Origin of the sequence: Nonomuraea sp. NPDC049400 (assembly GCF_044466425.1) — a bacterium.
Lineage (GTDB): Bacteria > Actinomycetota > Actinomycetes > Streptosporangiales > Streptosporangiaceae > Nonomuraea.
In genome coordinates this window covers 1-55430 of record NZ_JBITMP010000009.1, presented here as the reverse complement: position 1 = coordinate 55430, position 55430 = coordinate 1, and the positions used below count along the sequence as shown (strand labels likewise).

55 protein-coding genes are annotated in these 55430 nt (G+C 69.9%); 22 read left to right on the top strand and 33 right to left on the bottom strand.

What is annotated here, in order from left to right:
• Window positions 1-127 precede the first annotated feature (127 nt).
• Both ACIBVN_RS15600 and ACIBVN_RS15595 read right to left on the bottom strand, forming a co-directional pair.
• Window positions 128-340: a DUF397 domain-containing protein gene (locus ACIBVN_RS15600; RefSeq protein ID WP_397136739.1), complete on the bottom strand. Its 213-nt coding sequence runs from the start codon at window positions 338-340 to the stop codon at window positions 128-130.
• Window positions 330-1202, bottom strand: a complete 873-nt coding sequence (locus ACIBVN_RS15595; RefSeq protein WP_397136737.1) for a Scr1 family TA system antitoxin-like transcriptional regulator — start codon at window positions 1200-1202, stop codon at window positions 330-332. Before ACIBVN_RS15595 ends, ACIBVN_RS15600 begins: the two co-directional genes overlap by 11 nt.
• Before the next feature lie 151 nt (window positions 1203-1353).
• On the opposite strand from ACIBVN_RS15595, the gene ACIBVN_RS15590 reads away from it, so the two are divergent.
• Window positions 1354-1803 (top strand): ATP-binding protein, encoded by a 450-nt coding sequence (locus ACIBVN_RS15590; protein ID WP_397136735.1) that lies wholly within the window; start codon window positions 1354-1356, stop codon window positions 1801-1803.
• Between the two features lie 12 nt (window positions 1804-1815).
• On the opposite strand, the gene ACIBVN_RS15585 is transcribed toward ACIBVN_RS15590, so the two are convergent.
• From ACIBVN_RS15585 to ACIBVN_RS15530, 12 genes are all read right to left on the bottom strand, one after another.
• Complete coding sequence (locus ACIBVN_RS15585) at window positions 1816-2448, bottom strand: GNAT family N-acetyltransferase (RefSeq protein WP_397136733.1); 633 nt, start codon at window positions 2446-2448, stop codon at window positions 1816-1818.
• Window positions 2449-2504: 56 nt separating this feature from the next.
• The gene (locus tag ACIBVN_RS15580; protein WP_397136731.1) at window positions 2505-3683 is read right to left on the bottom strand and encodes a DUF418 domain-containing protein; all 1179 of its coding nucleotides are present in this window, start codon (window positions 3681-3683) and stop codon (window positions 2505-2507) included.
• A 110-nt stretch (window positions 3684-3793) separates the two neighbouring features.
• Window positions 3794-6394, bottom strand: coding sequence for a hypothetical protein (locus ACIBVN_RS15575; protein WP_397136729.1), 2601 nt, complete (start codon window positions 6392-6394; stop codon window positions 3794-3796).
• Window positions 6395-6402: 8 nt separating this feature from the next.
• Window positions 6403-7719, bottom strand: coding sequence for a lipopolysaccharide biosynthesis protein (locus tag ACIBVN_RS15570; RefSeq protein WP_397136728.1), 1317 nt, complete (start codon window positions 7717-7719; stop codon window positions 6403-6405).
• Window positions 7712-8515, bottom strand: a complete 804-nt coding sequence (locus tag ACIBVN_RS15565; protein WP_397136726.1) for a polysaccharide deacetylase family protein — start codon at window positions 8513-8515, stop codon at window positions 7712-7714. Before ACIBVN_RS15565 ends, ACIBVN_RS15570 begins: the two co-directional genes overlap by 8 nt.
• The gene (locus ACIBVN_RS15560; protein WP_397136724.1) at window positions 8512-9453 is read right to left on the bottom strand and encodes a glycosyltransferase family 2 protein; all 942 of its coding nucleotides are present in this window, start codon (window positions 9451-9453) and stop codon (window positions 8512-8514) included. The genes ACIBVN_RS15565 and ACIBVN_RS15560 overlap by 4 nt, the downstream gene beginning before the upstream one ends.
• A gap of 10 nt (window positions 9454-9463) precedes the next feature.
• Window positions 9464-10294, bottom strand: a complete 831-nt coding sequence (locus tag ACIBVN_RS15555; RefSeq protein WP_397136722.1) for a glycosyltransferase family 2 protein — start codon at window positions 10292-10294, stop codon at window positions 9464-9466.
• Window positions 10295-10436: 142 nt separating this feature from the next.
• The gene (locus ACIBVN_RS15550; RefSeq protein WP_397136720.1) at window positions 10437-11567 is read right to left on the bottom strand and encodes a GNAT family N-acetyltransferase; all 1131 of its coding nucleotides are present in this window, start codon (window positions 11565-11567) and stop codon (window positions 10437-10439) included.
• Window positions 11564-11929 carry a hypothetical protein gene (locus ACIBVN_RS15545; protein ID WP_397136718.1) on the bottom strand — a complete coding sequence of 122 codons (366 nt, stop codon included), beginning with the start codon at window positions 11927-11929 and terminating at the stop codon, window positions 11564-11566. Before ACIBVN_RS15545 ends, ACIBVN_RS15550 begins: the two co-directional genes overlap by 4 nt.
• Window positions 11930-12232: 303 nt before the next feature.
• On the bottom strand, window positions 12233-13762 hold the full coding sequence (locus tag ACIBVN_RS15540) for a sigma-70 family RNA polymerase sigma factor (RefSeq protein WP_397136716.1): 1530 nt from the start codon (window positions 13760-13762) through the stop codon (window positions 12233-12235).
• A gap of 111 nt (window positions 13763-13873) precedes the next feature.
• Entirely contained in the window at window positions 13874-15550 is a 1677-nt protein-coding gene (locus tag ACIBVN_RS15535) for a substrate-binding domain-containing protein (RefSeq protein ID WP_397136714.1), read from the bottom strand.
• A 256-nt stretch (window positions 15551-15806) separates the two neighbouring features.
• Window positions 15807-16445, bottom strand: a complete 639-nt coding sequence (locus tag ACIBVN_RS15530) for a hypothetical protein (protein WP_397136712.1) — start codon at window positions 16443-16445, stop codon at window positions 15807-15809.
• Between the two features lie 142 nt (window positions 16446-16587).
• Between ACIBVN_RS15530 and ACIBVN_RS15525 the strand changes: the two genes are divergently transcribed.
• Genes ACIBVN_RS15525 through ACIBVN_RS15510 form a run of 4 tightly spaced genes read left to right on the top strand, consistent with a single transcriptional unit; the run spans window position 16588 to window position 20415 of the window.
• Complete coding sequence (locus ACIBVN_RS15525; protein WP_397136710.1) at window positions 16588-17358, top strand: DUF4184 family protein; 771 nt, start codon at window positions 16588-16590, stop codon at window positions 17356-17358.
• Window positions 17351-18160, top strand: coding sequence for a TrmH family RNA methyltransferase (locus ACIBVN_RS15520; RefSeq protein WP_397136708.1), 810 nt, complete (start codon window positions 17351-17353; stop codon window positions 18158-18160). Before ACIBVN_RS15525 ends, ACIBVN_RS15520 begins: the two co-directional genes overlap by 8 nt.
• Window positions 18161-18206: 46 nt before the next feature.
• Entirely contained in the window at window positions 18207-19001 is a 795-nt protein-coding gene (locus ACIBVN_RS15515; protein ID WP_397136706.1) for a cyclase family protein, read from the top strand.
• A 13-nt stretch (window positions 19002-19014) separates the two neighbouring features.
• Complete coding sequence (locus ACIBVN_RS15510; RefSeq protein ID WP_397136704.1) at window positions 19015-20415, top strand: MmgE/PrpD family protein; 1401 nt, start codon at window positions 19015-19017, stop codon at window positions 20413-20415.
• Between the two features lie 60 nt (window positions 20416-20475).
• On the opposite strand, the gene ACIBVN_RS15505 is transcribed toward ACIBVN_RS15510, so the two are convergent.
• Window positions 20476-20766 (bottom strand): hypothetical protein, encoded by a 291-nt coding sequence (locus ACIBVN_RS15505; protein ID WP_397136702.1) that lies wholly within the window; start codon window positions 20764-20766, stop codon window positions 20476-20478.
• Between the two features lie 204 nt (window positions 20767-20970).
• Here ACIBVN_RS15505 and ACIBVN_RS15500 point away from each other — a divergent pair, with 204 nt between their 5' ends.
• Window positions 20971-21330, top strand: coding sequence for a DUF4267 domain-containing protein (locus ACIBVN_RS15500; protein ID WP_397136700.1), 360 nt, complete (start codon window positions 20971-20973; stop codon window positions 21328-21330).
• A 4-nt stretch (window positions 21331-21334) separates the two neighbouring features.
• Here the strand turns inward: ACIBVN_RS15500 and ACIBVN_RS15495 are convergent, their stop codons facing one another.
• Window positions 21335-22387 (bottom strand): LacI family DNA-binding transcriptional regulator, encoded by a 1053-nt coding sequence (locus ACIBVN_RS15495; protein ID WP_397136698.1) that lies wholly within the window; start codon window positions 22385-22387, stop codon window positions 21335-21337.
• Window positions 22388-22681: 294 nt separating this feature from the next.
• Here ACIBVN_RS15495 and ACIBVN_RS15490 point away from each other — a divergent pair, with 294 nt between their 5' ends.
• The 3 genes from ACIBVN_RS15490 to ACIBVN_RS15480 are packed head-to-tail and all read left to right on the top strand — an operon-like array spanning window position 22682 to window position 25411.
• On the top strand, window positions 22682-23449 hold the full coding sequence (locus ACIBVN_RS15490; RefSeq protein ID WP_397136696.1) for an alpha/beta fold hydrolase: 768 nt from the start codon (window positions 22682-22684) through the stop codon (window positions 23447-23449).
• A complete protein-coding gene (locus ACIBVN_RS15485) occupies window positions 23442-24809 on the top strand; it encodes a hypothetical protein (protein WP_397136694.1) in 1368 nt (455 codons plus the stop codon). Before ACIBVN_RS15490 ends, ACIBVN_RS15485 begins: the two co-directional genes overlap by 8 nt.
• Window positions 24806-25411 (top strand): MBL fold metallo-hydrolase, encoded by a 606-nt coding sequence (locus ACIBVN_RS15480; protein ID WP_397136692.1) that lies wholly within the window; start codon window positions 24806-24808, stop codon window positions 25409-25411. The genes ACIBVN_RS15485 and ACIBVN_RS15480 overlap by 4 nt, the downstream gene beginning before the upstream one ends.
• Here ACIBVN_RS15480 and ACIBVN_RS15475 read toward each other — a convergent pair.
• Entirely contained in the window at window positions 25408-26244 is an 837-nt protein-coding gene (locus ACIBVN_RS15475) for a D-alanyl-D-alanine carboxypeptidase family protein (protein WP_397136690.1), read from the bottom strand. The genes ACIBVN_RS15480 and ACIBVN_RS15475 overlap by 4 nt on opposite strands.
• 102 nt (window positions 26245-26346) lie before the next feature.
• On the opposite strand from ACIBVN_RS15475, the gene ACIBVN_RS15470 reads away from it, so the two are divergent.
• Window positions 26347-26553, top strand: a complete 207-nt coding sequence (locus ACIBVN_RS15470) for a YegP family protein (RefSeq protein ID WP_397136688.1) — start codon at window positions 26347-26349, stop codon at window positions 26551-26553.
• Here the strand turns inward: ACIBVN_RS15470 and ACIBVN_RS15465 are convergent.
• Window positions 26533-27051 carry a DedA family protein gene (locus tag ACIBVN_RS15465; protein ID WP_397136686.1) on the bottom strand — a complete coding sequence of 173 codons (519 nt, stop codon included), beginning with the start codon at window positions 27049-27051 and terminating at the stop codon, window positions 26533-26535. The genes ACIBVN_RS15470 and ACIBVN_RS15465 overlap by 21 nt on opposite strands.
• A 152-nt stretch (window positions 27052-27203) precedes the next feature.
• Here ACIBVN_RS15465 and ACIBVN_RS15460 point away from each other — a divergent pair, with 152 nt between their 5' ends.
• Complete coding sequence (locus ACIBVN_RS15460; RefSeq protein WP_397136684.1) at window positions 27204-27470, top strand: hypothetical protein; 267 nt, start codon at window positions 27204-27206, stop codon at window positions 27468-27470.
• On the opposite strand, the gene ACIBVN_RS15455 is transcribed toward ACIBVN_RS15460, so the two are convergent.
• From ACIBVN_RS15455 to ACIBVN_RS15445, 3 genes are all read right to left on the bottom strand, one after another.
• A complete protein-coding gene (locus ACIBVN_RS15455; RefSeq protein WP_397136682.1) occupies window positions 27447-30845 on the bottom strand; it encodes a BTAD domain-containing putative transcriptional regulator in 3399 nt (1132 codons plus the stop codon). The genes ACIBVN_RS15460 and ACIBVN_RS15455 overlap by 24 nt on opposite strands.
• Window positions 30846-30911: 66 nt before the next feature.
• A complete protein-coding gene (locus ACIBVN_RS15450) occupies window positions 30912-31970 on the bottom strand; it encodes a YbhN family protein (protein WP_397136680.1) in 1059 nt (352 codons plus the stop codon).
• A 49-nt stretch (window positions 31971-32019) separates the two neighbouring features.
• Window positions 32020-32838, bottom strand: a complete 819-nt coding sequence (locus tag ACIBVN_RS15445) for a PIG-L deacetylase family protein (RefSeq protein WP_397136678.1) — start codon at window positions 32836-32838, stop codon at window positions 32020-32022.
• Window positions 32839-32876: 38 nt separating this feature from the next.
• On the opposite strand from ACIBVN_RS15445, the gene ACIBVN_RS15440 reads away from it, so the two are divergent.
• Entirely contained in the window at window positions 32877-33974 is a 1098-nt protein-coding gene (locus tag ACIBVN_RS15440; RefSeq protein WP_397136676.1) for a glycosyltransferase, read from the top strand.
• Here ACIBVN_RS15440 and ACIBVN_RS15435 read toward each other — a convergent pair.
• The 3 genes from ACIBVN_RS15435 to ACIBVN_RS15425 all read right to left on the bottom strand — a co-directional run bounded on the left by ACIBVN_RS15435 (window position 33950) and on the right by ACIBVN_RS15425 (window position 36923).
• Window positions 33950-35479 (bottom strand): DUF2079 domain-containing protein, encoded by a 1530-nt coding sequence (locus ACIBVN_RS15435; protein ID WP_397136674.1) that lies wholly within the window; start codon window positions 35477-35479, stop codon window positions 33950-33952. The genes ACIBVN_RS15440 and ACIBVN_RS15435 overlap by 25 nt on opposite strands.
• A gap of 93 nt (window positions 35480-35572) precedes the next feature.
• On the bottom strand, window positions 35573-35947 hold the full coding sequence (locus ACIBVN_RS15430; protein WP_397136672.1) for a hypothetical protein: 375 nt from the start codon (window positions 35945-35947) through the stop codon (window positions 35573-35575).
• Between the two features lie 421 nt (window positions 35948-36368).
• Window positions 36369-36923: a DUF1707 domain-containing protein gene (locus ACIBVN_RS15425; RefSeq protein ID WP_397136670.1), complete on the bottom strand. Its 555-nt coding sequence runs from the start codon at window positions 36921-36923 to the stop codon at window positions 36369-36371.
• Window positions 36924-37108: 185 nt separating this feature from the next.
• Here ACIBVN_RS15425 and ACIBVN_RS15420 point away from each other — a divergent pair, with 185 nt between their 5' ends.
• The gene (locus ACIBVN_RS15420; RefSeq protein WP_397136668.1) at window positions 37109-38032 is read left to right on the top strand and encodes an anti-sigma factor RsbA family regulatory protein; all 924 of its coding nucleotides are present in this window, start codon (window positions 37109-37111) and stop codon (window positions 38030-38032) included.
• A 14-nt stretch (window positions 38033-38046) separates the two neighbouring features.
• On the opposite strand, the gene ACIBVN_RS15415 is transcribed toward ACIBVN_RS15420, so the two are convergent.
• Window positions 38047-39021, bottom strand: coding sequence for an aldo/keto reductase (locus ACIBVN_RS15415; protein ID WP_397136666.1), 975 nt, complete (start codon window positions 39019-39021; stop codon window positions 38047-38049).
• Window positions 39022-39271: 250 nt separating this feature from the next.
• Here ACIBVN_RS15415 and ACIBVN_RS15410 point away from each other — a divergent pair, with 250 nt between their 5' ends.
• Complete coding sequence (locus tag ACIBVN_RS15410; RefSeq protein WP_397136664.1) at window positions 39272-39901, top strand: DUF998 domain-containing protein; 630 nt, start codon at window positions 39272-39274, stop codon at window positions 39899-39901.
• Here the strand turns inward: ACIBVN_RS15410 and ACIBVN_RS15405 are convergent.
• A complete protein-coding gene (locus ACIBVN_RS15405; protein WP_397136662.1) occupies window positions 39862-40227 on the bottom strand; it encodes a hypothetical protein in 366 nt (121 codons plus the stop codon). The genes ACIBVN_RS15410 and ACIBVN_RS15405 overlap by 40 nt on opposite strands.
• Window positions 40228-40311: 84 nt before the next feature.
• Here ACIBVN_RS15405 and ACIBVN_RS15400 point away from each other — a divergent pair, with 84 nt between their 5' ends.
• From ACIBVN_RS15400 to ACIBVN_RS15375, 6 genes are all read left to right on the top strand, one after another.
• A complete protein-coding gene (locus ACIBVN_RS15400; RefSeq protein WP_397136660.1) occupies window positions 40312-40770 on the top strand; it encodes a universal stress protein in 459 nt (152 codons plus the stop codon).
• A gap of 92 nt (window positions 40771-40862) precedes the next feature.
• Window positions 40863-42164, top strand: a complete 1302-nt coding sequence (locus ACIBVN_RS15395; RefSeq protein ID WP_397136658.1) for an APC family permease — start codon at window positions 40863-40865, stop codon at window positions 42162-42164.
• A gap of 169 nt (window positions 42165-42333) precedes the next feature.
• Window positions 42334-43746, top strand: a complete 1413-nt coding sequence (locus ACIBVN_RS15390; protein ID WP_397136656.1) for a methionine--tRNA ligase — start codon at window positions 42334-42336, stop codon at window positions 43744-43746.
• 59 nt (window positions 43747-43805) lie between these two features.
• Window positions 43806-44783, top strand: a complete 978-nt coding sequence (locus ACIBVN_RS15385) for a phosphotriesterase (protein WP_397136654.1) — start codon at window positions 43806-43808, stop codon at window positions 44781-44783.
• 41 nt (window positions 44784-44824) lie between these two features.
• Window positions 44825-45211 (top strand): STAS domain-containing protein, encoded by a 387-nt coding sequence (locus ACIBVN_RS15380; protein WP_349449477.1) that lies wholly within the window; start codon window positions 44825-44827, stop codon window positions 45209-45211.
• A gap of 151 nt (window positions 45212-45362) precedes the next feature.
• Window positions 45363-45809 (top strand): hypothetical protein, encoded by a 447-nt coding sequence (locus ACIBVN_RS15375; protein WP_397136652.1) that lies wholly within the window; start codon window positions 45363-45365, stop codon window positions 45807-45809.
• A 206-nt stretch (window positions 45810-46015) separates the two neighbouring features.
• Here the strand turns inward: ACIBVN_RS15375 and ilvD are convergent, their stop codons facing one another.
• Complete coding sequence (ilvD, locus tag ACIBVN_RS15370) at window positions 46016-47665, bottom strand: dihydroxy-acid dehydratase (protein WP_397136650.1); 1650 nt, start codon at window positions 47663-47665, stop codon at window positions 46016-46018.
• 49 nt (window positions 47666-47714) lie between these two features.
• Window positions 47715-48935: a saccharopine dehydrogenase family protein gene (locus ACIBVN_RS15365; RefSeq protein ID WP_397136648.1), complete on the bottom strand. Its 1221-nt coding sequence runs from the start codon at window positions 48933-48935 to the stop codon at window positions 47715-47717.
• A 100-nt stretch (window positions 48936-49035) separates the two neighbouring features.
• Here ACIBVN_RS15365 and ACIBVN_RS15360 point away from each other — a divergent pair, with 100 nt between their 5' ends.
• On the top strand, window positions 49036-49767 hold the full coding sequence (locus ACIBVN_RS15360; RefSeq protein ID WP_397136646.1) for a TetR/AcrR family transcriptional regulator: 732 nt from the start codon (window positions 49036-49038) through the stop codon (window positions 49765-49767).
• Window positions 49768-49827: 60 nt separating this feature from the next.
• Here ACIBVN_RS15360 and ACIBVN_RS15355 read toward each other — a convergent pair whose 3' ends face one another.
• The 5 genes from ACIBVN_RS15355 to ACIBVN_RS15335 form a co-directional block, all read right to left on the bottom strand.
• Entirely contained in the window at window positions 49828-50982 is a 1155-nt protein-coding gene (locus ACIBVN_RS15355; protein ID WP_397136644.1) for an alpha/beta hydrolase family protein, read from the bottom strand.
• Window positions 50983-50994: 12 nt separating this feature from the next.
• Window positions 50995-52413 carry a S41 family peptidase gene (locus ACIBVN_RS15350; protein ID WP_397136642.1) on the bottom strand — a complete coding sequence of 473 codons (1419 nt, stop codon included), beginning with the start codon at window positions 52411-52413 and terminating at the stop codon, window positions 50995-50997.
• The gene (locus tag ACIBVN_RS15345) at window positions 52410-53462 is read right to left on the bottom strand and encodes an ABC transporter permease (RefSeq protein WP_397136640.1); all 1053 of its coding nucleotides are present in this window, start codon (window positions 53460-53462) and stop codon (window positions 52410-52412) included. The genes ACIBVN_RS15350 and ACIBVN_RS15345 overlap by 4 nt, the downstream gene beginning before the upstream one ends.
• Window positions 53459-54349 (bottom strand): ABC transporter ATP-binding protein, encoded by an 891-nt coding sequence (locus tag ACIBVN_RS15340; RefSeq protein WP_397136638.1) that lies wholly within the window; start codon window positions 54347-54349, stop codon window positions 53459-53461. Before ACIBVN_RS15340 ends, ACIBVN_RS15345 begins: the two co-directional genes overlap by 4 nt.
• A 64-nt stretch (window positions 54350-54413) precedes the next feature.
• Window positions 54414-54809 carry a GntR family transcriptional regulator gene (locus ACIBVN_RS15335; RefSeq protein WP_397137226.1) on the bottom strand — a complete coding sequence of 132 codons (396 nt, stop codon included), beginning with the start codon at window positions 54807-54809 and terminating at the stop codon, window positions 54414-54416.
• A gap of 224 nt (window positions 54810-55033) precedes the next feature.
• Between ACIBVN_RS15335 and ACIBVN_RS15330 the strand changes: the two genes are divergently transcribed.
• The gene (locus tag ACIBVN_RS15330; RefSeq protein WP_397136636.1) at window positions 55034-55345 is read left to right on the top strand and encodes a serine hydrolase; all 312 of its coding nucleotides are present in this window, start codon (window positions 55034-55036) and stop codon (window positions 55343-55345) included.
• Window positions 55346-55430: the final 85 nt, after the last annotated feature.

The following is a 55430-nucleotide window of genomic DNA, read 5'->3' as shown; positions in this document are numbered from 1 at the left end:
CCACGCCCGCCATGGCCGCTCAGCCGGTGGTCAGGCGGCGTTCCCGCTCATCATCCGGTGCAGGGATCTCGGAGTGCAGATGAAAGAGGGGCTCGGAAAGGATGAGCCCCTCTTTCAAGAGTTTCTGTCAGAAGTTGAATTCGCCCTTGGACATGCCGTCTCTGAAGGCGGTCCATTCTGCCGCGGTGAACACGAGGGCGGGACCGCTGCGGTCCTTGCTGTCTCTCACGGCGACGCGTCCACCGCTGAGGGGTGCGACTTCGACGCAGCTGCCGCCGTTGCTCCCTGATGCCCTGGCCTTGCGCCACGCGGCAGTGAGCAGTTCGTTGTCAGTCTCCATACCTCTCCATCATCTTGCGAATGACTTTCTCGCTGATGTTCACCGGATGCGCCATGCTGCTCAACGCATCCCATCGCACGCCAAGGTCTCGGACCTTGTCGACACGACTGATCACCTCGCCGGTCAGCGCGCTCTCCAGGTAAGCGGCGTCGGGCGAGCCGTCCACCTGTGCGATCTCGAACGCACCCAGCAGGCCGGTGGTCATCCCCGCTGAGAGGGGGACGATCCGTACGGTGATGCACGGGTGCTCCATGACGGTCAGGAGGTGTGCGAGCTGCTCCCGCATCACCTCTGCCCCGCCGATAGGTCGAAACAGCACGCTCTCGTCTATGAGGGTCGAATACATGGGTGGCTTCGGCTGGTCGAACACGGCCTGGCGTTTGAGCCGGACCTTGACCGCCTTCTGCACCTGGTCCCGCGTGGTGCCGGGCTCGCCGAGCAGGACCTGTTCGGCGTATCTCTCCGTCTGGAGGAGCCCGGGGATCACCAAAGGCTCGGACGTCCGGATGGCGTGGGCCGCGGCCTCGATGCCCGGCCATGGCCGGAACCAGGCCGGCCCCAGGTCCGTGTGGATTTCGGGAAGGAGTTCTTTCAGTTCGCCGTTGAGCCCGAGAACACGCTCTATTTCCTCCGTGAAAGCCTCGCTGGGCGTGCGCTTGCCCCGCTCGACGGCTCCGATCTGGCTCTCGCTGTAGGTGACTCCAGGGGCTGCGGCAAGGCGTTCCTGCGACAGGCCGTGGCTTGTCCGAAACTTCCGCATTCGTGCGCCGTACTCCGCTCGTGCCCGTAGGCGAGGCTCTTGTCCGTTTGCCGTCATACCATGCCCTTTTGCCTTATGCTCTAACGCCCCTACAAAGCTCACACACACCGTCGGTGGTACTTGGAGGAAAGTGGAGTCCTGTTCCGCAACACAAAGTAATCGCATGACGCCATGCTGTGCAGAGGCTCCGGAGATTTAGGCGCTGTAATTCCTCACTGCGCCGTCCGATCTATTGCGCTTCGAGGTGATTCCCATGCGGTCAGGCGGGACAGCCCCAACGCAACTCCGGCGTGCCACGCTCCGCCAGGATCCGTACGCGCCGCACCGCGCCAGGATCGCCGTCAGAACCTGGCTGGGAATGACGCACCCCGCGCTGTACGACACCGAGCTCGTCGTCTCGGAGCTGGTGACCAACGCCGTCAGACACGCGCTCAAAGGCCCCGATCGCGACTGGGTGCGGCTGCGTCTGGACGAGGACCCGTCTTGCGTCCGCCTGGACGTGACGGATCCCGGCAATCCCGGGTCGGAGCCGACATGCCTGCCGTTCCCGGCCGACTGGAACGACTGGATCCCGCGGATGACGCAGCCCGGCGGCATGGGCATCGCCACGATCATCGCGATCTGCGGCGGGGCTTGGGGGACCTACCTCACCGAGCGGGAAGAGCGCGTGGTCTGGTGCCACGTACCCATCCACGCTCTGTGACCGTCTCCCGTGTCAGCCCAGCCCGAAGTGCGGCAGGCACGGCTCCAGTCCGTGGATCCGCACCGGGACGGGGTCGGTGAAGTCGGCCCGGTCGAGGCGCAGGCGTTGCTGGACCGCCCGCCGGCCGCGTGCCTCGTCCACCGACAGCCCATCGGGCCGGTAGCCGAGCTTGCGTGAGACGCCCAGTGAAGCGGGGTTGTCCAGGAACGCCTCGGAGACGGCCGTCTCGGCGGCGAGCCCCGTGAAGGCCAGATGCAGGACGGCGGCGCGCATCTCGGTGCCGAGCCCCTTGCCCTGGTGGGCGCGGCCCAGCCACGAGCCCGTGTGCACCTCGCGGGTGACCCGGAAGCTGTGCGCGGACAGGTCCTGGGTGCCGACGACCCGTCCCTCGTGGACGACGACGAAGTTGCAGCACCACTGCTCGCGCTGCCACCGCGACATGATCCCGAGCTGGTAGCGGACGACGTTCCCCGGCAGCTCGGCGGCGGGGACGTCGGTCCACGGGACGCCGAACGGCATCACGTCAGGATCGTGAACGCCTTCCAGCGCCCGCTCGGCCAGCTCGTCGAGATCGTCCAGGGAGGGCAGCCGCAGCTCGAGCCGGGGCGTGGTCAGGCGCAGGTTGAGTACGGGCCAGTGGCGCATACCGGTCCATTGTTCCGAGCCCCGCCGACGAGATCATCCCAATTAATTCCGGTCGATCACTCTGGGAGGGCGGGGGAGGGGGAGCGGCGGGCCTCGGACGCGCGGCTGGGGGTTGGTCTGCGCCAGTACGTCAGGAAACGCAGCAACCACTCCACCGGACCGTAGCGGTGGCTCTTGAGCCACCAACGGCTGTAAACGACCTGGACAGCGAAGATGCCGACCGCCATCAGCACCTCGAGCAGCGGGCTGACCCGGTCCACGAGCGCGAGCCCGTACCCGGTGAAGATCAGCGAGCAGATCAGCGACTGCGCCAGATAGTTGGACAGCGCCATGCGGCCGGGCGCCGCCAGCACCCGCGCGGCGCGCGGCACGTACGGCAGCAGCCGCAGGAACGTCGCCGCGTACGCCGCCGCCAGCAGCGGTGCCGTCACCAGATCCACGGCCTCGCCCCAGAACTTGTGCAACGTGCCCTGCCAGGCCGACACCGTGTAGACGAACGCGCCTGCGAGCCCGATCGTGAACCCGGCCCATTGCAGCGTGCGCAGTGTCCTTGTGTGGGCGGAGATGTCACGCAGGGCGCCCAGCTTGCCGACCGCCAGGCCGATCAGGCACGCGGCCAGCACGGCGGGGCCCTGGAAGAAGACGCGGAACAGGATGATCAGCGACAGCTTCCTGAGGTGCTCAGCGACGATCTGCCAGAAGGAGGCGGCCAGAGCGGTGTCCGACCGGGCGGCCTCCGCCGCCGTGTCGGCCACCGTGCCCGCCGTGTCCAGGCCGGACATGGCCAGCAGCGCCAGCAGCACGAAGCCGAGCGACAGCAGCGCGGTCAGCGCCACCGCCAGCACCACCGCCGTCCTGGGCCTGATCTTGCGGCAGATCAGCAGAACCAGCCCGACGGCGGCGTACGTCGTCAGGATGTCCCCGGGGAACAGCAGCACGGCGTGCGCCAGCCCGATCAGGAACAACCCGGCCAGCCGGCGCAGGAACATCGGCCCGAACGGCCGGCCCTGCCGCTCCGCCGAGTCGACCTGGAGCGTGAAGCTGTAGCCGAACAGGAAGGAGAACAGCAGGTAGAACTTGTTCTCCGCGAGCAGCGTCACGACCCACCGCACGCTCCAGTCCAGCGAGGACTGGAACGCGGGCTCCGCCATCCCGGCCATGCGGTAGCCGGAGGCCAGGAAGGCGATGTTGACGACGAGGATGCCCAGGAGCGAGAAGCCTCGCAGGGCGTCCACAGAAGCGATCCTCGCGGCCGCGGGTCGTGCATTGGGCATGGCGGGAAATGTCTCCTGTGTCCTTACATCGGGTTACATCATCCCGCACAAGCTAAGTGCTTCCTGTGAATTCAGTTATTTTGTGCGATATAGATAAATCTCTCGACGATCACCGCTATGGCCACCAAAAAAGCGGGAACCGCCAGGAACAGCAGGCGCTTGCGGGTTTTGCGCGCGCGCTTCCGGCCGTTCAAGCAGATGATCTCATACGCGAAGAGCGCCACCCAGGTCACGCCCAGCGCGCCGATGCCCACCGGCGTCCACGGCGAGGTGGGGTCGCCGCGCCCCTTGTACGGCTGAGGATCGGGGATCTCGGTGCCCCTGACGAACTTCTTCCAGGTGTAGAGCGCGGCGTCCTCGTTGGAGAACACCCGCTTCAGGTCCGGCGAGGCGTCCAGCGCCGCGCGGAACTTCGTGCCCCAGTCGTCCGGGAAACCCTCGTTGAGCTGCAGATAGCTGACCTGGCCGCGGCTCACGATCAGGTAGGAGTTGCGTGGCTGCTCCTTGAGCGCCTGGACCGCGTCCGCGATCCGCGCCGGGTCCTTGTGCACGAGGGCCTGCCCGCCGAAGTTGACCAGCTCGACGTCCCGCTCGCCCCACGGCAGGATCGGGGTGACCTCGGGGCCCTTCTTGGGCACCAGGTAGAGCACCTTGGCGCTCGGCTTGTCGTGCTCGTAGATGTAGTGCAGGGCGGCCACTTCGCCCGTGGTGACCCGCTCGAACTTCTCGTTGCCGTACCTGGTCAGCAGGAACGCGAACGCGAACAGCACCGCGAAGCACGCCGCGAGCGCGACCGAGATCTTCCTGGTGAGCTCCGGGTTGACGCGCAGCTTCCGGTTGCGCAGCGGCACGGTCTCCTCGCGCACGTCCGCGCTGTCGGCGGGCAGGTTGGGGAAGAACGCGTACGCGGCCAGCAGACAGGCCCCGGGCAGCGCGAACATGTAGATCCGCAGCCCGATCTCGCCGCCGTAGCTCTGCAGCCCCAGCGCCAGCACCGGCACGCAGAGCAGGATCAGCGCCGACCGGTCGAACACCCCGCGCCGCAACCGCCTGATCAGCCCCGAGGCCGCCAGGCTGAGGATCACCACGAGGATGCCGAGCCGCGCCTTGAGCACCAGCGCGTGCGCGGGGTCGCTGCCCTCGATCCGGTCGCCGGTGTTGCTGCGGAGGTTCTGCAGGATCCGCCCGAGCCCGCCGAAGATGGCGTCGATCTGGCCGGACCAGAAGCCCACCGTCATGTAGCTGATCCAGGCCAGCACCGCCAGCCCGAGGAAGAACGGCAGCGCCCAGGACAACGAGGTCCGCTTGAAGATCAGGAACGCGGTCACGACCCCGAGCATCATGAACGGCGTGATCTGGTGCGAGGCCACCGACGCGACGAACAGCGCCAGCAGCATCAGCAGCATCAGCAGCTTGTCGGCCCGGAACGTGCCGGTGTTGGCGAGCTCGCCCGGGGTCATCGCGTCCAGCTTGCCGAGCAGCCTGCGCAGCCCCTTGCGCGGGACCGGCTTCGTGCGCGGCTCGACCCGGCCGAACCACCTGAGCAGGATCGCCACGAACGCCAGATACAACGCGAACGTGAAGCCCTGCGGCGAGAAGTAGTCCTGCCCGATCCACTGCACCAGCACGAACAGCAGCGCCGCGAACCACCGGGCCCGCGTGGTGGCCACGACCTGGCGCAGGATCAGCACGAACGGGAGCAGGTAGAGCAGGTTCGAGACGAGCGGCGTCCACTGCAGGATCGTCGTCAGGTCGCTGATCCCGGCAGCCTGCGTCACGAAGGCGAACAGCGCGAAGAAGCCGGGCCAGCCCATGCGGGCGTCGATGCTGATGGCCGACTCGCCGGTCCTGCTGATGAACTCCACGAAACCGGCATGGATGTACGCCGTGGGGAAGCGCGGCTCCGTCGCCACCAGGGCTCCGGCGCCGTGCAGGGCGAACGTGATGGCGGCGATCTGGAGGAGCAGCAGGAACTTGCGGTCGGAGCTCTGGACGACCGTGATGAAGAACGACGCGATCATGATGAGGATCGCGATGAACGCGCTCGTCGGGAGCGCCGAAATCAGGCCCAGGCCGTCGATGTCGTTCGGATCCACGCCCCGCAGCGGGCCCGGGGGGACCTTGAGGGCGAGGATGTACATGGCCAGGCCCTCGAGGACCAGCAGCACGGGCACCCACTTGGGCGCGCTGGCGACCAGCGCGCCCACCCGACCGCCCAGGGTGCGCGGCTTGGCCGGGGCCGGCTGGGGCGCCACCTGCTGGGGTGCGGCTTGCTCGGGTGCGGCTTCTTCCTGGGACGCGGCAGGCTCGGCCTCGGTCGACGGCGTTACGGCCATTGCCACTCCGATGGCCGCGGGACGGGTCATGGGCACGGTGCCGTCGGCTGACGCGTCGGCTGTGGGCTCCCCGTCGGCTGACGCTTCGGCCGTGGGCTCCCCGTCGGCCGGCGCTTCGGCTGGGAGCTCCTCGTCGGCCGGCGCGTCGGCCGTGTCAGGCGCGTCCGTGGTCGGCGCGGAGACATCCTGTACGGGCGTGACCACCGTGCCCGTGGCGTCCGGGTCCGTGTCCTCCTCCGTCGTGGGTGGGTGCCCGATGTGCAAGGTGGCGGGCAGCCGTACGAGCCTCGTCGTGTCCGCGTCCGGCTCGATGCCGTCGCCGTCCCGTTGCGTCACGTTGACCATCATGCGGCCCCGGCCGACCCGTGGGTAACGGCCCGCGACCCTGTTTCTCCGTACCTGAGGATTTTGCGGAGATTACCGAAAATCAAAAGTCCCATGAGCAGTTCGCTGAAGAGCAGCCCGTATCCCACCGCGTTCACGCCGGCGTACGGGAACAGCGCCAGAGTGGACACCAGCACGAGCACGGCCAGCCCGATCTGCACGGCCGCCAGCATCCGCGCCCGCGACTGCGCCCGCAGCGCGCTTAGGTAGACCTCGATCAGCACCCGCGGCAGCACGGCCAGCGACATCAGCCGCAGCAGCGTCGTGCCCTCAGCCGCGAAGGCGGACCCGAAGATGGTCAGGATCAGCGGCGCCGCGAGAAACGCCACCGCGATGATCGGCGTGACGATCAGGAACGCCCGCCGCAGCGCACGACGGCAGTTCTCGGCCAGCCGGGCACGGTCGAAGGAGCCCTCGACGGTGAGTGACACCGCCATGTTCATGGCCAGCAGCTCGATCATGCTCGCGAGGGTGTGCGCCATCGAGAAGCGCCCGAACGTGGCCTCGCCCACCTGCGTGGCGACCACCACGGGCACCAGGTAGACGATTCCCAGGATCGACAGCGTCCCGGGGAAGTCCCCGGCCAGGAACCTGCCGACCTGGCGCAGCCGGGGCGGCTCCTGCGCGGCGTCGGACTCCCTGACGTGTCTGGGCACCACCACGCCGAAGATCAGCCAGTTCACGGGGATCAGCGCGAGCGCGGTCGGGATGACCCAGGAGACGAAGATCCCGCCCGACGGCAGCGCGCCGGCCAGGGCGACCAGCAGCCCCATCTTGACGACGCCGAAGACCAGGTTGTTCATGGGCACGAACGTGGCCCTGCGCAGCCCGGTCAGCACCACGTCCTGCAGCGTGAAGACGGCCCACACCAGCACGGACGCCAGGAAGAACAGCCCGGGCCAGAAGCCGCTGAGCACCGAGTACGTCTTTCCCCACATCGGCAGGGTCAGCAGGAAGCCGAGCGCCGCGACCCCGCCCGTGGCGGCGGCCAGGCCGTACCCGCGCAGGACCAGCTCGGGCGTGCGGCGGCCGGCCACCGGCAGGAAGCGGGCCAGCGCGCCCACGAACCCCAGCGCGATCAGGGACGCGAACAGCCGCATCGCGGTGATCAACGCCTGCCCGCTGCCGAACTCCTCCGGCGAGTAGTGGTGTGCCGCCAGCAGCCAGTAGCCCATGCCGAGCACGCCGGTGATGACGGTGTTCGCCATGAGCGCGTAGCCCTGGCGGAACAGCGGATTATGCAGATCGCGGAGGATCTTGCCCCAGACTTCAGACATTTCCGCGCACCCGCCGCAGCCCGTACCTCGTCCGGCGCACGACCGCGTACCCCTTGGTGAGGATGCGTTCGCGCAGGTAGATGAGGGGAACGGCGGTGCCTTCGACGGCCCGCTTGAACATGGCGATGGTCGTGCCCTTGCCGACCGTCAACCGGGGGATGGCGAGCATGTCGTGGCGGTCGGCGGCGATCGTGTTGCTCACGGCGCAGGCGGCGAAATATCCGGCCTTGCGGACTTCCTGGCGGACGCGGGCACTGGAGTAGCCGTAGGGGTAGGCCATGGTGGCGACCGGCGCGCCGATCTTCTCCTCCAGCAGGCCCTTGTTCCTGCGCAGCTCCTGCCGGAGGTCCTCGGTGCGGAGCTGGTCCAGCTGGGGATGGCTGTGGCTGTGGCCGCCGATCTCGATGCCGGTCTGCGCGGCCTCGCGCGCCTGGCCCCAGCTCAGCATCTTGTCGAGGGGGCGGCCCGCCGCGTCGTCGCCCGCGTCGGACACCCAGCCGCTGGTCAGGAAGACCGTGGCGGGGAAGTGGTAGCGCTCGAGCAGGGGCAGCGCGTGGCTGTGGAAGTCGGCGTAGCCGTCGTCGAACGTCACCACGATCGGCTTGCCGGGCATCGAGCGGCCGTTGTTGTGGTGGAGAGAGGCCACCAGGTCGCCCAGCGTGAGCGGGGTGAAGCCGCTCTCCGACAGGTACGCGAGCTGCTCGGCCAGGTCGGACGGCCGCACCGAGTGGGGTCTGGTCTCGTCGTTGGGGGCGTCGGTGACCGAGTGGTACATCAGGATCGGGATCCGGGTCATGAGCGTGCCACCTTCAACCGTGCGGAACCCACCACGTAACCCCAGGTCGTCCAGGCCAGCCCGACCACGATCGCGGCCGCCCTGCCGAGCCCGCCCAGGTCACCCCGCAGCGCCTCGCGCACGCCGCGCAGCGCGCCGAGCGGCAGCGTCCTGAGCGCGTGGGCGCGCTCGCTGGCCAGCCCGTCCTGAGTGCCGACCTCCTGCGTCACCAGGGCCTTCGACAGCCCCTCCGCGTAGCATCTGGATCTGAAGTAGGCGAACCGCTCGCGCTGTCTGGACACCTTGTGCCCGATCACCGCGCGCGGCTCGAAGAGCATGACCGAGCCAGGCTTGCGCTGGCTCAGCCGGATGCAGAACTCCGTCTCCTCGCACCCCAGCGGGCGCGACTTGCGGCCCTGCACGCTGCGCCCGATGCCGCTGTGGAACCCGCCCACCTCGGACACGACGTCGCGCAGGAAGGCGGCGTTGCCGCCCATCACGTTACGGATCGGCGCACGTACGGCGGGCATGCCGCGGTACGTGCAGCCGACCGTCCAGTCGAACTCGTCCGGGAACCACCGCGGGCGCCTCCCGGACGCCCACAGCGGATCCGTACGACCTCCGACGCCCACCACGCCGGGTACCTGGAAGCCCTCCTCCAAAGCCTCCAGCCACCCTTCGTCGGCGACCGCGTCGTCGTCAAGGAACGCGACAATCTCACCGTTGGCCGTGGCCACGCCGGTGTTCTTGCCTCCCGACAGCCCCTGCTCATGGGTGTTGTCCACCACGATGGCCCGTGGATAGGCGCGCTTGAGCTTGAGGTGCAGGTCGGGGTTGTGGTCGACCACCAGGATCAGCTCGTGTGCCGGGCGTGTCTGGCTCTCGACCGACTCGACTGCCTGCCTGATGTCCTCCCACCGCTCCTCGGTGTAGACGCAGATGACAACAGACGTGTTCACAGGGATTCCTTTATGCGACGCCTCGGTCAGCGGCGGGAGTGGCGGTCGGCTCAGGCTGAGCGGGAGCGGGCTGGCGACGCCACTCCTTCAGGATGGTCTTGAGCACGCGGAAGCCATCTCGTACGGCGCGAAGGTTGCTCTCGCCGTGAATGCGGGTGCGTTCGTGGCTCGGCACCTCGTGCACCTTCAGCCCGGCCTTGGCGGCGCGCACGTTCATCAGCGTCTCCACCTCGAAGCCGTCGCAGTCGAGGTCGAGCACGTCGAGGTGGCGGGCCCAGAAGGCGTTGTAGCCGTAGCACAGGTCGGTGTACTTGGTGCCGTACAGGACGTTGACCAGCGAGGTTAAGACCTTGTTGCCGAGCCGCCGGTTGAGCGTCAGGTCGTCGCTGCCGCCGCCGGGGGAGTAGCGGGACCCCTTGACGAAGTCGGCGCCCGTCACCAGTGCGCCGACGAAGGAGATGATCTCGCGGCCGTCGGTCGAGCCGTCGGCGTCGATCATCACGATGATGTCGCTCGTGCACGCGGCGAACCCGGCTGCCAGGGCGTCACCCTTGCCCTTGCCGGTCTGCGTGACGACTTTCAGGTTCGGTCGCAGCCGCCTGGCCACGGCCACCGTCTCGTCGACGGAGTTGCCGTCGACGAGCACGATCTCGTCCACCCAGTGCGGGATCGTGGCGAAGACGTGCGGCAGGTTCTCTGCCTCGTTCATCGCCGGCACGACCACGCTCACCGTCGGGGAAATGGCCAGGTGAGGGGTGACCGGCGTGAAGCTCGTGGGTGGCGGCATCGACCGCAAGGGTGGTTGCGGTTTGCCGTTGTGCTTGGCTATCTCGGGACTCATGGTGAGGGAAATCCTTCCGGGACCCCTCCCCGCCACGAGCCGGACGGGGCCACACCCGGGTGCTGAGGGAATGGCGAAGCCGGTGAACGATGCATCGAAGGGTCCTGTGCTGTGAGGGTGTTCTGCCGGGACTCGGAAGCGCTCAGCGTGCTCCCGTTGGTTCTTTCACTACTGCGTTGGGTGACTCTTGCTGCTGCATCGAGGTGCGCATGCGACCGAAGCCCTTGAGCACACGGTCGGCCGCCTTATAAAGAGACGGCCTGTCCATGACGATTGTTCGGGCCTTGTTGAAAGGAGTGCGGCCCATCCAGTGGACCGCCGCTGCCGCGGACGGTCTTGAGATGCGGCCTTCGGCGACGTACAAGACTCCGCTCTTGAGCCAGTCTTTGTACTCTTTGCCGCCTTTGCCCATGTCCACCATGTGCACTCCGTCGTTCGCGGCGGCCTCGGCCATCTGGAGATGATGGACGATGCCCGGCGAATAACGGGCGAACTCGGTGTCATAGGCGGGGAACCACCCTACAAGCGTGGTGCTCGTACGGAGGCCGAAATGCCCGGCGACCGGTACGTCTCCGGCATAAAGCATGGTCAGGACGCCCGCGAAGTCCGATGACTTTTCGGCATGCATCATGTCCGTCAATTCGACGATCCACGGCTGGGCGAACCTATCCACCCGGCCAGTTCTTCGATACTGGTCGGACTTCCACGCCAGCAGCGTGCGCAGCACCTCTTGGTCGGCCGAGGCCCACTCGAAGCGCAGCTCGCCCTGCTCCCTGCCGAGCTTGCGCTCTTTGTAGCGGACGGTCTTGAGGTTTTTCGGGGAATTGGACTTGACCTGCTCGATCCAGGCGGCGAACCCGGAGGTGAAGTCCATGACCGGCGCGGGCCGGACATCCTGCTCGTAAGGGGCGAACGTGGGTTGTCCCGCCACCAGGTGGTCGAAGTCGAAGACGCTGAGCTTGCAGGACCGCAGCAGGGCCTTGGCGTCGAGCTGCAGATCCGGGGCGGCGATCAACCCGTGGCAGGTGGTCAGGAAGCCGCCGAGCGGCTTGCCGATGCCGAAGCTGTGCCGCTCATGCGGAAAGAATCCGACGATGTCGCTTTCGCTGGAGATGACCGCCACCCTCACGTAGTCGCGCAAGCGGTCCATCGCCACGGCGAACTCGACGGACAGGAACGGATTGTCCAGACTCGGATCGGCCTTCTGCAGCTCTCGCCATCGGCACCGCTCGGCGTCCCCGAGCTCTCCCGGTCGCGTCACCTGGATGTTCACCTGACCCCCTGCTGGGTCTGCATGCTCTTCCCCCGGTACAACACGCGAAGCACGTACATGAACCCTCCGAGCACGGCGACCGTCGCGACGCCTGCACGGGGCGACCACGCGCCGAACAGCAGCATCGCCTGAGCGAGAAGCACGTTGATTACGAGACTTGCCGCAGCTCCTACTGATATCGCGGCAAGGGGGTCACGATCACGCAACAGTCCTACTACCGCCGCACCTGGAACGACCAGAAGGAACAGGGAGATCAAAAATGGGCGCAACGGCGTGTCTATGTCGAAAAGCGCCACGACCGCTCCAGCTATGCAAGCGAGCGCCACCAGCCAGGTCAGCGCTCTGCGGTGCTGCTTGAGCATCTCCCCTTGTCTCCTGCTCTGTTATCAAAGCACTACTGATCGCAATTCATGGGACCAATCCGCGGCAGGGACGTCAATGCCGACGCTTGGCAGCATGCCCCGGTTTACCGGCGCGCAAAGATTTTTCTCGTGCAGTTTCAAAACATGATCAAGAGGTCCCGGTCCTGGAACGGCTCTCAGGCACATCAGAATGCCCTATGTGACCGCGAATCTTCGAGCGAAGGTCCGAATTACCCTTTTTTGTCGGCTCTAAATTCGGAGTTGCTCGGACGCAAAAGATCTATTCGGGGGTAAAAGATCACTTTACTCGTCGAGGGTTTCGGCGTCGTCGGCGGACGCGGTCTCGGAGGGAGAGGCGCTGGGCTCGGCGGAGGCCGTCGGCTCGCCGGTCGGCTCGGGCGGCTGCCGCCCGTTCCAGGCGAGTGAGCAGGTCGCGGTGCCGCCGTTCGAGGTGAAGGCGACGCGGCCCCTGCCGGCGCTGTCCGGGTCGAGGATCGTCACCCAGATCGCCACGGAGCGTCCGGCCTTGATCGAGCCGCTCGCCGGGAACACGTCCAGCCCCTGCGAGGCGGTCGCCACCCACGAGACCGCGGCGTTGCGGGCACTGAGCCCGATCTTGGCCGCGCCGTCGATCGCCTCCGGGCACGACGTGCCGAGCCGGGCGCCGGCTGCGGGCCTGCGGCGGGTGGGCGTCGGCGCGGCGGCGTGCCTGGTGCTCGGCCGTACGGTCGGCGTGGCCCGGATGGAGTGGGTGCGGCTGGGGGTGGGGGTCGGTGTGAGGTCGTCCTGCTCCACCACCGGCTCGGGCGTCGGGCTCTCCTCGAGGGAGGTCGGGGTCTCCTCGACGGGGAGTGTGGACGAGGGGGCGGCCCGGAGCGGGGTGCTGCTGGACGTGTCGCCGCCGTTGATCGCGACCACGGCCCCGGTCGCGGCCAGCACGCACGCGCCCGCCAGCAGCACCGGCGCCAGGCGGCGCGGCCTGCGCCGCCGCGAGCGGTGCTCGACGGCCACGGGGAAGCCGGTCTTGTCGAAGCTGTCCCCGCGATCGGTGATCAGGGTGCGGGTCTGGTCCCGCTCGGGGTTGACGCACGTGTCGATCACGCGGCGGCGCAGCGAGATGGGCGGGAACGCGACCGGCACCATGTCCAGGAGCCGCGCCGCCGAGACCTGCCTGTGCCGCCCCTCGGTGCACACCTCGCACCCGCTGATGTGCCCCGACAACCTCCGTCGCAGCAGCGGGGTGAGCGGGCCCTCGCATCCGTCCAGCATGGCCGACAGATCGGGGCAGTGCGCCCGTCCCGTCCTGGCCAGCACCACGGCGGCGGCGGCGTTCTCCAGGTGGTCGCGGGCCCTGCCGAGCCGGCTCGCCGCCTGCCGCGAGGTGAGCCCGAGCACCGCGCCGACCTCCGCCGGGGTCAGGCCGTGCCGCACCGACAACTCCAGGATCTCGCGCTCGTTCCTGCTCAGCTCGCCCAGCGTCTCGTGGACCAGGTCCGCCAGCTCGGGGTCGTCGTGCTCCTCGAGGTCCGGCAGCGGCAGGCCCTCCACCGGCGTCCGATGCGCCATCCTGGCCCGCACCTGGAACCTGGTCAGCGCGTACAGCCAGGCCCGCAGCCTGGCGGGCTCCTTCAGCCGGTGCACGCACCCTTGCGCGGTGACCAGGGCGTCGTGCACGGCGTCGGCGGCCAGGTCGCTGGCGAAGGAGCTGGCATAGTCGTGCAGCCGCTCGGCGTAGGAGTCGTACAGCTTGGCTGGAGCGTCGGTGTGCGCCCGGCGCAGAGCCTCGACCAGCTCATGTTCCTGGGCGCGATCGACGGACGGCCATCCAGGCACGGATTCCCTCCCCGCGGGTAGAACGGGCATTCAAGCCCCACGCGGAGAGGACGCCGCCACCTTCTACCGGGTTCGCCCCCTATGCCCAACAGGCATGAGGTGCCGGCGCCCTCACCCGTCGCAGTTGGGGGTGCAGAGCCGCCGTTCCATGCCCTGGAGGAAGAAGTCGCGCACCTGGAGGACGTTCTTGGCGATGTACGCCTCGCCGCCCGTGGCCTTGGCCAGGGCGTCCATCTGCTGCTTGCCCTTCTCGGCCTCCGGGCCGAACGCGATGAGCAGGATGCTGATGGGCCGCTTCGGGTTGTACGTCTTCTTCAGGAACTGCAGGAGCTCGGCGTTCTCGACGCCGCCTTCCGGGTCGTCGTTGCCTGCGCCGTCCGTGAGGACCAGCAGCGTGTTGATCTTGTCTTCCTGGTAGGTCTTGGTCAGCTGCGTGTACGCGGCCTTGACGGTGTCGTTCAGCCCGGTGTCGCCGGTGGCCTTGGCCTGGATCGAGGCGAAATTCCTGGCCAGCATCTCCTTGCGGAGCGTCCCGTTGACCGACTCGCTGATCGGACCGACGGAGACGAGCTCCTTCCAGTCCTTGCCCTGCCCGTCCATGTGCGTGGAGAACGTCCACAGGCCCAGCTCGGAGTCGGCGGGGAACAGGGCCATGCCCTCGGTGGCGATCTTGGTGATGGCCTGCATGCGGGTCATCCCCGTACCGGGAACGGGCAGCGCCATGGTGCCGGAGACGTCGAGCAGCGTGAGCAGGCGGGAGCCCAGGTTCAGCCTGGACCAGGTCTGCACCAGCCTCGCAACGGTCGCGCCGTCCGGCGGCTCCAGGGACGACGGCGTCTCAGGCGTGAACCCCTTGTCCTTCGACAGCGCGTCGCCCGCCTTGCCGTCCGTGCTGCGGAAGCCCGCTTCGCGCAGGATCTTCTTGGCCGACTCCGTGGCGAGGTCCTGCTTGAAGTCCGCCGCGGCCTTGAGCACCGACGGATCCTTGGTGAGGATCGTGACCGGGTAGTCGAGGCTCAGCGTGCCTTCCTTGGGGTAGAGCGCGACCACCGGAGCCTCCGGCTTCTTCGCATTGTGGGCGTAGATGGCCTGCTCGGAGGCGACGCCGACGGGCACCCTGCTGCCCGACTTCACCGTGAGGCTGGCGAGCAGCGCCGTCGAGTCGGACGCGAGCTGGCCCGACAGCTCCTTCATGGCGCCCACCAGTGCCTTGTCCTGTTTGGCCTCCTTCGCCGTGCCGGCGGCGGCCAGCAGCGCGGCCAGCCCGGCGGAGTTCTTCTGGGGGTCGAGGGCGAGCACGCGTACCTTCTTGCCGGGACCGTCCACGTTGGCCACGTTCGCCGCTGAGATCATGGCCGCCCAGCTCGGCTGCAGGGTGCCGGTCAGCTTCGACGCGGAAGACTTGGCCGCCGCCAGCACCACGGGTGAGGTCGCGATCGAGCCGTCCACCTGCGGCAGCGCCTCGCCCGTCGGGGTGTTGCGCAGGCTCTCCATGAGGAGGCTGGAGTCCGCCACCCAGAAGTCGGCCTTGGCCTTGCCGGCGGCCACCGCGTTCGCGGTTCTGGCCGCGGTCTCCTTGGCCACCGTCACCTCGACGCACTTGCTGTCGATCGAGTGCATGGCCTTGTTGTAGTTGCCGGCGATCTTGTTGAGCGCGGGCTGGATGTCCGGCGTCGCGACGACGCGCAGCCCCAGCTTGCCGGCCGAGCAGTCGTGATCACGATTGAAGATGACGAATGCGGCGACACCGAGGAGCACGGCCAGCGCGACGGCGCCGGCCAGTGGCACGATCACCCTGCCGCGACCGCTGCCGGAGCGCCTGCGGGCCGGGGGTTCTTGCGCTCTGTATCCGCCATCGAGCTCGTCTGTGCGGTGTCGCCCCACGATGTCCTCTTAGATATGGTTTGAGACTTTCTCGGAGACCCTAGTGGGAGTTGCTCCGTAATACTCCGGGAACGATACTCGGTGTGCTCAGTGCGGCAAAACAGCCCTTTTGGTGCAGTGATTACGCTCTGTGAGTGCTGTTCTCGGCTTGAGTGATGGTCTAATGGCGGCAGATGTGGCCGTGCCAGGCCCGCCTGCCCTCCCGTACGGCGACTGCCGCCAGCGCCACCGCGACAGCCGGATCGACCCACCACCAGCCCAGCGTGTTGAGCCACAGGCTCGCCAGCACCCCCGCCGCCATGGCCGCGCAAATGAGGTTCTGGGTGCCCTCTCCCGAGGTGGCCGCGGACGTCAGCCGCGCCCCGAGCCGCCGCTTGGCCAGCCCCAAGGCAGGCATGCTGATCAGGCTGAACGTCGCCACCATGATCCCCAGCACGCTCGGCGCGGCCCGCTGTCCCGCGTCCAGGTCGTAGGCGACGTGCAGGACGAGGTAGGGCGCGAGCAGCCAGAAGCTCACCGCGACCGCCCGCCGGGCAGTGGTCTCGGCGCTCGCCGAGAGCGTACGGGCGCCAGTGAAGCGCCACACCACGATCAGGCTGGCCGCCGCCTCCACGAACGACGCCAATCCCCACCCGATCAGCGCCAGGGAGTGGGCCGAGAAGCCGGCGGCCAGGCCGAGCGTGCTTTCCACGCCCAGCCAGACCAGCGTGGCCACCGAAAGCGAACGGGCGGCGCGGGCAGCGCGCAGCCAGTCGGCTGACGCGGCCGGACGCTCATGAATTCGCTGGTCAGGCACCATGACCCTCCGCACTCCCCGGCTATCCGGCCGTCGACAGCGATCTGTAATGTACCCACTACGTAACGTAACGTCGCTTCAGGGCAGCAAAGGATGGTCAAGTTTGCCCGCATAATGAGCGCTGATCGCAACGGAGGGGGCCAGGTTGCCGTTCACACCCAGCCACATGGCGGCGGTGGTGCCGCTGATTGCGTCGCCGCGCGTACGCAAGTTCGCTGATCCATGGGCGCTGGCGCTCGGGGCGATGGTCCCCGATCTGCCGATCTTCCTGACGTTCCTGCCCGACTACGGCAAATGGCACTCCTGGGTCGGCGTGTTCACCATCGACGTCGCAGCCGTACTGCTGCTGTTGCCGCTCTTCCACGGCGTCTTCAGGGAACCTCTGATCTCCCTGCTCCCGCCGTCGCTCGCCGGCCGCGCCGCCCGCCTGGCCCCGTCGCGGCCCCATGTGGTGCCCATGGCCGTCGGAGCGGCCATCGGCGCCGCCTCCCACGTCTTGTGGGACTCCTTCACCCACTCCAGCGGCCCCGAGGAGTGGGGGGACTGGCTGTCGATCCGGGTGTTCGGCGTGATCAGGCTGTTCCGGCTGCTGCAGTACGTCTCGTCCGTGATCGGCCTGGCCATCCTGCTGTGGTGGGTATGGCGCGGCCTGTCCCGCATGGCCGCCGCCCCTGTGCCCGACTGCCTGCAGATCCGCCCATACGTGCGCAGGCTCGTGATGCTGATGTGCTCGATCGGCACGGTCGCGGGCGCGCTCCTCTGGCCCCTCGTGGACGAGCCCGCCCCGGAGCTCGGCATCGCCAGCGTGCTCACCAAGGTCGGCGCGGGCACGTTGATCGGCCTGGGCCTGGTGCTGATCGGCTATGCGGCGGTCTGGCAGCTCAGGCGGCGCATGGCAATATCGGAAGGTGCTTGAGTACGTAACCGACGCCGACGATCCCCGCCTGTCCGACTACACCCGGCTCAGGGACGTGGAGCTGCGCAAGAGCCTGGAGGCTTCGCGCGGCCTGTTCCTGGCCGAGGGGGAGAAGGTGATCAGGCGGGCCATCGGCGCCGGCTACCCGATCCGCTCGGTCCTGACCACGCGCCGCTGGCTGACCCCGCTCGAGGACGTTCTTGGGGACGCGCTCGTCTACGTGGTGAGCGACGAGATCATGTCGCGCATCGCGGGCTTCCAGGTCCACCGCGGCGCCCTGGCCTCGATGGAACGCATCCCCCTGCCCTCGGTCGAGACCCTCTTGAAGGGCAACGCGCGGCGGCTGCTCGTGCTGGAGGACCTGGTGGACCACTCCAACGTCGGCGCCATTTTCCGCAGCGCCGCCGCTCTGGGGGTGGACGGGATCCTGCTGTCGCCCCGGTGCGCCGATCCGTTGTACCGGCGGGCGGTGAAGGTCTCGATGGGAGCGGTGTTCTCGATCCCGTACGCGCGGATGGACAACTGGTTCGACGGGCTCTCGCAGCTGCGGGAGGCGGGCTTCCAGACGCTGGCCCTGACCCCGGATCAGACGGCCACCCCCATGGACACGGTTAAGATGGCGGATCGGGTGGCGCTGCTGCTCGGCTCCGAGGGCGACGGCCTGTCATCGCACTGGCTGCACGAGGCCGACCAGGCGGTCTGCATCCCGATGAGCGCGGCGGCGATGGCCGCGGGCGTGGACTCGCTCAACGTGGTGGCCGCCGCCGCGATCGCCTGCCATGACTTGATGCGCGCGAGTTGACCCGCGCCTACCGTACGCGTGCGACGACTGGGGAGAACCGTTCGAGATGTTCTTGTGGAAGGCACTGGAAGGGTCCCGTGTCCTGGATCTCGCGCAGCCGATGCGGAGAGGCATGCCGCAGTCGCCCAACCATCCTCCGTTCCGGATGGCGCTGGAGCGCAGGCACGGCGACATGGTCAGGCCCGACGGCGGCTCGGCCGCCAACGAGATCATCGTCACGGGCGGGCACGTCGGCACGCACGTGGACGCCCTCGCGCACGTCTCGCAGGACGGACTGCTGCACGGCGGGCGGCCCGCGGGCGAGGTGATGTCGCACGAGGGGTTCGGCTCGCTGGGGATCGACGAGTTCGAGCCGTACGTGGGCCGCTGCGTGCTGCTCGACGTGGCAGCCGTGCACGGCGTGGACACGCTGCCGCCCGGCTACGAGATCACCCCCGGCGACCTGGCGCGGGCCGCCGGCGGCACGGAGATCCGTGCGGGCGACGCGGTGCTCATCGGCACCGGATGGTCGCGGCTCTGGTCGTCGGGGGAGGAGTTCATCGGTCACCGGAACGGCGTCCCCGGGCCGGGCGCCGAGGCGGCACGCTGGCTGGTCGGCCACCGACCGCGCGTCGTGGGTGGTGAGACCATCGCCTTCGAACACATCGCGCCCGGTCGCGGGCACGCCACGCTGCCCGTTCACCGGATCATGCTGGTGGAGTCGGGCATCAACATCGTGGAGACCATGCGGCTGGCCGAGTTGCTCGACTCGGGGGCACGCGAGTTCGTGCTCGTGCTCAACCCGCTGCCGATCGTCGGCGCCACCGGCGCCCCGGTCCGCCCGCTCGCTGTCATCGACTGATCCGAGAGAGGCCATGAGCACCCATGTCCAGCGGCTCGCCGAGTTCGCAGCCGCCTGCCGCGACAAGGGCGTTCCCGCCCTCGTGCGCGACGACGTGACCGGACGCGTGCTCGACGTGCTGGGCAACTGCCTGGCCGCCTATGCCGAGCCGGAGGGCGACGCCGGACCGGCCGTGTTGCGGGCCGTACGCCGGTGGAGCGGCAGTGCGGAGGCCACCGCGATCGGCAGCGGCGACCGGCTTCCCGCGCCGTCGGCGGCGCTGGTCAACGGCACGCTGGCGCACGCGCTGGACTACGACGACACGCACCTGCCGTCGGTGCTGCACCCGAGCGCTCCCGTGGTGCCCGCCGCGCTGGCCGTCGCCGAGGCCACGGGCGCGAGCGGCGCCGAACTGGCGTCGGCGATCGCGGCGGGCGTCGAGGTGTGCAACCGCCTGGGGATGGCCTCCTACCTGCCCGAGGCGCGCAACTCGCTCTTCTTCGAGAAGGGACAGCACGCGACGTCCATCTGCGGCACGCTGGGCGCCGCGGTCGCGGCCGGGCTCCTGTTCGGTCTGACGGCGGACGGCATCGCCGACGCTGTCGGCGTGGCGGCCAGCATGGGCTCTGGCCTCATCGAGGCCAACCGTACGGGCGGGACGATCAAGCGGGTTCACTGCGGCTGGGCCGCTCACGCGGGCGTCTCGGCCGCGGTGCTCGCCGCGGAGGGCGTGACCGGGCCGCCGACCGTGCTGGAGGGCCGGTTCGGCTTCTTCCAGGCCTGGCTGGACGGCCGCTTCGACGCCTCGGCACTGCTGTCGGACCTGGGCGACCGGTGGGAGCTGCTGCGCACGGTCTACAAGCCCTATCCGACGAACCATTTCACCCACCCGGCCATCGACTGCGCCCTGGTGCTGCGGGCCGGCGGCCTTTCCCCCGCCGAGGTCGAGGACGTCGAGCTCGGGGTGCCGGGTCCGGTGCTGCGCACGATCGCGGAGCCCCGGGAAGAGAAGATCAACCCTAGGTCGCCGTACCACGCGAAGTTCTCCGGCCCCTACACGGTGGCGGCGGCGCTGCACGGCGGCGGCGGGCTCGGGCTTTCGCTGGACGACTTCGCCTCCCTGTCTCCCGAACGGCTGGAACTGGCGAAGCGGGTGCGCTGCGTGGCGGACGAGCGGGCGTCGGAGATCTTCCCTCGTGCGTTCGCAGCGGTCATGCGGGTACGGCTGCGTGACGGCTCGGTGCTGGAGCATCGCGTCGATTCGTCACGCGGCGGGCCGGAGCACCCGTTGACGCAGGACGAGCTGGCGGTCAAGTTCCGTGCCAACGCGGGACGGGCGCTGCCGCCGGACGACGTGGAGGCCCTCCTGGCGGCGGTCGGGAGCCTCCCGTCGGCCCCGTCAGTGACACCGCTGCTCCGCCTGACCGTCGCATAGTCGCGAAGTGGGCCTGGCGCCGGCCCTTGGTGTCGGTGATGTGGCACTGGGAGCAGTGCGTCAGGGCCGGCCGCCGGTGAGCCAGTCGGGATAGCCGTCAAGCTCGTGGGTGACCGGCGCGCGGACGACGGAGCAGCCCTCCCCGGTCTCCCTGATGCGCCGTTCGAGCGTGGCCGCCTGCCGGTCCGTCGTGATGAGGATGAGCTCCCAGGTGATCTCGCCGGAGCGCGCGGACGGCACTTCCGCTATGTCGATCGAGGCCGCCAGGCCCGCACCGAGAATGGCGTGCGCCAGCGCGGCCGCCCTCTCGTGGCCCTCGATCGTCGCCCGGACCTCGATGAATTCCGTCATGGGATGCCCTCCGGGATGGCTGCGAGACCACCCTATCCGCGGGACCGTCCGCCGGTAACCGATTTCTGGATCAGGTGGTCCAGGTGGTGGCGTCCCTACATTTTCTAGCGCCGCTAGACATTGAGTCATTGCTAGCTTAGCATTGCTAGCATTTCTACCGATGACTCTCGTCTGGAGCGCACAAGATTGGTCACCACCGCTTATGTGATCGTGGCTTTGATCGGCATCGCCCTCGTCGTGATCAGCCTTCGCTTCTTCCTTGGCCCCGAGGCCGCCGCCACGGCGTTCGGCGTGCCGAGCACGACCTCGGGCATGGACACCGGCGCGTACTTGTCCGTGAAGGCCATCCGCGACCTGGCCTCCGCCTTGATCATCTTCGCTCTGATCGCCCTGGGTGACGCGCAGGCGCTGGGCTGGGTCACCCTGGCCATGTCGATCATCCCCGTCGGTGACGCGGCCATCGTGGCCAGGCGCGGCGGCCACCCCGCCCTCTCCTACGCCATGCACGGCGGCACGGCCGTGGTCGCCGCCGCGGCGGGCCTCGTGCTCGTGCTGGGGGGATGACCTGTCAGGCCTGAGCCGGGGGAGCGGTGGAGGTGCGGACGATCAGTTCGTGTGGGAACGTGAGGCGCTCCGGCTCGGCCGCCGCCCCCGACAGCAGCAGCCGCCCCGCCGCCGCGCCCATCTCCTGCTTGGCCTGCCTGATCGTGGTGAGCCCCGCCTCCTCGGCCGCGCTGTCGGAGAAGCCCACCACCGACAGTTCTCCCGGCACCGCCAGCCCCAGGTCGGCCGCCGCGTCGAGGACCCCCAGGGCCAGCACGTCCGTGTTGGTGAGGATCGCGGTGGGGCGTGGGTCGCGCCCGAGCAGCGCGTGCCCCGCCTTCCGCCCCGCCTCTCGCGAGTTGCGCGCGACCTCGTAGAACGGCACGCCTGACCAGTCGATCCCGCCCTCCTCGCAGGCCTGCTGGTAGCCGCTCCGCCGGCGCCGCATGGCCTCGAACGTGGCGCTCTCCTGCCGCTCCTGGGTGGCCCAGCCGGTGTAGCCGTCGTCGTGCAGCCCGACCATGGCCACCCCCAACCGCCGGTGCCCGAGCCGCAGCACGTGCCGCGCGGCGGCGGCCGCGGCGGCGGGCTCGTCGATCCCCAGGAACGGATGCCCCGGCACGTACGGCTCGTCCACCACCACGACGGGCAGCTTCCTGGCGAACACCTCGGCCAGTGCCGGATGCCCGTCGGGCAGCGACATCACGCAGAACGAGTCGACCACCGCGTCCCTGACCGTCTCGCTGCGCCGGTCGCCGTGCGGCAGGGGCAGGATGAGCAGCCCCACCCCGGCGTCCTCCGCCGCGGTGGCGAGGCCCTGGAAGAACCCGATCGCGTACGGGTCGGCGAACGCGTACGCCAGCGTCTCGCTGAAGATCAGCCCGAGCGCCCCCGCCCGCCCCAGTCGCAGCGAGCGCGCCGTCGGATTGGGGCCCGCGTAGCCGAGCTCGTCGGCCACCTCCAGGATCCGCCGGCGCAGCCCCTCGCTGAGCTGGTCGGGCCGGGAGAACGCGTAGGACACGGTGGCCCGGGACACGCCCAGCCGGTCGGCGATCGTCTGCAGTGTCACCCTGGCCATCGTCCCACCGTATCGAAGAGCTTGCCCGGTCCATCTTAATCGATTAAGGTCTTAATTGATTAAGGAGGAGTCATGGACGCTATGCAGGTCCTCTCTCATCAGACGGCGATGGGCTATCGGGATTCGCTGCGCGAAGCGCTCCCCGACGCGCCGCGCCGACCGCACCGCCCGAGGGCCAAGGTGCGGATACGGGTGGCGCACTCGCTCAGGTGGACGGCGGATCGCCTGGATCCCGCCTGCAGAACCATGTGAAGTAAGTGAGCCCGGCCTTCCTGTGGGCACCTGTGTTGTGCCATGAAGAGCACAGAGATCGCACTCGAACGACGGACAGCCAAGGTCGGCGACTGGTCGATGACCGGATGGCGGCGCATCCCGCCAGATGCGGACGAAAGCCCGCCCGTGGTCTGCGTGCACGGCGCGGGCGTGTCCAGTCGGGAACTGTGCCCCCTGGTCGCCGCGCTGGGGGAGCACCTGCCTGCCTGGACCGTCGATCTGCCGGGATTCGGGCAGAGCACGAAACCGCCCTACGCGCTCGGCCTGACCGAGCTCGCCGACGCGCTGGCCGACTGGCTGGAGGCCGAGCAACTGCCCGCCGCCTGTCTGGCGGGCTGCTCCTTCGGCTGCCAGATCGCCGTTGACATCGCGGTGCGTCACCCGGAACGGGTGCGCTCGCTCGTACTGATGGGACCCACGGTGGACCCGGCGGCGAGATCGTGGTCGCGGCTCATCGCCCGGTGGGTCCGCAACTCCAGACGGGAGGACCCGCGCATGGCGCCGCTCAACGTCGCCGATTACCGCGACGCCGGCCTCCGGCAGGTCGTGACCAGCTTCGACGCGGCGGTCCGCGACCGCGTGGAGGACAAGCTCCCGCACGTCGCGGTGCCCACGCTGGTCGTCAGAGGGGAGTTCGACCGGCTGGTGCCGCAGGACTGGGCCGAGGAGGTCACCCGCAGGACGCCGCGGGGCAGGCTGGTCGTCGTGCCGGGGGCGCCGCACATGGTCCCGTTCCGGGATCCGGCGGCCCTCGTGCCGATCATCAGGGGGTTCGTGGCCGATGCATAAGTACGCCGCCTCCTTCGACTCGGCCACGGGGATGCTCCGTGCGCTCTCCCGCTACCTGCGCGGACGTGACTTCCCGGCGCTCGGGCAGTTCCCCGCCGCCATCGAGCCGATCGCCTCCGGGGTGCTGGGGGCGGCGAACCGGCTGCCGCGCCGCCTCGCCGAGCAGGCGTACGCGCTGTCCGGGTGGAGCGAGGCCGGCGCGCCGTCGAAGCTGGCCGGGCTGCGCTCGGACGAGATGGCCGAGTGGGTCGTCGGGCACTATCCGCGCCGCCGCTACCCCGTGGTCTTCGTCGGCTCCGCCTCCGGCGCGCTGGTGCACCTGGCCGCGGCGCTCGGCGCGCCGTGGCTGCCCCAGACCCTGCTGGTCCCGGTACGCCAGCACGGCGGCCACCCCGACGCCCCCAAGGACTGCCTCCGCCGCGTCCGCCCGGCAGGCGAGGCCATGCTCGCCGCCAACCCCGACCTGATCCTGCACCACATGCACGACGCGAACCAGGACCGCCTGATGATCGCGGGAATGTCCTACTTCCGGATCAAGTGGCGGCGGCTGCCGGAGGCCTACCGGCGCTTCCTCCGCGAGTGCCTCGACGGCACGCTCGTCATCTCCGACTGCGGCCTGCGCTGGCCGACGACCCGCATCGGCGAGCGGTACGTCTTCCAGCACGGCGCGCTGGGCGGGCTCACCCCTGACGAGTACCGCCTCGGGAGCCCGGAGATCGCCGGCTACCTGGCGCGTCACGGCTCCCCGTACCGGCACTGGGACGCTCCCGAGCCGGACGGCGAGAGCCCCGAGGCGGAGTGGGGGTTCGAGGCCGAGCTCATGGACGATCTGCGGGAGGCCGCCGGCAGGGTCGCCGTGCTGCGCTTCCCGGATCCCGAGGCGCTGACCGCGCCGGTGGCCGACCTCTACCGGTCCTGGTACGAGGCCCGCGGCCTCCCGGGGGACCGGTTGCTGGTGGAGTCGTTCCTGCTGCTGGAGCCGTGGTGGACGCTGCGCACGGGATCGGTGCCGTACTGGATGGTCTTCAACTCCGAGGGCTCGCGCAAGGGGCTGCTGTCGTACCTCGACGGCGGGGAGCCGTACGACGAGATCCGGATGACGCTCTTCTCGCACGGCGTGGAGTCGCCGGGGATCGCGCCGATCGACGCGTGGCGGGAAGTGCTGGAAAGGGCGCGGAAGATCGGGGTCTTCGCCGGGGTCGATCCCCGGGCGTTCCCGCGCGACTTCGCCGTCTTCGCCCGCATGCACCGCGAGCTGTCCCGGGTGCGCACCACGTACCCGATGCCGCTGCCTCTGCCCCTGTCCCAGGCGGAGGAGGCGCTGAAGGCGTACGGGGACGTGACCTGGACCGCCGGATGACGGTCGTGCGGTTGCGCCTGGTGGGCGTCGGCGCGATGAACTCCCCGCGCTACCGCCCCGCCGGGCTGCTGGCCGGCTGGCAGGGCCACCGCGTGCTGCTCGACGGGGGCGGCGAGGCCGCGGGCGGCGAGCGGCTCGACGGCTGGCTGGTCTGCGACGAACGGGCCGAGCTGATGCCCCAGATCCGCCGCGCGGCGCGGGCGCTCGGGATGACCGCCGTGGTGGCGGGCTACGAGGCCGCGGGCGTGGAGATCGTGCCGCTGCCGGTCAGCCACACCTCCCACCCCACCTACGGCTACCTGATCAGGACGGAGCGGGCGAACGCCGCCTGGGCGCCGGAGTTCTGGACCTTTCCCGTCTGGGCGGCCGGGGTGGACCTGATGTTCGCCGACGCGGCGGGCTGGGACCGGCCGATCCGCTTCGCCGGCGGGGTTGGCGGGCACGCGAGCGTGCTCCAGGTCGCGCGGCAGGCCCACGAGCTGCAGGTGGGACGGGTGGTCTTCGCGCACATCGGCCGCCCCTCCATCCGGGCGATCGACCGCGGCGAGCGCCCCCTGTTCGGCGAGTGGGGCGTCGAGGGCCGCACCTACCCTCTCGGCTAGCCGCCCGCGATCTGCTCCCCGGCGTAGTCCAGGAGCCGCTCGGCGGTCTTGAAGCGGCGCTCGTCCTGGTCGCCGAGCAGCACGCCCACCACGCGCTTGCCGCTCCGCTCCCCGGCGAAGAGCAGGCAGTATCCGGCGGCGTTCGTGTACCCGGTCTTCACGCCCAGCACCCCGTCGGCACGCGACAGCAGCTTGTTCGAGTTGCGCCAGGTGTGCGCGCCGTGCACCGACGTCTTGGCCACCTTGTGCACCTTGCGCCCGACCACGGCCGCGAAGGCGCTGTCGTCCAGTGCCCGCTGCGCCAGCTTGACCTGGTCGACCGCGGTCGAATAGCCGCCGTGGGCCGGCGTGGGCATGCCGTCGGCGTTGGTGTAGCGGGTGTCGGACATGCCGAGGGAGCGGGCGGTGCGGTTCATCTTGGCGACGAACGCCTTCTTGCCAGGACCGTAGTGCCGCGCCAGCGCGTTGGCCGCGTCCGCCCCGGACCGCAGCATGAGGGCGTACAGCAGGTCCCTGACCGTGAGCCGCTCGCCCTTCTTCAGCCCCGCCGTCATCGCGCCGTTGCCGGCCGCGTACTTGACGTCCGCCGCGGTGATCGTGATCGTGTCGCTCAGCCGGGCCTCGCGCAGCACGACGTACGCCGTCATGACCTTGACCAGGCTGGCCACCGGAACCCGGCGGGTCTGGCGCTTGCCGAAGTGGATCGTTCCGGTCGAGTCGACCACGTACGCGGACCTGGCCTCGACCTCCGGCGCGTCCGCCGCCGCGGCCGGGGCAGCAGTCCCCACAACCAGCGCGAGTGCGGCAGAGCCAATGAAACCCCCAATACGCATGCCAAACATGTTGTCAGGAGATCAAGGGTCCGTTTGCCGAACTACGCCATAAGACCAGATCGGATGGGGTAAATCCAAGGCGGACGAGAGGGGTGGGCGGCCGTGGCGGGCAGGTTCATCATCGATGAGGACGGGCAGGGCGGCTTCCGCTTCACGCTCGTCGCGAACAACGGGCAGACGCTCGCCATCGGCGGCGGCTACCCGACCAAGATCGCCTGCGTGAACGGCATCGAGACCGTGCGCAGGAACGCTCCGGAAGCCGTCATCGACGACCGGACCGGGCCTGGTCTAGGAGACCAGGGCCTCTGACGAGGCGGCCTCCCGCTTCTTCCGCCTGCGCCGCACCACCATCCAGGAGATCGCGGCCACGGCCAGCACGGCCACGACCGCCGCCGTGACGGGGGAGCGCGCGGCCAGCTCCAGCCATCCCCACACGATGGCCGTCAGGCCGAACCACCAGATCGGCGCCCAGGTCAGGCAGCCCAGCGCGCTCGCGACCACGTACCAGGGATAGGACACCCGCAGCGCACCCGCAACCCACGGCAGCGTGTGCCGCAGCATGGGCACCCAGAAGCAGCCGTAGACGGCCAGCGCGCCCCACTTCTCGACGACGTGCTCGATCTTGGCGATCCGCTCGCGCCCCAGCCGGACGCCCACGCGCGAGTCGTAGAGCTTGTCGCCGAGCCTGCGGCCCACCCAGTAGTACACCTGGAACGCGCCGAACAGGGCGAGGATGAGCACGGCCCCCACCAGCCAGTACGGCAGGCCGAACAAGGACGGCTTCATGGGATCGGCAATGCCGCTCATCCGCCCACCCCTCCCCGAAGCCTTAGGTCAGGCTTACCTTAGTTCAAGTTGCAAGCTTCTGCCACAACGGCTTGCAAGCCGCCGCAAGCAGGCGACAACCAGGACTCAATCACCCGGTCTCACTCTATGCGTGAGGCAAAAGGGGGTTGAACATGCCGACGACGAGGGCAGCCGTCCTGGCCGGTGGTGTCGCGAACACCGCCAAGCTCTTCGTGGCCGCCCTCGCGTTCGCCGGCGCGTACGCCGGCGCCTCCGCCCACGACAGCGCCGGCACCGCGCCCGGCCAGGTGCGGGCCGTCACCCTGTCGGCCCGTGAGGTGCCCTGCACCGAGCAACTGGCGCGGGCCGACGTGGAGCGCAGCGTGGTCCTCAACCGGCCGAAGGCGCGCAGACCGTCAAGAACGGCCGTTCCCAGGTGAGCTGCTGACCGACCGCTGCGCCGCCTCCACCCAGCGCGGCACGCCGACCCGCTCGGCCACCTCCAGCGCCTTCTTGTAGTGGTCGCGCGCGGCGTCGGGCTGCCCCAGGCGGATGGCGAGGTCGCCGAGCGTCAGCGCCACCGGCCACAACGCCACCACGCCGGTGCCCGCGCCCGCCACCCGGTCTGCGAACGGCTTGAGCTTGTCGTAGCAGTCGACCATCCGCTCCCGGTCGTCGAGCAGCATGCCGGCCAGTGCGCGCCAGGTCATCGCCAGCTCGTAGAGGAAGTCGGGGCGCACCGGCGGGCGGGTGGCGGCCACGGCCTTGGCGTCCTGGAGGTGCCCGGCCGAGGCCAGGGCCAGCGCGTACGCGTCCAGCGTCCACTTGGCCCCACGCTGGTGCTTCTCGCCGAGCAGGTCGACCATCTCGGCCGCCCGGCCGTCGACCAGGTGCAGGCAGAAGGCCGTGATCAGGGGGAGGTCCTGGCGGCCCTCCAACATGCCCGCCCGCGCGGTCATCCTGGCCGCCTCGCGGTAGGCCCGCTCGGCGCCCGCGTAGTCGCCGGCGATCATCAGCCGCTGGCCGGAGTACCAGACCACGACCGCGGCGGGGGCCGACAGGTCGTACTGCTTGGCCAGGGCGTCGGCGGCGGCCGCGTGCCTGTCGGCCACCGCGAACTCGCCCCTGGCCGCCGCGCACTCCAGCAGCACCAGGTGGGCGAGGGCCTGCGTGGCCATCTGCCCCGAGCGCTGCGCGACCTCCAGCAGCTCCCTGCCGATGCTCTCGCGGGTGTCGACCGCCGGGATGTCGTAGGACTGACGCAGCCGCCCGCTCAGCGCCGCCGCGATCAGCGTCGGGTCGCCACTCTGCCTGGCCAGCTCCAGCGCCTCCAGGGACGCCTGGCGCCCGCGCTCGGGCGAGGAGGAGCCCTCCAGCTCCAGGGCGAGCGTGGTCAGCAGGCTGGCCCGCAGCCGCTGCTCGCCCTCGGGCAGCTCCATGAGCGCCTTCTCGGTGACGTCCACGATCTCCCACGCGGTGCGGGTGAAGTCGCGCGCGATGCCCTTGTGCGGCACGGCCAGCGACGCCGCCACCTTCGCGGTGATCTCCAGGTCGCCCAGCGGCAGGGCGGCGTCCATGGCCTGGCGCCGCAGCAGCCGGGCCGCCGTCATGTCGCCGCACAGGGCCAGCGCCCTGATCTGGCGGAGCATGAGCCGCAGGCGCTCCTTCGCGCGCTCCGGCGACTGCTCGCCGCTCTGCTCGTCGTTACGCGAGCGGTCGAACGCCGCGATGGCCTGCTCCCACAGCGTGGCCGCCTCGCGGTGGGCGAAGCGCCGCTCGGCCTGCTCGGCCGCGAGCCCCGCGTAGTGGACCCCCTTCTCGGCCGCGTCGGCCAGGAAGTAGTGGTGGGCCAGCGCCGCCACGTCGGACGGCCGATGCTGCTCGATGACCGCCGCCACGGCCGCGTGCAGCCTGGTGCGGCGCAGCCTGGAGGCGTCGGAGTAGATCGTGTCGCGCACCAGGTCGTGGTCGAACCTGAGCTGCCCGGGTCCCGGCTCGGTCACCAGCCCGGCCAGCAGGCCCGCCTCGACGGCCTCGATCACCGCGTCCGCGTCGCCCGACACGGCGATCAGCACGTCGAGATCGACGTCGCGGCCGATCACGGCGGCCTGCAGCAGGATCTGCTGCGCGCCCGAGGGCAGCCGCGAGATGCGCCGCCGCAGCACGTCACGCACGCCGGAGGGCACCCGCGAGAGCACCTGGGTCGCGCTGGCCCGGTCGCCCGCGCCCTCGGCGTCGAGCAGGCGCACGGTCTCGCGGACGAAGAACGGGTTGCCGCCCGTGCGCTCGACGATCGACTCGACCGCGTCCTCGTCGATCTCGCGTACGCAGGTCGCCTTGACCAGCTCCGCCACGGCCTTCGGGTCGAGCCCCGACAGGCCCACGCGCACCGGGCCCAGCCTGGCCAGCGCGGCCAGCACGTCGGACTGGCGGTCGTCCAGCTCGCTGTCCCTGCACGTCACCACCAGCAGCACCCGGCTGGTCGCCAGCAGGCTCGGCAGCGCGCGCAGCAGGGCGAGCGTCTGGTCGTCGGCCCAGTGGAGGTCCTCGAGCGTCAGCAGCACCGGCGCCCGGCGCGCGACCCCGGCCAGGTAGCCGCCGACCGCGCGGTGCAGCCGGAAGCCGCCGGACGCCTCGTCCTCGTCGGGGTCGGGGGCGGCGTCGTCGAGCAGCGGCGCCAGCAGTTGCGCGTATTCGCCCGCGCCCGTCGTGCCGGTGAGCGTGCGCAGGATCTCCACCCACGCCCAGCCCGGCGGGGTGGCGCTGGAGTCGGGGCAGGCGCCGGAGGCGGCGATCCAGCCGTCAGCGGCGAGCCTGCCCTCCAGCTGGCGCAGCAGCGTGGTCTTGCCCGCGCCCGCGACCCCGGTCAGGATCGCGACCTGGAACCTGCCCGTGCGCGAGGCCGCCGTGGTCAGCCTGGCCAGCTCGGCGTCGCGGCCGACGAACGGCTCGGGCTCCAGCGGCGGCGGCTCGACGGCCGCGGCCGGTCTGGGCGGCCAGGTGTCGGCGACCGGCGCGGCGGGCCGTGCGGGCCGCGCCGGGACGGCCAGATCCAGCTCGGGCGACTGGGCCAGGATGTCGGACTCCAGCTTGCGCAGCGCGGGACCGGGGTCGATGCCCAGCTCGTCGGCCAGGATGTTCCTGGCCCTGCGCAGCGCGGCCAGCGCGTCGCCCTGCCGGCCGCACCGGTAGAGGCCGAGCGCCAGCAGCCGCCAGCCCTCCTCGCGCAGCGGGTGCTCGGTGGTCAGCGCCTCCAGGTCGGGCACGGTCTCGGCGTGCAGGCCCAGCCGCAGCCCGGTGTCGGCGTGCCGCTCGCGCGTCACGAGACGCAGCTCCGCCAGGCGGTTGACCTCGGCCTCCGCCCACGACTGGTCGGCGAAGTCGGAGTATGGGGTGCCGCGCCACAGGCCCAGAGCCTTCTCCAGGCGGCCGCGGGCGGACTGGGGATCGCCCTCTTCGAGATGCTCGCCCGCCGCGCGTACGAGCTGCTCGAACCTGAGCGCGTCGACCTGGTCGGAGGCCACCCGCAACGCGTAGCCGGACGCGACCGTCACCAGCAGCCGGTTGGGCCCGCCGCGCGGGCGGCCGGGCTCCAGCACCCGCCGCAGGCGCGAGATGTAGACCTGCAGGCCCGACTGCGCGCCCTTTGCCGCGTCGTCGTCCCACAGATCGTAGAGAAGCGTGTCAACGGGCACGACCTGACCTCTGGCCACGAGAAGCCGGGCGAGGACGGCCCGCTGCCGCAACCCGCCGAGGTCGAGTTCGTCGTCGTGTTCGTACGCCTCGACTGGCCCCAGAACTCGGAACGCCACCATGTCAGCCGCCACGCTATGCGGGCCTAGGAATCACGCACAAGGTCTTTGATGGGTTTGGGATTGTCACTACGGGGCCTTAGAGATCGCGGACGGGGGCTCCGCGCCGGCGTTCCGGCCGTTGCGCCTGCGCAGCAGCGCCCATGCGCCCAGTGCCAGGCCGCCGAACGGGATCTCGATAGTGTAAGTCCAGAAGCCGAAAAGCAGTGCGGTCGCGGTCGCCGGAGCGACTCCGACGCCGAACCCCTCGGTGAGGAGGAGCACCACCCCGCCCTCCATGATCCCCGCCCCGCTGGGCGTGAGCAGGACGCTGGTGAGCACCCGCGAAAGGGCGAAGACGGCGATCGACTGGGCGAAGCCCGGCCAGGCACCCGTCGCGTGCAGGCACACCGCCATGATCGACCACTGGAACCCGAGGAAGAAGACCATTCCCAGCGACAGCCCTGGCCATCTCGACCGCACGACGCCGGCGGTGTCGGCACGCAGCTTGTGGAACGCGTCCGAGGCGTGGATCTTCAGTCGCAGCAGGCGGGTGATCCCGTCGAGCGCGCGGCCGAGCAGGTCGGCGGCGCGGTCCCAGTAGAGGGCCACGGCCACGATCAGGCAGAGCACGAGGATGGAGATCGCGCCCGTCCAGCCGGCCTTGGACACGGTCGCGTTGGGCGCCTCGCCCGCCGACAGCAGCCCGATGATCCCGACCGCCGGCAGGATGAATCTGAACAACGTGTTCCAGATGCCGCTGACCAGCGTCATCACCACGATCGACCGGCTGCGGAACCCCCAGCCCCTGGTCATCGCGAACGTCACCGCCACGCCGACCGCCCCGCCGAACGGCAGCAGGTTGCTGACCGCGCTGCCCGCCGCGTTGATCGTGAGGCCCTGCAGGTTGGTGAGGCCGGGCAGGGAGTTGGTCAGCACGAACGTGTACGCCAGCAGGCTCAGCAGCCACAGCGCGGCCATCAGCGCGATCTGGCCGGGGCCGAGCGCGCCGAAGACCATGCCGATCTCGTGCCAGGAGACGGGCTTGCCGGTGAGCGTGCGCACGATCTGCGGCAAATACACCACGAGCAGCACGGCCAGCCCGAGCGACAGCACGGACAAGGTGATCTGGAGCCACTTGTTCTTCATCGGGGTCCAGTCTGACGCGTCGCCGGACCGGCAACGTCCTCCGAAGGGATTATTTGGGCCACCGGTCGAAGGGATGAGTGAGCCGGGCGCCGGGCGGCAGGTCGCGGCGTACGTACCACTCGGTGCCGAAGACCAGGCGGTAGATCGGACCGGGGACCTTCAGCATGACGGCGAGCGTGCGGTCGCTGTCGCCGCCGCTGGCCTGGGAGGCGTGCGCGGCCATGGACGCACGCTTCTGTTTCGTATATTTCCGGACATTTACCCGGTGGGTGATGGTCTCGTCCGATGAGTACGCGCTCTCGAACGTCCGTACGTCGAACTCCGGCGGGAACTTGTAGAACCGGCCCGCCAGCCGCAGCAGCTTGACCAGCGGATCCCGGTTGACCGTCGCCTCCAGGACGATCTCCGTGCCGGCGATCGTCGCTGCCCGCTTGCCCACCCGGTGCACCTGCACGTGGTCGGGATGCCCGTAGCCGCCCGCCGGATCGTAGATCGCCAGCAGATCGGCCTCCTCCTCCTGCAGGATCGCGGCCAGTGCCTTGGCCGCCTCCTCCGTGTCAGCGTCGATGAAGGCGTTGTCCGGCCGGTCCTCGGCGATGCCGCCCTTGGGGCTCAGCCCCGAGTCGCCGTAGCCGAGACACTCCACGCGCGCGCAGCCGAGCAGCGCCGCCGACTCGTAGAGCTCCTTGAGCCTGGTCTCGCCGAGCGCCTCGCCCGGCTCCATATCGGCCAGCCCGCGCTCGCCCGCGGTGGCCACCACGAGCACCACGCGGTGCCCCTCGGCCGCGAGCATCGCCATGGTGCCCGCCGTCAGCAGGGCCTCGTCGTCGGGATGGGCATGGAAGAACACAGCGGTACGTGGAGGCACACGCCCAGATTAGTCTGGGAGGGGTGCGGATCTTTCACGTGAGTGACTGTTACCTGCCGAGACTCGGGGGGATCGAGGTCCAGGTGGCCGATCTCGTGCGGATGCAGCGGGAGGCGGGACACGACGTCCGCGTGGCCACGGCGACGAGGGGCGAGGCGCTGCCCGGCGTGCACAGGATCGTCGCGAGGATGCCGTTCGACCTGCCGGTGCACCCGTTCGGCGTGGGGCATCTCACGCGCCGCATCACCTCCCTGCGCCCCGACGTGGTGCACGTCCACACGGGCGCGGTCTCGCCGTTCGCCTGGATGGGCGTGCGGGCGGCCGCGCGGGCCGGGGTGCCGTGCGTGGTGACCGTGCACAGCATGTGGGACCCGGTCACGCGGCTGGTCTACCGGCTGCTGCGGCTGGCGTTCGGCTGGCAGCGGTGGCGGCTGGTGGCGACCACGGTGAGCAACGCGGCCGCGGCCCCGATCCGCGCCGTGGCCGGGCCCGAGGTGCCCGTGCGGGTGGTCTCCAACGGCCTCGACCTGTCGGGCTGGGCGCCGCCTCCAGGGGCGCCCGATCGCAGTGCCGAGGTGCACATCGTCGCCGTGGGCCGGCTGGCGCCGCGCAAGCAGCCCGTACGCCTTTTGAGGCTGCTCCAGGCGGCCAGGGCGCGGGTGCCCGCCCGGATCCCCATGCGCGCCACGATCGTCGGCGACGGGCCCGCTCGCGGTCAGATGGAACGTTTTCTCGCCAGGCACGGCATGGCCGAATGGGTCTCCCTGCCTGGCCGCTACACCCGGCAGCAGATCGCGAAGGTGCTGGAGTCGGCGGACGTGTTTGTGGCGCCCGCGCCGCGCGAGTCGTTCGGCATCGCGGCACTCGAGGCGCGGGCGGCGGGTCTGCCCGTGGTGGCCAGGGCGCAGAGCGGGGTCGCCGACTTCGTCAGTAACGGTACGGAGGGGCTGCTCGGCCGCACGCTCGGCGACCTGGCCCGTGCCGTGGCGCGCCTGTGCACGGACACCGGGCTGCGCGAGTCGATCGCCGCGCACAACCGCGCGACACCGCCGGCCGCGGGCTCGTGGCCCACGGTGCTCGCCGGGTTCGAGCGGGCCTACGAGGAGGCGGTTCAGTCCCGCCGCAGCACCACGTAGCCGTCGCGCTCGAAGACCTTCGTGTACCCGTCGGCCTGCAGCTGGCCGACCGCGGCGAGCTGCTCGTCGGCGGAGCCGAAGGGGAACTCCCAGCGCGCCGTGTCGGCCACCACCCACGGAGCCCCGTGCGACTTGGCCGTCCACAGCAGGACCGTGGTCCTGGACGTCAGGTTGGGGCCGACGGAGTTGACCGCCTCGACGGTGACCCCGGAGGGCACCTTGCTCGCGGCCTCCGCGGCGGCGGCCGCCTTGGGCTCGGTGTAGAAGGCCGGATGGTAGAGCTGGTCCAGCGAGAACCTGGGCACCAGGGTGAGCGCGACCGCGCAGGCCGCCGCCGACCAGGCGAGCCTGAGCGAGGCGTGCTCATGGTCGCGGCCGCTTCGGCACTCGTTGGCTTCGCTCTCTCCTGCCGAGCTCCTCCGCTCGGCGTCGGAGCGCTTGAGCCGGCGCAGCAGCCTGGCCAGGCCGTCCACGCCCGCGCAGAAGAGGATGATCACGGTGAACGCGCTGTACTGGAAGTCGGCCTGCCACCACTGTGATCGGTCGGACAGCATGCGTTCGAGCACGTGCGGCACCGCCGCCAGCGACAGCGGCGAGAGCAGGCAGAGCATCAAGGTGGGCCAGGCCAGCAGGAGCAGCGTGTCGACCTTGGCCTCCTCGCTGAACGGCAGCAGGAGCGCGGCGAGTGGGTCCCGTATGATCCCCAGGATCGCGCCGGGAAGGTCGTCCCCGAGGTGCCCGTAGGCCCAGTAGTCCTTGGCGTCGCCGCCGAAGACCGAGGTCACCAGGCCGCGGGCGAGCAGCACGCCGCCGGCGCCCAACATCACGCAGAGCACGCCGCGCCCTCGCTCGCCCATGACGATCAGGCATAACCCCACCCCGGCCACCATGAGCCCCATGTCCTCCTTGACCAGGAGGAGCCCGAGCATCGCCAGGAACGCGGGCATCGTCCGTCCGGCGTGGTAACGCTCGATCATGATCGCGGTCAGCAGCGGGACGAACATCGCCTCGTGCACGTCGAACGCGACCGCCTGCGCCACGGGCCACGACAGCGCGTACGCCAAGGAGACCAGGTAGGCGGGCGCGACGCCCAGCACGCGCCTGGTGTAACGCCAGAGGAAGGGGATCGCCGCGGCGAACAGCACCGCCTGCGCCACGATCAGCGTCTCAGGCCCGTCGTGGATCCAGTAGAACGGCGACAGCAACGCGTAGATCGGCGAAAAGTGATCGGCGAGCTGGACGTAGTTCATGCCCCGGTCGGAGAACTCGCCGCGGACCGGGATGTACGGCGGGCGGAAGGCGGCGTAGTTGCGCACCGCCTGGTCCACGATCACCATGTCGAACGTGGTGGCGCGGAACGTGGCCAGCTTGACCAGCCCCAGCACGGCGTAGGCCACCGCGGAGACGAGCGTGAGAGCGCCCACACGCACGCGGTGGCCGGACAGCCGGGTTCTCCACAAGGCGGCGGACGCCCCCGTTTGCGCCGCCAGAGTCTCACCCGTCACGGGCAGCAAGACTAGAACGAATCCACCCGAACGCGGCGCGGCCGCCGCACCGTCCTGCCCCCCACAGGCGGAACGGCGACCGCGGGCCCGGCGTCAGGAGCAGGCAGCGGTGATCTTGCTCTGGAAGGTGCCGATCTTGCCGGTGAACTCGGACACGCTGCTCAGGTCACCCTTCTCCAGGGTCTCGAACCCGGCGGCCAGCTCGTTCAGCGCGGCGGCGACCTCGCCGTCGTACTTGCCCGCGAGCTCCTTGGTCTTGCCCGCCGCTTCCTCCGAGGCCTTGCCGATGGCCTTCGTGTCCGTGGCGTTGCTCGTGACCGCGGTGCTCCACTCGCTTGCGATCTTGCTGGCCTCACTGGCGGCGGTGTTGCAGTCGACAGCCTGGCCGAGGGCGCCGCAGGCGGTGGTGAGGACGGCAAGGGTCAGCGTCGCGGCCGCGACGGCCAGGCGACGACGAGGGGGAGTCATTTCATGCCCTTCGTAGGTTTTTCGAACGAAGGGAACATTATGGATCACTCCTTGACCGTCACTTGCACCCCACTAACACCATCCGTATCAAGAGGGCGTAAAACCTCTAAGCCCGACCGACCGTGTCGCATATAGAACAACTCGGTGCGCAATGCGCAACAGGAAGGTGATCGTGGTGCGGGGCCGGGTTGATCGGCTGCGTGCCTTACTCAACGTCTGCAGGCATCGCGGCGCCCGCCTCTGCCTCGACCGCGTCGAGTACGGCAGCCCGGGCTTCGGCAAGCTGCCGGATGTGTCGCAGGACCAGGACCGCCGCTACTACGCGATCACCGTCAAGCCGCAGGTGTTCGTCAACCTCGTGCCCCCCACCCAACGACGGCGGGGTGCTCGTGCCCAGCGAGCACCACATCTCGCTCTTCCGTCAGTGGGTGAACCAGCGCCTGCGCGGATAACGCACCGCGAGCCCGCCGTACTTCGTCCGGCCGCTGATCACGACGTGGAGGGCGCCGGGGCGGGGCCTGCTCGGCACGTCGGAGGTCGTGACCTGGCCGTAGTCGCTGCGGAATGCGTCGACGTTCGCCACCCCGCCCTCAGGCAGGATGATCTTGGCGGAGCCGTACGCGAGGTCGAGCTCGATGTCCACGACCGGGTTGGTGATGACGGCCTCGGAGAGGTCCAGATCGACGCTGCCGTACTTGGAGACGACCCGCAGCCGCCGGGGGACGGCCCAGTCACCGGAGCGCTTGATGTGGCCGTTCTTGGACTCCAGCTCGACCACGTCGTCGACCTGCGGCTCCTCGACGGGGAGATCGTCGATCAGGCCCAGCAGATCGCCATAGGTCTTCGCGGTCAGGGCTATCTCGAGGCGGTCTTCGAGCTCCAGTTGGGTGAGGCGGCCCTCGCTGAACGCGTGCTGCAGCTGTTGCGTGGTCCGCTCGCGGTCACCGTCGGAGACCCGCATCTGCAATTCCGACATGTCTACGAGCATAGGAGCGTGATGCTCAGAACGGGAGGCGTCGGCCGGATGGGGTGCGCAGATCTAGAGGGAGTAGCCTGCTGGCGGGGCGGGGACGGCGGATAAGCCGGATTCTGCTCTTCACACCCATTTAGGTACCCAACGGATTGCCGTGAAGTCATCAACCTTGGGTAGCGTGAACTCTGATGTTGGCGGAACCATTCGTTCATCCGGCGCTCTTCTACCGGGGCGACCGGGAATATGTGGCTGCCACCACCGAGTTCGTGCGCGCCGGGCTGGCCCTCGGCGAGCCTGTCGCGGTCGCCGTCCCCGCCGCGAATCTCGCGCTGATCGAAGCCGAGCTGGGGGATGACGCCAGGTCGGTGCTCCTGCTCAACATGCAGGAGGCCGGGCGCAACCCGGGGCGGATCATCCCCGCCGTGCTGCGCGAGTTCGCCGACCGGCATCCCGGTCAGCACGTCCGGATCATCGGCGAGCCGATCTGGCCCGGGCGCACCGACACGGAATACGGGGCCGCGGCCCAGCACGAGGCGCTGATCAACCTGTCGTTCACGGGGCGGCGGGTCACGATCCTGTGCCCGTACGACGCCGTGCGGCTGGCGCCGGAGGTCATCGACGAGGCGTCGCGCACCCATCCCGTGCTGCGCGACGTCACGAGGGAGTGGCCCAGCGCCGACTACGCGCCCGAGCTGGTGATCTCGGGGCACAACCGGGCGCTGGAGGAGCCCGCCGAGTTCGTGTCGCTGCGCTTCGACCGCACCAACCTGTCGGCGGCCCGTGGGCTGGCCGCACGGCGGGCCGCCGAGATGGGGTTCTCCGGCGACCGGCTCGACGACGTCCGGCTGACGGTGGCCGAGCTGGGCGCCAACAGCCTCGACCACGGGGGCGGCTCAGGGACGATCCGGGTGTGGGCCGAGGGCGGGCGGCTGGTGTGCGAGGTCAGCGACTCGGGGCACATCACCGATCCGCTGGTGGGGCGCCGGCCGGTCGACCCCCGCCAGGCCGGCTCGCGCGGGCTGCTGATCGTCAACCTCCTGAGCGACCTCGTACGCATCCACAGCCGCGCGGGGGCGACCACCATCCGCGCCTACTTTGACGTCCCCAAGTAGCTGTTTTTCTGGGATTACGCCTCGATTTCCGACATATCCGGGTAGCGAGTGCCGGCGACGGCGTCGGCGGGGACGGCGCGGGCCAGGGCGTCGAGCTGGCCGGCCGTCAGCGTGATGTCGGCCGCCGCGGCGTTCTCCTCCAGGTACTTGAGCCGCTTGGTCCCCGGGATCGGCACGACGTCGTCCCCCTGGGCCAGCACCCAGGCCAGGGCGAGTTGCGCGGCGGTGATGCCCGCCGCGTCGGCGATCTTCAGCACCTCCGCCACCAGCGCCGCGTTGCGCGCGCCGCCCTCGCCCGCGATGCGCGGCATCCACCGGCGGACGTCGTCCTCGGGCAGCTCGTCGACCGGCGGCAGCGCGCCGGACAGGAGGCCGCGGCTGATCGGCGAGTACGCCACCAGCGCCACGCCCAGCTCCCTGGCCGCAGGCAGGATCTCCGCCTCCAGCCCCCTGGTGAACAGCGAGTACTCGCTCTGCAGGGCCGCGATCGGGTGCACGGCGGACGCCCTGCGCAGCGTGTCCGCGCTCACCTCCGACAGCCCGAGATGGCCTACCTTGCCCTGCTCGACCAGCTCGGCCATCGCGCCGACCGACTCCTCGACGGGCACGTTCCTGTTGCGCCGGTGCATGTAGTAGAGGTCGATGTGGTCCACGCCGAGGCGCTGGAGCGAGGCGTCGCAGGCGGCCCTGATGTACTCGGGGCTGTTCTCGATCGAGCGCGCGCCGCCGCCGCGCTTGACGCCGAACTTGGTGGCCAGCACGACCTCGTCCCGCCGGTCCTTGATGGCCCTGCCGACCAGCTCCTCGTTGGCTCCCAGTCCGTACGTGTCGGCCGTGTCCAGGAAGTTGATGCCCAGGTCGAGGGCGCGGTGGATGACGGCGATCGACTCCTGCTCGTCGCCTGGGCCGTAGAAGTCGGACATGCCCATGCAGCCGAGGCCAAGCGCCGAGACCTGCGGGCCGCCGTTTCCGAGAGTGCGCCTGTTCATGCCAGTCCCCTGTGATGAGGCTTTTCGGATGGTCGTATCTTTCAGCCTCCCCCATCGAGCGCGCTCCAGGTCAAATCGGGGGTGTGCCCCGTACGCACCCTGAGGGGGCAGTCCATACCAGGGTCACGTCCGCGCAGGTCGAGAGCCATTTCTCAGGGCTGTTCCGACCGAGGTATTAGGGGATCGTTCAGGGCCGTTTCGGGTCCATCTCCGATACTCGGCGAGCGCGCATTCCCCGAGTTTTAAGGGCATGAAGGGATTGCTCGTCAGCGGATTCGCGGCCATCGGCACCGGAAGCGGCGCCATGCTCACCCTGCACGCCGAATCCGGCCTCGACCCGATGCACAGTGTCATCAGCGAGTACGCCTTCCAAGCGTCCGGCTGGCTGCTGCCCGCCTCGCTGACGTTGTTCGCGGTGGGTTCCGCGTTGTTCGCCGAGGCGCTGCGCCGGGCGGGGATGAGCCGCTGGATCGTCGCGCTGCTGCTGGCGTGGGGGGCGAGCATGTTCCTGATCGGCGCCTTTCCCACTGACCGGCCGGGCGTGCCGCTGTCGTTGTCCGGTGGCATCCATCGGTACGCCGCGTTCGCCGCGTTCCTGGTGATGCCCGCGGCGGGGATGCTGCTGGCCAGGGCGAAGATCCGGTACGCCAGGGCGGTGCGGATCCTCAGCGGGCTGGCCCTCGGCGCGCTGCTGCTGGTCGTGATCCCGTACGTGGTGCGCATGTTCGGCATCCCGCTGACCAACGACGACATCCCGGCCGGGCTGACCCAGCGGGCGGTGGTCGTCACCGAGCTGGGCGTGCTGGCGCTGGCGGGGCTGTCGATGCTGACGCCGTTGGCTCAGCGCTCCCAGGGCGGCTCCTCGCCTATCTTGGCGTAGTAGCGCGCCAGGTGCTGCTTGACGGGTTCGATGTCCTCCTTCGGCAGATCGATCCCGCCCCGGGCGCCCTGCATGACCGCCGCCGAGGCGAACACGGCCCGCGGCACCGCCTTCGGCTCCCCGCCCACGACGTCGGCGATCGGCAGCTTGTACGCGCCGAACTCGTCGGCGTCGCCGGCGTCGTACCAGATGAAGGCCTGGCGGTATTTCGCGTTCGGCCCGTCTTCGGCGCCGGCCCACTTGCGCACTCGTTTTTCCGCCTCGTCGGCGTCCCACTCGCGGTCGCGCTCGGTGAGGGGCAGGTCCTGGAATCGCGTCACGGTCATGAAGGGCGGCCTACCCCTGATGCAGGCGTGAAACGGGCCGCTCGGGAAAGAGGTATGCCCTGACCTCGTAAAGGAGTGGCTGGAATGACCATCTTGATCGCGTACGACGGTTCGGACGACGCCAAGGCGGCGATCGCCTTCGCGGGGAAGATCATGCCGGGTGAGTCCGCGGTCGTGCTGACGGTGTGGGAGCGGGTGGCGATGACCTCGGCCAGGGCCTCCGTCGGGCTCATGATGACGATCGACCAACTGGGCGAGGAGGACAAGGCGATCGAGGAGGCGATGAAGGAGCTCGCCCAGAACGGCGCCAACCTGGCGAACCAGGCCGGGCTGGACGCCACCCCGCGGTGCGACGTGGACTCCCTGGCCGTCTGGTCGACCATCGTGGACGTGGCGAACGAGATCGACGCCAAGCTCATCGTGACCGGCACCCGGGGGCTGGGCGGGGTGCGCTCGCTGCTGCTCGGCAGCACGTCCGACCGGGTGCTGCACCACGCGCACCGGCCGGTGATGGTGGTGCCGGCCCCTGAGAAGAACACGTGACCAGGCGGGCAACGTTCACCCGGCCGTTGTGGGGATTGTCGGCGGGATGCGGCAGAGTGGGAGTCTCCTGAGGCGGGAGAGGAGGCGGAGACGTGCCCGACGAGCTGGCGCGGCGGCTCGGCACCACAGACGCGGTCGTCGTGGGCCTGAGCGCGATGATCGGGGCGGGCGTGTTCGCGGCCTTCGCGCCCGCCGCCGGCGCCGCGGGCCACTGGCTGCTTCTGGCGCTCGTGCTCGCCGCTGTCGTGGCCTACTGCAACGCCACCTCCTCCGCCCGGCTGGCCGCCCTCTACCCGGAGTCCGGCGGCACCTACGTCTACGGCAGGCGGCGGCTCGGCCCGCTGTGGGGCTACCTGGCGGGCTGGGGTTTCACGATCGGCAAGACCGCCTCCTGCGCGGCGATGGCCCTCACGTTCGGCGCGTACATCGCCCCTGAGCTGGCGCGGCCTCTGGCCGTCGGCGCGGTCGCCGCGCTGACCGCGCTCAGCGTGTTCGGCGTGCGGCGCTCGACCGGGGTCGCCAAGGTGATCGTGGCGTTCGTGCTGGCCGTGCTCGCCGCGGTGGTGGTGGCCGGCCTGTTCGGCGACGACACGGTCACGTTCGGCTGGTTCGCCTACACCCCGCTCTCCGAGTCTCCGTACGGCCCCGCAACGGCCCCGCTCGGTCCTGAGCGCTTCGACGTGTGGGGCGTGCTGCAGGCGGCCGGGCTGCTGTTCTTCGCGTTCGCCGGTTATGCCAGGATCGCCACCCTCGGCGAGGAGGTGCGTGACCCGGCCCGCACCATCCCCCGGGCGGTCGGCATCGCGCTGGGCATCACGTTCGTCGTCTACACGCTGGTCGCGATGGCCGCGCTGCGCGCACTCGGACCGTTACTGCTGGCCAGGTCCCCGGCGCCGCTGGCCGAGGTGGTCAGGGAGGCCGGGGCCGCGTGGCTGGTGCCGGTGGTGGGGGCCGGCGCCGCCGCGGCGGCGCTGGGCGCGCTGCTGGCGTTGCTGCTCGGCGTCTCGCGCACCGTGCTGGCCATGGGGCGCGAGCGTGACCTGCCCGGCGTGCTGGCCGCCGTGGATCCGGTGCGTCAGGTGCCGCGGCGGGCCGAGCTGGCGGTCGGGGGAGCGGTGATCGTGTTGCTGCTGGTCGCCGACCTGCGGGAGGCGATCGGGTTCTCGTCGTTCGGCGTGCTGGTCTACTACGGCATCGCCAACGCGTGCGCGCTCACGCTCCGCCCCGACGAGGGCGCGCCGCCGAAGCCGGTCCCCGCGCTCGGGCTGGCGCTGTGCGTGCTGCTGGCGGCGACGCTCCCGTCGTCGTCGGTGCTCGCGGGGCTGGCGGTCTTCGCGGTCGGCCTGGTCGTGTGGCTGGTACGCCACCGCACCGGGCGCAGGAGAGCAGTCTGATCCCGTGCGGTATCCGGGTGGCTCCAGGCGCTCGAAGGTCGCTAGCATGGGCGGCATGACGACGTGCCTGGTGATGATGGCCCCCTAGGGGGGTTTCATCGGCGACGTCTTGTTGAGGCCCTGCGACCCGGGGCCTCTCGTCGTGTTCGGGGCCCTTTGGAGGCAACCGATGTACATCACGACGACCATCCCCTATGTGAACGCCCGCCCCCACCTCGGGCACGCCCTGGAGCTGGTGCAGGCCGACGTGCTGGCCAGGCACCATCGGCGGCGGGGCGAGCCGGTGCGGTTCCAGACGGGCACCGACGACAACTCGCTCAAGAACGTGCTGGCCGCCGAGGCGGAGGGCGTGCCGGTGCGGGAGCTGGTGGACCGGAACGCGGCCGCGTTCGAGGGCCTGCGGGGGCCGCTGGACCTGTCGTTCGACTCGTTCATCCGGACGAGCGCCCACCCCGGGCACCGCGCCGGGGTCGAGCGGATCTGGCAGGCCACGAGAGACGACCTCTACCAGCGGCATTACGAGGGGCTCTACTGCGTGGGCTGCGAGCAGTTCTACCCGGAGGGCCCCTGCCCCGAAGGGCATGCGGCGCCGCTGCAGCACGTGTCCGAGGAGAACTGGTTCTTCCGCCTGTCCCGGTACCAGGACGCGCTGAGCGAGCTCATCCGCTCAGGACGGCTCAGGATCGAGCCGGTCGCGCGGCGGAACGAGGTGCTGGCGTTCATCGAGGCGGGCCTGGACGACATCAGCATCTCGCGGTCCGCCGCCCGGGCGCGCGGCTGGGGCATCCCGGTGCCCGGCGACCCGAGCCAGGTGGTCTACGTGTGGTGGGACGCGCTGGCCAACTACATCACCGCGCTGGAAGGTGACGACTACGACCGCTGGTGGGTCTCCGAGCCGCGCAAGGTGCACCTGATGGGCAAGGGAGTGATCAGGTTCCACGCGGTGTACTGGCCCGCGATGCTCCTGTCCGCGGGCGAGCCGCTGCCCACGGGGATCTTCGTGCACGACTACCTCACCGTGGACGGTCGCAAGATCAGCAAGTCTGCGGGCAACACGGCCGATCCTCTGGCGCTCGTGGACGCGTACGGGGTCGACGCCGTGCGGTGGTGGCTGCTGCGCGAGGTGCCGCGCGTGGGCGACGCCGACTTCACCGAGGAACGGCTGGTCGCCAGGGCCGACGAAGACCTGGCCAACGGCCTGGGGAACCTGGTCAACCGGGTCGCCACCATGGTCCATCGCTTCCTGGACGGCCACGTGCCCCCTGCCGGGGAGGCGCTCGCCGACGTGCAGGTGGACGAGGCGCTGGAGGCGTTCGACTTCCGCCGGGCGGCGGTGGCCGTGTGGGCGATCGTCGAGGAGGCCAACAAGTACGTCGAGCGCACCCAGCCGTGGCGGCAGACGCGGGCCCAGCAGGAGGTCTCGCTGGGGACACTGGTGCACGCGTGCCGGGAGCTGGCCGTACAGCTCGAGCCCTTCCTGCCGACCGCGGCGGCGCGCGTGGCCGCGGCGGTGCGCGGTGAGCGGCTGCCGAGGCCCGAGCCGCTGTTCCGGCGGCTCGCCCGTGCCGGGGCAGGTGGTTGACGCAGGTCGTGGACGAGCCTACGTTGAGCGCCTGCAGACCAGTCGGTATGGAGGCGCTCATGCCCACTGTCGACACCGTTCGCGGACCTGTGGACGTTGACCAGCTCGGGCAGACGCTCATGCACGAGCACGTGTTCGTCCTGTCCACCGAGCACCTGGACAACTACGGCAAAGGTGCTTGGTGGGACGAGGAGTACCGCGTGGCGGACGCGGTCGCCACGCTCAACGCGGTGGTCGCGAAGGGGGTGCGGACGATCGTCGACCCGACGGTGTGGGGGCTCGGCCGGTACATCCCGCGCATCCAGCGCATCGCCGAGCAGGTGCCCGGCCTGAACATCATCGTCGCGACCGGCATCTACGCCTTCGAGGAGCTGCCACACCAGTACGAGCACCGCGGCCCCGGCCTGCTCCTCGACATGCCGGACCCGATGATCGACGACTTCGTACGCGATCTCACCGAGGGCATCGCCGACACCGGCGTGAAGGCCGCGTTCCTGAAGTGCGTGGTCGAGCAGAAGGGCCTGACGCCCGGCGTCGAGCGCATCTGCCGGGCCGTCGCGCAGGCGCACCTGCGTACCGGCGCGCCGATCACCGTCCACACGAACGCCTTCACGCAGAGCGGCCTGATCGCGCTCGACCTGTTCGCCAAGGAAGGCGTCGACCTGGCGAAGGTGATCGTCGGGCACGCGGGCGACAGCAACGACCTCGACTACCTCATGCGCATGGCCGACACCGGCGCGACGCTCGGGATGGACCGGTTCGGGCTGGACGTCAACAACCCGACCGCGCAGCGCGTGGCCACGGTGGCGGCGCTCTGCCAGCACGGATACGCCGACCGCATGGTCCTCAGCCACGACACCGCCTGCTTCATGGACTACTTCGGCGGCGCCTGGGACGAGGCCCGCTCAACGCTCGCACCCAACTGGCGCTACGATCACATTCACGACGACGTCTTGGCCGCACTGCTGGACTCGGGTGTGACCGATGACCAGATTGAGCAGATGCTGGTGTTCAACCCGAAGCGCTACTTCTCGTAAGGTAGTCAGATCGGACGAGCAACGCGGGTAGGTGGAGCTGGGTGACTTCGGAGCAGGCCTTGTCGATAAGCCTCGGACTCCAGGGACCCTGCGTCATCGCGCGGCTGACGGGGGATTTCGACTTCGGGTCCGCGGCGGAGGTTCGCGACCGCGTCACCAAGGCTCTCGATCTCACCCAGCCTCCGATGCTCGTCATCGACATGCAGGCCGTCAGCGTCTGCGACTCCTCCGGCCTGTCCGTGCTGGTCTACCTGCACAAGGCGGTCACCGCCTCGGGCGGCCGGCTGCTGCTGTCGGGGCTGAACGGCAGGTGCAAGCACCTGTTCGCGATCACCGCGCTCGACAAGTTCTTCGACATCCGCAGCACGGCCGAGCTGGCCATCGCCGAGCTCAACGACACCGACGCCGCGCCGCCGTACACCGAGTAGCTCACGGGATAAGCCCGATATAAGCGGATAACCGTTTCGTATCGGATCTTCGCGGCGAAAGGGTGGCATTGCCGCTTTCCTGATAGTAGTCGGACAAGTACGAGCCGCTGCCGATAGGGGGGAGCGGCTGTTCCTTGTAACAGGGGGCAAAATGATCAAGCGCCTTGCCGGCACGGTCTTAGTGGCGGCGACCGCGACCACGCTGATGGCGGCACCCGCCGGCGCGGCCACCGCGGGGGCATCGACGAGCGTCACGGCGGCGACGAAGGCGACGACCGCCACGACCAGTGCTCAGCTCATCCGCACCAGGATCTACTTCGGCCGGTGCAAGGACACCTGCTCGATCAAGGTCCGGATCAAGAACCGGTCGGGCAAGAGGCTCTACCAGGTCAAGCTCAACGCGCGGCTCAAGGTCAACGGCAGGAAAGCCGGGTCGTGCTATGACTACGTGGGCACCATCCGCCCCTACGGGGTCCGCTGGGCCTCCTGCACCGTGCGCACCGCGACGCTGACGCAGATGTGGAACAACACGCTGGACGGCTACGCCTCATTCAGGCCGTACGCCAGCACCTACGTGTCGTACAGGTATTACGGCTGAGTGACCGCCAGGGGCCGGGCCGACCCCCGGCTAGGCCCCTGGCTCAGGCGGTGACGAGGAGTGCCACCCCGATCAGCACCGCGACCGGGACGAGCCACATCACGGCCTCGACAGCGAACTCCTTGTACATCGCGTAAGTCTCCTTCTGCGGGTCCGGCGAACGTCTCTGCGCAGCATAGCGGCCCCGATCAGCTGCTCGATCCCGCTCAGGCCGTCACCGCGCCGTCCGAGGCGGAGGCCACGGTCGCCATGTACTTGGTCAGCACCCCTCGCTCGACCTCCCTGTCGAGCCGCTTCCACGAGGCCCGGCGCAGCTCCAGCTCCTCCTCCGGCACCACCAGCTCGATCGTCTCCGCCGCGCTGTCGATGACGATCGTGTCGCCGTCGCGCACCAGCGCGATCGGCCCGCCATGGTACGCCTCGGGCGCCACGTGCCCGATCACCCGCCCGTGCGAGACCCCGCTGAAGCGCCCGTCGGTGACCAGGGCCACCGAGGACCCGAGACCGCGGCCGACGAGCGGGCCGGTGATCGAGAGCATCTCGCGCATGCCTGGACCGCCCGCGGGGCCCTCGTAACGCAGGACGATGACGTCGCCGGGCACGATGAGCCCCTCCTGGATGGCGACGTAGCAGTCGTTCTCCGAGTCGAACACCTTGGCCGGGCCCTCGTGGCGGAAGTCGTCCTTGCCGCCCAGCTTGAGCACGCAGCCGTCGGGCGCGAGCGAGCCCCGCAGGATGGCCAGCGCGCCGCGCGGCTTGAACGGCTCCGCCACGCTCGCCACCACCTGCTGCCCCGGCGTCTCCTCTGCGTCCGCGGCGACCTCGGCCAGCGTGCGGCCGTCCACCAGCGTGACGTTCTCGCGCAGCAGCCCGGCCTCCAGCAGGCGGCGCACCACCAGCGAGGTGCCGCCGGCCCGCCACAGGTCGAGGGCCGTGTGGTCGCCGCCGCTCGGCTTGAGCCCGGTGATGATCGGGACCTGGCGGCACACCTCGCCGATCTCGTCGATGCGCAGCGACAGCCCGGCCTCGCGGGCGATGGCCAGCAGATGCAGGACGGCGTTGGTGGAGCCGCCCATGGCCGCGACCGAGACGATCGCGTTGTGCAGGGCGTCCTCGGTGAGCACCCGCGAGGGGCGGGCGTCACGGGCCAGCGCCTCCATGGCGATCTCGCCGACCCGCCGGGCCGCGGCGTTCTTCTCCTCGGCCACCGCGGGGATGTCGCCCACGCCGAACGGCGCCAGCCCGAGGAAGTCGGCGACGCTGCCCATGGTGTTGGCGGTGTACTGGGCGGCGCAGGTGCCGGCGCCCGGGCAGGCGTGTCTGGCCAGATCGTCCAGCTCCGCCTGGTCGAGGCGGCCGACCGCGCGCTCGCCGAGCGCCTCCCACATGTCCTGGATGGTGACGTCCCGCCCGCGCCACCTGCCGGGCATCATGCTGCCGCTGTAGAGGACGACGGAGGGCACGTCCAGGCGGGCGAGCGCCATGATCCCGGCGGGCACGGTCTTGTCGCAGCCCACGATGGCCACCAGCGCGTCGAAGCCGTGGGCGCGGCCCATGAGCTCGATCGAGTCGGCGATGACCTCGCGGCTGACCAGCGACGCGCGCATGCCGGGGGTGTGCATGGTGAGGTTGTCGGAGACGGCGATCGTGTTGAACTCCATCGGCGTGCCGCCCGCCGCACGCACCCCCTCGGCGACGTGGGCGGCCAGCTCGCGGTGGTTGAGGTTGCAGGGCATGGTGCCGGTCCAGGTGGAGGCGATGCCGACCACGGGGCGGCGCATGTCCTCCTCCGACCAGCCCATGGCGTACAGGTGGGAGCGGGCTGGTGCGCGGTCGGGGTCGTCGGCGATGCTCAAGGCGCAGTCCTTCGTCGTGCCGGTTGTTGCCCCTCAATGATCCCAGCGCCTACTGCTCGCGCATCTGCCAGGGGGAGCCGTACTCGACGAGGAGGTCAAGGAACGGGCGCGGCTCGAACGCCTCGGGCCCCAGCACGCCCGCGCCCTTCCACAGCCCGTTCGCCAGCAGCTCCAGGGCGACGACCGGGTTCACGGCGGTCTGCCAGACCACCGCCTGGGAGCCGTACTCGCGCATCGACCACTGGTTGTCCACCACGTGGTACAGGTACACCTCGCGCGGCCGCCCGTCCTTGACGCCCTTCACCCAGGTGCCGGCGCAGGTCTTGCCGCGCATGCGGTCGCCGAGGCCCGCCGGGTCGGGCAGCACGGCGGCGACCACGTCGCGCGGGGAGACTCTGGCGGTGCCGTCGTCGGTCCTGACGGCGACCGGCTCGGTGCTGTCCACGCCGAGCGCGCGCAGGGTCTTGAGCTTGCCGATGAAGTCCTCGCCGAGGCCGTACTTGAACGTCACCCGCTGGGCCGGGATCCACCTCGGCACGAGCACCACCTCCTCGTGCTCGACGTTCACGCACTCCACGGGGCCGATCCCGTCGGGGAAGTCGAAGACCTCGGGCTCGCTGAACGGCTCCGTGGTGTACCAGCCGCGGTCCTTCTCGTAGATGACCGGCGGGTTGAGGCACTCCTCGATGGTGGTCCAGATGTTGAACGACGGGGCGAACTCGTAGCCGTCGACGGTCAGGTTGGCGCCGTCCCTGATGCCGATCTCCTCGATCTCGTCGAACAGCTCGTCGGCGGCGTACCGGGCGAAGACGTCGGCCAGGCCGGGCTCCACGCCCATGCCGACCAGCGCCAGCCGGCCCTTCGCCGCCCACTCGCCGTCGCGGGCGAACTGGTCGTCGCCCAGCTTGACCCCCACCTCCTCGTACGGGCGGTCCGGGTGCGGCCTGGACATCGACATCGCCATGTCGAGGTAGTCGGCGTCGGCCGCGAGCGCCGCGTCGAACAGCGGGAGCACGTAACGCGGGTCGGTGGCGTTCAGGAGCACGTCGCACCGGTGCTCTTCCAGCAGCGCGACGACCGCGGCCGGGTCGGCGGCGTCGATCTTGGCCGGGGTGAACCTGCCCGCCCGCTCACCCAGCGCGGCGACGGCCGCCTTGGCTCGGGACAGGTCGTAGTCGGCGACGACCATGTGGTCGAAGAACGGGCGGCGCGCGGCGATGCGGGTGACGGCGGTTCCTACGCCGCTGGCTCCGATGAGAAGAATACGCATGACAAATAAGCCCCTTTTGGATGCTTTCGGGGGGTTTCGTGCATCCAATCCCGATAGGCTCATCAACGTCAATGGCGTTGGCATAAGGAGGGATACACGGATGGCCAAACGGGTGGTGCCGGAGGCGGCGCGCAGGCGGCGACGTCCCACCAAGCAGGGGCAGGTCCTCACCCACCAGCTCATCGTGGAGACCGCCCTGCGCATGCTCCGCGAGCACGGGGCCGCCGGGCTGACCGCCCGCCGCCTCGGCCTCGCCCTGGGCGCCGACGCCAGCACGGTCTACCGCTATTTCCGCGGCATGGACGACCTGGTCCTGGCGATCGCCGACGAGCTGTTCGGCACGGCGATGGCCGACTGGCGGCCCCAGGGCGACTGGCGCGCCGACCTGCGCGAATTGGGCCTTCGCATCCACCACGCGTACCTGACGCACCCGCAGGCCGCGCTGCTGACCGCCAGCCGGGTCACCGGCCGGCCGAACGAGGTAGCCGGTGACGAGACCATCCTCGGCATCCTGCGCGGGGCCGGGTTCGCGGACGCGGACGCGGTACGGATCTATCACGCGTTCATCGACCAGAGCCTGGCCTTCGCCATCCTGGACGCCGCCACGCTGGCCCTGCCGAAGGCCGCGCGAGAGGGCGATGAGGAGGTGTGGCGCGCCACGTACGCCCGGCTGCCCGCCCGTACCCACCCGAACATCGCCGCGACGGCGCCGCTGCTGGTGGCCCAGATGAACGACAGCGCCTACCCGACGGCCCTGGACATGCTCCTGTCCAGCGCGTCCGGGCAGCTCAAGGGCGGTGCTCTCCATGAGCCTCGGCGAACAGGGCCTTGATCTGCGTCTTCGCCAACGGCTGGACCTCATCCGCTTCGCCCGGTTCGAGGTCTCCTGCCCTCAGGATTGACCGCAGCCCGCAGGGCAGAACTTGACTTCGGAGTAGCGCGATGACGGCTTGTCCAGGAGGGGCTGCCGCTGCGACTTCAGGTGCTGGTCGAGGAAGGCCGCCACGTACGTGCGGGTGAGCTCGGCGCCGCGCGCCGCGGGCAGGACGCCGGCGGGGGTCCTGATGCCGAGGGCGCCCGCGAGGAGCGGGCCGTCGGTGAAGGACTGGTGCTCCGCGCCCGACAGCACGAGCCAGCGCTTCCACCCGGTCAGCAGCTTCCAGTCGCGGTCCCACGAAGTGTCGCGGCCTCCGGGGACGTGCTGCGCCGAGCCCAGGAACATGAACGGCCGGGAGAACCCGCTCTTGGGGATCCGGGCGTAGGTGCTGCCGTCCATGTCGATCCCGGCACGTATCCGAGGGTCCTTCACCATGGCCGCCACGGCGCTGGCCCCGCCGATCGACTGGCCGACCATCGCGATTCTGGAGCGGTCGATCAGGCCGGAACCGTCCCACTTCGATGGCAGCCGGTCGAGTACGAAGGAGACGTCGGCCGCCCGGCCCTGGACCACCCCCGTGCCGAAGCCCGGGTCGGTGTCGCTGTCGCACGCGAGGCATTCGGCGACCCGCCCGTCGGCCAAGGTCGTGGCGTAGCTCTCGTAGGTGTGGTCGATGCCGGCCACGACGTACCCGCGGCTGGCCAGATCCTCGGCCAGGGACGTGAGCGTGCTCATCGGATTGGTGAACCCAGGGGAGAGCACCACCAGCGGAAGCTTGCGCCCCGTGGGTTCGGCGTCTTTGATGGCGTTCGTGCGCGTCTTGCTCAGCGTGTCGTCCGGGACGCCTGCGATCCCATAGCGCCTCATGGCGAGCTCCGATTCCTTCGGCGTCATGTACGGCGCCCGCTGCCCGTCCCGCTGTCTGGTCGGATACCACAGGGTGACCTTGAGCTCCCTGGCTTCGACGTCGAGGTTCCAGGGATCGGGGCGGGAGGCGTCCTTCAGATACAGGGCGGTGGTGCCGACCGGATGGGCGCCGGTGGGGGTGGGCAGGGTGGCGGGGCCGGTCGGGGTGGCCGACGGGGTGGCGGACCGGGGCGGCGTGGGTGGGGAGCAGGCCGATGCGGCGAGGAGGACCAGTCCCGCGGCGACTGCCAGGATCTGTCTCATGGTGAGGTCCATTCACTTGTGCAGCAAGGTCAGGGCCTTGGCCAGGGCGGGGTCGCGCCCGGCGGCCGCGTCCTCGGGGGTCTGGGGCACGTAGTGGTCGGGGGACACGCCGATCCGGTCGATCACCTCGCGATTGGGCCCCAGGTGGTGCCTGGTGGGGAAGCCCAGCGTGGTGTTGTTGCTGAGCAGGTACGGCTGCGCCGGGCCGGAGATGACCCCGGCGGTCCTGGTGCCGACCAGCCGGCCCGCGCGCAGGTCTTTGATCGCGGAGCTGAAGTGCTCGCACGCCGAGGCGCAGCTGCGGTCGGTGAGCACTGCCAGCGGCAGGTTGACCAGCTCGACGGTGTCGTCGGTCCGCATGGCTTCGCACTTGCCGTCCACGGTGCACAGGTAGGCGGTGGCCTTGTCGTGGACGAACGCGCTCACCAGCCGGATCGCCTCGGTGGGATGGCCGCCGCCGTTGCCGCGCAGGTCCAGCACGACGCCGGTGAGGGTGCGGCCGGTGCGCAGCCTGGAGATCGCCTGGAGAACCCGGTCCGCGGAGTCGGGAGCGAACCCGCGCATCCGTACATAGGCGATGCCGTCGTCCAGCAGCTTCGACTGCACCACTTGCAGGGCGGCCAGATCCCGCTGGTAGAGGCCGGGCTTGAGCGTCACGGCCCAGCGGCGGCCGGTGGTCTGCCGCAGAAGCCGCAGCCGGACCGGGCGCGCCTCCGGGTATCGCGGGTAGAGGCCGGCGATCGCTGGGGTGGCCTTCCCGTCGATGAAGGGTGCCGATTCGTTGATCGATTCGATGATGTCGCCCGGGCGTAGTCCGGCGGCCTGCGCCGCGCCACCCTGGACAGTGGTGACGAACAGCGGGGGGAGCGCGACGCCGGGATTGCCGTCCACCTGCGGACCGTTGACGTTCGCCTCAAGGCCCAGGCCGTAGCCGTCACCGTCGTAGTAGTCAGGCGGCCTTTTGACGTCGTGCGCCCAGCGGGCGTGATTGTCGCCGAGGGCGGCCACGATCGCCTCGAGAGTGACGACGGCCAGTCTCTCCCGCAGGTCGGGGACCTGATCGGTGGTCTTCCTGTAGGCGGTCTCGAAAGCGGTCCAGTCGGCTTTGCGGTCGCCGGTCAGCGCCGGCATGGTGGCCTCGGGCACGTCGCGCCCGTTGCGGTTGAGCTCCTGGGTCAGGGCGACGAATCCGGCGGTCAGCAGTGCGCGGGCGTCCAGGGTGGCGCCGCTGTAGTAGGTGCCGAGGATGCAGGAGTACGCCTGCTCGATGACGTCGATCGTGGTGGCCGTCTCCGCCCCGGCCGGTCCCTGGGGCCGCGCGCAGGCCGTACCGGCTGCCGCGCTCGCCTCGCTGCGCGGCGGCGTCGGCGCCGTGCAGGCCGCCGCCAGGAGGAGGGCGAGCCCGGCGGCCGCGGTTCTGATCAAGGTCATGACAGGCGCTTCCGTATCCACCAGAAGCAGAACCACGTGAGGCCGAGGGTGAGCAGGGCGTAGATCCCGGTCTCGATCCACTGGAACGGCCAGAAGCGCTCAAGGGGCTGGTAGGTCGCCTTCTGCCGGTAGCCGAGCCGGTTGATCTCCGTCGTGCACGCGCCCATCTCTGCCGACGACGACGGTGCGCAGGGTCCCGACGTCGTCGAGACCTGGACGATCCCGCTTCCGGGCTCGGGACCGGCGATCGGACGTCCGGACGGACCGACGAGATCGCTGGACAGGACCCAGGCGCCCGCGTGGCCGGGAACAGCCGCATTCAGGCGAATCTCCACATGTCCGCCTTGATCACGGTTTATGCCGATGCCGTCCACGTTCGTCTCGCTGAGCTCGAAGGTCGAGGTGACCGGGGGCATCAGGTGGGGCCGGACCAGCAGCGGCATGGCGAGCTGGATCGCGGAGAAGACGGCCAGCGTGAGGGCCATTGCGGGCAGCGTGCGGCGCACCAGCATGCCCACGGTCACGCCCAGGACGAAGGCGAACGCCGCATACCCCATCGGGGCGATGCCGCGCGCGCCGAACACCAGGGGAGCCATCAAGGCCAAGTCGCCCGGGGCCGACTTGTCCAGGGGATCGGACCACCAGGTCACCGCGAGGCCGCACAGGCAGGCGGCGGCCATGGCTACCAGGCCGGTGAACCCGAGTTTGACCGCCAGCCAGCGGCCCCGGGTGATGCTCTGGTTCCACACCAGCAGGTGCGTCCCGGTCTCCAGCTCGCGAGTGATCAACGGTGCTCCCCAGAAGAGCCCGACGACAGCGGGCAGGAGCAGCACGATGAGGCTGACGGCCATGAAGGGCATGTCGTACTCGCCGAAGAACCGGTCGTAGAAGCGGCCGCAGGTGTCGTCCTGAGTGCAGGCGGCGATACCGGTGGAGTAGTCGGAGGCCAGGTCCGGGCCGGTCAGGGCCAGGGCGGTGGCGAGGATGACGAGCAGGGCGGCCAGCATCGCGGCCGAGCCGCGGAGCTGGCGCCAGGTCAGCCAGATCATCGCTGCACCTCCAGTGCGACGCGCCGGTTCTCGGCGGTGCGCTTGTCCATGTAGGCCAGGACGAGGTCCTCCAGGCTGAGCTGGGTGACCGTCCAGGCGGGGTCGTGGATCGGGGCGTCGGTACGGATCACGAACGTGCTCTGCCGGTCGGTGTGGCGCGCGGAGATCACATGCTGGTCAGCGGGCAGCCGGTCGGGATCGCGGCGCGGGCCGGTGAGCCGGTGGTGGGTGGCCAGCAGCTTGTCGGTCTCCCCGGCCACCTGGACGCGGGAGTCGACGAGCACGATCAGGAAGTCGCAGACCCGTTCCAGGTCGGAGACCAGGTGGGAGGAGAGCACCACGCTGAACTCGTGCTCGACCGTGGCCTCCATCAGTCCCTGCAGGAACTCCCGGCGGGCGAGCGGGTCGAGCGAGGCCACGGGCTCGTCCAGGATCAGCAGCTCGGGCCGCTTGGCCAGGCCCAGGGTGAGGGCGAGCTGGGCGCGCTGGCCACCGGACAGCTTGCCTGCCCGATGGTCGAGGGCGAGACCGAGCCGCGCGATCCGATCCCGCGCCATGGCGTCGTCCCAGCGGAGGTTGAGCCGCGCTCCCAGCCGCAGGTGCTCGGCGACGGTCAGCCCCCCGTAGACGGGGGTGTCCTGGGCGACGAACCCGACCTTGGCCAGCTGCGCGGGCGTGCTTCCCGGCCGGCCGCCCAGCACGGCGATGCCACCCGCCGTCGGTTCCAGCTGGCCGCTGGCCATCTTCAGCAGCGTGGTCTTACCGGCTCCGTTGGGGCCCACTAACCCGACGACGTGGCCCGCCGGGATGTCGATGGTGCACTCGCGCAGCGCCCAGCGCTTGCCGTATTTCTTGCCCAGTCCCTGGGCCTGCAGGACAGAAGTCATGAGAGCTCCTTCGGAGCTTTCATGGCTTGAGTGCTGTGCCTATTGGTGCCCTCGCTTCGCTCGGTCACGCTATGTCCTCCTGAGCGGCGGTGTTCCGAAAGGTGGTCATGAAGAGGGCCTCGATGCTTTCGTCGTCGAGGCCGGCCCGTCGGGCCTTGGCCAGCCAGCGCTGCAGCTCCAGCCGCAGCGGGCCGTGCGCGGCCAGCGAAGTGTCGGTGAGCGTCGCCGTCACGAACGTCCCCACCCCCGGCCGGGCGGCGACCAGACCCTCGTGCTCGAGTTCCCGGTAGGCCTTGAGGACGGTGTTGGGGTTGATCGCCAACTGCGCCACGACCTCCTTGACGGTCGGGAGCTGGTCGCCCTCGCGCAGCAGGCCGAGCCGTAGCGCATGTCGTACTTGCTGGACCAGCTGCAGGTACGGCGAGAGGCCGGACTTCGCATCCAGATGGAACTCGATCACCATATCTCCATTTATCTAGTTCTCTAGTACTTTAGATGCTTGCATATATGGAGCCGGTTAAGAAAGCGGCCAGCGGGGGGGAGACCAAGTACGAGAGAAGACGTAGCGCATGGCGGTGCGGGGGTTCTTGTGGCGGGTCTTGCCCATGGTGAGCTGCAGCGGCACTGCTCAACGGCGGGATCCACGACGGCGAACGGATCCTGTCCAGGGCCGCCGTCGAGCTGATGACCACCAACCGTCTCACGCCCGAGCAACTGGCCGCCCGGGAGGCCTTCGGCCGCGACTCCGTCCATCGGGCGTACGGCCTGGGGCAGCACGGCGGCTGGGGCTTCGGCATGGCGGTGCGTACGTACCGCGGCGACTACGCGCCCGTCGGCCAGTTCGGCTGGGACGGCGGCAGCGGCACCACCGTCTACGCCGACCCGCACCACCAGCTCGTCGGCATCCTGCTCACCCAGACCGGCATGTCGACCCCGGATTCGGCGCGGGCCATCCACGACTTCTGGACCACCCTCTACCAGGCCATCGACTCTTAATCCGATTGTCAAGCAGCGATGGTGAGGGGAGGTGTGGGTTGATAAGTCCGGTTGTCGCGCAGGAGTGCCCACAAGACGTTGACGC

Bases quoted from the DNA above. Each gene is read 5' to 3' on its own strand.
- ACIBVN_RS15600 (WP_397136739.1), bottom strand. From the start codon at position 340: ATGGAGACTGACAACGAACTGCTCACTGCCGCGTGGCGCAAGGCCAGG.
- ACIBVN_RS15590 (WP_397136735.1), top strand. From the start codon at position 1,354: ATGCGGTCAGGCGGGACAGCCCCAACGCAACTCCGGCGTGCCACGCTC.
- ACIBVN_RS15585 (WP_397136733.1), bottom strand. From the start codon at position 2,448: ATGCGCCACTGGCCCGTACTCAACCTGCGCCTGACCACGCCCCGGCTC.
- ACIBVN_RS15570 (WP_397136728.1), bottom strand. From the start codon at position 7,719: ATGTCTGAAGTCTGGGGCAAGATCCTCCGCGATCTGCATAATCCGCTG.
- ACIBVN_RS15565 (WP_397136726.1), bottom strand. From the start codon at position 8,515: ATGACCCGGATCCCGATCCTGATGTACCACTCGGTCACCGACGCCCCC.
- ACIBVN_RS15555 (WP_397136722.1), bottom strand. From the start codon at position 10,294: ATGAGTCCCGAGATAGCCAAGCACAACGGCAAACCGCAACCACCCTTG.
- ACIBVN_RS15545 (WP_397136718.1), bottom strand. From the start codon at position 11,929: ATGCTCAAGCAGCACCGCAGAGCGCTGACCTGGCTGGTGGCGCTCGCT.
- ACIBVN_RS15530 (WP_397136712.1), bottom strand. From the start codon at position 16,445: ATGGTGCCTGACCAGCGAATTCATGAGCGTCCGGCCGCGTCAGCCGAC.
- ACIBVN_RS15515 (WP_397136706.1), top strand. From the start codon at position 18,207: ATGTTCTTGTGGAAGGCACTGGAAGGGTCCCGTGTCCTGGATCTCGCG.
- ACIBVN_RS15510 (WP_397136704.1), top strand. From the start codon at position 19,015: ATGAGCACCCATGTCCAGCGGCTCGCCGAGTTCGCAGCCGCCTGCCGC.
- ACIBVN_RS15505 (WP_397136702.1), bottom strand. From the start codon at position 20,766: ATGACGGAATTCATCGAGGTCCGGGCGACGATCGAGGGCCACGAGAGG.
- ACIBVN_RS15495 (WP_397136698.1), bottom strand. From the start codon at position 22,387: ATGGCCAGGGTGACACTGCAGACGATCGCCGACCGGCTGGGCGTGTCC.
- ACIBVN_RS15490 (WP_397136696.1), top strand. From the start codon at position 22,682: ATGAAGAGCACAGAGATCGCACTCGAACGACGGACAGCCAAGGTCGGC.
- ACIBVN_RS15485 (WP_397136694.1), top strand. From the start codon at position 23,442: ATGCATAAGTACGCCGCCTCCTTCGACTCGGCCACGGGGATGCTCCGT.
- ACIBVN_RS15480 (WP_397136692.1), top strand. From the start codon at position 24,806: ATGACGGTCGTGCGGTTGCGCCTGGTGGGCGTCGGCGCGATGAACTCC.
- ACIBVN_RS15475 (WP_397136690.1), bottom strand. From the start codon at position 26,244: ATGCGTATTGGGGGTTTCATTGGCTCTGCCGCACTCGCGCTGGTTGTG.
- ACIBVN_RS15465 (WP_397136686.1), bottom strand. From the start codon at position 27,051: ATGAGCGGCATTGCCGATCCCATGAAGCCGTCCTTGTTCGGCCTGCCG.
- ACIBVN_RS15460 (WP_397136684.1), top strand. From the start codon at position 27,204: ATGCCGACGACGAGGGCAGCCGTCCTGGCCGGTGGTGTCGCGAACACC.
- ACIBVN_RS15455 (WP_397136682.1), bottom strand. From the start codon at position 30,845: ATGGTGGCGTTCCGAGTTCTGGGGCCAGTCGAGGCGTACGAACACGAC.
- ACIBVN_RS15450 (WP_397136680.1), bottom strand. From the start codon at position 31,970: ATGAAGAACAAGTGGCTCCAGATCACCTTGTCCGTGCTGTCGCTCGGG.
- ACIBVN_RS15430 (WP_397136672.1), bottom strand. From the start codon at position 35,947: ATGACTCCCCCTCGTCGTCGCCTGGCCGTCGCGGCCGCGACGCTGACC.
- ACIBVN_RS15425 (WP_397136670.1), bottom strand. From the start codon at position 36,923: ATGTCGGAATTGCAGATGCGGGTCTCCGACGGTGACCGCGAGCGGACC.
- ACIBVN_RS15420 (WP_397136668.1), top strand. From the start codon at position 37,109: ATGTTGGCGGAACCATTCGTTCATCCGGCGCTCTTCTACCGGGGCGAC.
- ACIBVN_RS15415 (WP_397136666.1), bottom strand. From the start codon at position 39,021: ATGAACAGGCGCACTCTCGGAAACGGCGGCCCGCAGGTCTCGGCGCTT.
- ACIBVN_RS15410 (WP_397136664.1), top strand. From the start codon at position 39,272: ATGAAGGGATTGCTCGTCAGCGGATTCGCGGCCATCGGCACCGGAAGC.
- ACIBVN_RS15405 (WP_397136662.1), bottom strand. From the start codon at position 40,227: ATGACCGTGACGCGATTCCAGGACCTGCCCCTCACCGAGCGCGACCGC.
- ACIBVN_RS15400 (WP_397136660.1), top strand. From the start codon at position 40,312: ATGACCATCTTGATCGCGTACGACGGTTCGGACGACGCCAAGGCGGCG.
- ACIBVN_RS15390 (WP_397136656.1), top strand. From the start codon at position 42,334: ATGTACATCACGACGACCATCCCCTATGTGAACGCCCGCCCCCACCTC.
- ACIBVN_RS15385 (WP_397136654.1), top strand. From the start codon at position 43,806: ATGCCCACTGTCGACACCGTTCGCGGACCTGTGGACGTTGACCAGCTC.
- ACIBVN_RS15375 (WP_397136652.1), top strand. From the start codon at position 45,363: ATGATCAAGCGCCTTGCCGGCACGGTCTTAGTGGCGGCGACCGCGACC.
- ACIBVN_RS15365 (WP_397136648.1), bottom strand. From the start codon at position 48,935: ATGCGTATTCTTCTCATCGGAGCCAGCGGCGTAGGAACCGCCGTCACC.
- ACIBVN_RS15360 (WP_397136646.1), top strand. From the start codon at position 49,036: ATGGCCAAACGGGTGGTGCCGGAGGCGGCGCGCAGGCGGCGACGTCCC.
- ACIBVN_RS15355 (WP_397136644.1), bottom strand. From the start codon at position 50,982: ATGAGACAGATCCTGGCAGTCGCCGCGGGACTGGTCCTCCTCGCCGCA.
- ACIBVN_RS15350 (WP_397136642.1), bottom strand. From the start codon at position 52,413: ATGACCTTGATCAGAACCGCGGCCGCCGGGCTCGCCCTCCTCCTGGCG.
- ACIBVN_RS15345 (WP_397136640.1), bottom strand. From the start codon at position 53,462: ATGATCTGGCTGACCTGGCGCCAGCTCCGCGGCTCGGCCGCGATGCTG.
- ACIBVN_RS15340 (WP_397136638.1), bottom strand. From the start codon at position 54,349: ATGACTTCTGTCCTGCAGGCCCAGGGACTGGGCAAGAAATACGGCAAG.
- ACIBVN_RS15330 (WP_397136636.1), top strand. From the start codon at position 55,034: ATGACCACCAACCGTCTCACGCCCGAGCAACTGGCCGCCCGGGAGGCC.